The organism is Nocardia halotolerans, assembly GCF_042650145.1.
GTDB classification, from domain to species: Bacteria; Actinomycetota; Actinomycetes; order Mycobacteriales; family Mycobacteriaceae; genus Nocardia; species Nocardia halotolerans.
This window is the reverse complement of record NZ_JBHSDL010000004.1, coordinates 112,824-168,774: the sequence shown is the minus strand read 5'-3', so window position 1 is coordinate 168,774 and position 55,951 is coordinate 112,824. Positions and strand designations below refer to the sequence as shown.

The window sequence follows — 55,951 nt, the reverse complement described above, 5'->3', positions numbered from 1 at the left end:
TCGTCCTGTCCGAGGGCTTGAAATCAAGCCTAGGGCCCACCTCGGCGGATGGGCTCGAGCCGTCACTGAGACGGTCATCACGCTTGATCCCTGAACACTGTTGTGCCGCTGCGTAATCCATCGGACAGGAAGCGTCCGCATTCGGGCAGGCGCCGCCGCGGTCCCTGGAGCGCCGACCTGCCGACGGCCTTGCCACATCGACCGCACGGCGCTAAATTCATCATGTAGTGAATTCAACGCTCGATGAATCGAGGCGACCATGTCGCACGCCACGCCGTCACCGATCGCCGTGCGGGTCCAGGACCTGACCGTCGAACGCGGAAAACGCACTGTGCTGCGCGGGCTCACCCTCGAGATCCCACGCGGCTCGATCACCGGGCTGCTCGGCCCGTCCGGTTGCGGAAAAACCACGCTCCTGCGCAGCATCGTGGGCACGCAGGTGGTGAAGTCGGGCCGGGTGACCGTGCTCGGAGCCGCGGCAGGCAGCTCGGACCTGCGGTGGCGCGTCGGCTATGTCACCCAGTCGCCGAGCATCTACCCCGACATCAGCGTCCGCGACAACGTCGCCTACTACGCCGCGCTCTACGGCCGCGACCGCGCCGATGTCGGCTCCGCGCTCACCGCGGTCGGGTTGGACGATCAGGCCGATCAGCTCGGCGACCGGCTCTCGGGTGGGCAGCAGACCAGGGCATCGCTGGCGTGCGCGCTGGTCGGCAAACCCGAACTGCTCGTGCTCGACGAGCCGACGGTCGGCCTGGATCCGGTCCTGCGCGTCGAATTGTGGCAACGCTTCGGCGAATTGGCCGCGGCGGGCACCACCTTGCTGGTCTCGAGTCACGTGATGGACGAGGCCGAGCACTGTGATCAGCTGCTCCTGATGCGCGACGGCGAACTACTGGCCCAGCTCAGTCCCGACGAGCTGCGCGAACGCACCGACGAACACAACCTCGAGGCCGCCTTCCTGACCTTGATCACGAGGGGAGCCCGCGCATGAGCACTGTGCGCCCGTACCTCGCCACCACCGGCCGGATCCTGCGCCAGCTCCGCAACGACCGGCGCACCGTGGCGATGATCCTGGTGGTGCCCGCCCTGCTGATGACGCTGCTCTACTTCATCTACCAGGACACCCCGAACGCGCCGGGCTCCCCGCTCACGATGTTCGACCGGGTCGGCATCACCATGCTCGGGATCCTGCCGTTCATCGTGATGTTCCTGATCACCGCGATCGCGATGCAACGCGAACGGGCATCGGGAACGCTCGAACGGCTGCTCACCACGCCGTTGCGCAAAATTGATCTGCTCGCCGGGTACGGCAGCGCGTTCTCCCTGGCCGCCGCGGCGCAAGCGGCGCTGGCCTGTGTGGTGGCGTTCTGGCTGCTCGGGCTGACCGCGGCCGGCAGTCCCGGCTGGGTGATGCTGATCGCGATGGTCGACGCGGTGTGCGGAGTCGGGCTGGGTCTGCTGGCCAGCGCGTTCGCGCGCACCGAATTCCAGGCGGTGCAGTTCATTCCGGTAGTCGTGGCACCGCAGATCTTCCTGTGCGGACTGCTCGTTCCCCGCGACCAGCTGCCCGGCTGGCTCGAGGCGATCAGCAACGTACTGCCGTTGAGCTACGCGGTGGACGCGCTACAGCAGGTGTCGATACACGCGGAGCCGACCGGCCTCATGTGGCGCGACATCGCCGTCGTCGTGGGGTTCGCCGTGGTGGCGCTCGGACTCGCCGCGGCCACATTACGTCGCCGCACCCCGTAGCGAACGCACCCGGCGACCACGAGAGGACCACCATGAACGAGGGCGCATCCGGCGCCGGGAGATCCGGGCGCACCGGACGCAGACCCGGCAAAGCCGACACCAAACCGGCGATCCTCGACGCGGCTCGGGCCCGGTTCGCGGCCGGCGGCTTCGACAAGACCTCGATCCGCGCGATCGCGGCCGACGCCGACGTCGATCCGGCGCTGGTACACCACTACTTCGGCACCAAGCAGCAGCTCTTCGCCGCCGTGGTGAACTTCCCGGTCGACCCGGACCCGACGCTGGCAGCCGTCGATGCCGCACCGCTCGACGAATTGGGGCAGACGATCGTGCGCGCGGTCGTCACGGTGTGGGACTCCCCTGCCGGACCCGGCGTCGTCGCGATGGTCCGCAGCATCTTCGCCGGCGGCGATCAGAATCTCGCCCGCTCGTTCTTGCTCCAGGTGGTGCTGGAGCGGGTCCGCGCGCGCATCGCCACAGCCGACGACGACGGCCGGGCCAGAGTTTCGCTGGCCGCGGCGCAGATGATGGGCGTGCTCACCGCCCGGAAGATCATCGCGCTGGAACCGTTGGCCTCGATGCCGATCGACGCCGTGGTAGCCGCGGTGGGTCCGTCGGTCCAGCGCTATCTGACCGGTGACATCGGCGCTCGGTGATTCGGCGCGCCCCGGATCAGGATTCGGCGACGAAGAATTCGTGTTCGGCGTCGCTGACGTCGCGAGCCTCGTCGATCAGCAGCACGGGAATGCCGTTGTCGATCGGGTAGGCGCGGCGCAGGCGCGGGTTGTAGAGCACACTCGCACCGGCTTCGGTCCGCACCAGCTGCAGCGGGCCCTTGTCCTGGGGGCAGGCCAGCAGGCCGAGCAGGGTTGCGTCGATGGTGGATTCGGGCGCCATGTCCCTAACCTACCGCGCCCGGCGGAAGGAGATGTAGCGGTGTCCGAAGAAGCTGAGCACCGCCACCAGACCCATCACGATCACCGAGGCGGGTTCGGCCGGAAAGCCGAGGCCGGTGACCGCGAGTTCCACCAGCACCACATTGAGGATCAGGCCACCGGCGTTCACCCCGCAGAAGGCGAGAAAGTCACGCACCAGGCGGCCGTGCACCCGGAACACCAGTGTCCGGTGCCCGGCGAACGCCACTACCGTGCTGATCGCGTAGGCGGCGGCGACAGCCAGACCGGGCCTGCCGTCTCCCAGGAGTTGCAACCAGAACACCACAAGCACCATGCCGAGCAGGGTGTTGAAACCGCCGACGATCGCGAAGGCCAGCTCCTGTCGTCGCACGATCCGCAGCAGCGGGCCCGGCGTGTCCAGCACGCCGCCGGCCGGCGCCTCCGTGGTCATCGCGCGGCGTCCACGAGCGCGTCCGCATCGGTGATCGACTCCGTCGCCGGAGCGCCCGGCTCCTCGTCGGCGTTGCCGGTATCGGCGTCGGGCTTGCGGCCGCGCACGTACAGCCACTGGAACACCGCGAGGCCGAGCAGTCCGGTCCCGATCGCGACGCCGCCGATCTTCCAGCCCGGCGGACGCCAGGTCAGTTCGAGATCGCCCTGGCTGGTTCCGGCCGGAATGTCGACCGCGACGAAAGTCTTGGCGACCACCTCGAACCCGATGTCGCGGCCGTCGAGCGTCACCCGGTAACCCGGCCAGCCCAGACGGGCGAACACCACGCGCCCGCCGGTCTCGGAGCTCACGGTGACCCGGCTGGTCATGCCGCTTTCCGACACCGAAGCCGCGGTGGCGTCCTGGACCGCCGAGACGCGGCCGTTGCGGGTGGAGACGAGGCCGTCCACGCGTTCGAGCACCGCGATGTAGTTCTCGTGGTCCGGGTATCGGACCCACTTCCAGCCGGCGGGCGCGGGCTGGGCGGCGGCATCGGGATAGAGCGCGCGTTGCAGGACCACGCGGTCGACGTTCATCAGGTCGACGATGGTCTTGCCGGTGGACGGCTCCACCGAGAACGCGCGCCGGTAGGCGTCGGGGCACACGCTGGTGTCCCAGCGCATGCACAGCATCTCGCCGAACCAGTAGTGCCCGTTCGGGGTATACCCGCTGACGTAGGTGCGTTCGATGTCCTTGGCATAGTTGCCGAAGACCAGCGAACCGTAGGCGCCGTCGAGGGTGCGCTCCCCCGGCTGGATCAGGGCCCGGTCACCGAGTTGCAGTGTGGTGCCGGCGAACTCGGGGAACGCCGCCCTTGCCGCGGCGCGGTCGCCGGGCAGGTTCCAGCTCATCGGGGTCGGCTGTGCGCGCTGCACCTGCACGTACGCGATCGGCGACACCGCGATGATCGCCAGTGCGACCGCCGCCGAGATCCCCTTGCGTACCGCCAGCCACACCATCGCGGCGCCGAGCACGGCGAGGGCCGCCGCCGCGACCACATGCGCCACCCAGTGCTGCGGGTCGGCCGAGAACGACCGCACCCACAGCAGCCCGATCAACACCGCCGCGGCGACGCACCGGGCCCGCCACTGCCGGGCGGTCGCGAACCGCCCGAGCAGCACACACACCAGAACCAGCAGTCCCAGCGCGACCATCGGCAACACCCGGGCGGGCCAGCGCAGCGGACCGATCGTGCCGGGACCGGCGGTCCACATCAGCGCGACGATGGTGAACAGCCCGATACCGCTCAATTCGCGCCACGCGGCGCGGGCCCTGCCCCAATCGATGAAGGCCAGCGCCGGAATCAGGAACCAGGCGATATAGACCACCGGCAGCGGCTGCACGTAACCCCACCACGACACGAAGGCCGGCAGCGTCGAGGGCAGGCTCGCGTTCAGCGATTCCGACCACGGCACGGTGAGGAACTGGTCGTTGATGACCTGGGCGGTGCCACGCCAGGTGACCTTCGCCGACAGCATGCTCGGCAGATACGTCGCCGCGCCCGCCAACGCCGCGAGGCCGGCCACCGACAGCAGTCTCAGCGACGGTCGCCAGGTGCGCTGATAGATCAGTTCACCGACCGCGACCGCGACGATCATCAGTCCCGCCTCGACGGCCGGGAACACGTACTGCACCGAAATCGCCAGGTAGAGATACACGAACACCGAGATCGGCCCGCAGTATCCGACCGGCCCGTCCGAGCGCTGCCCGAGCAGGCGATGACCACGCGCGTAACGCACCCCCGACGCCCAGGCGTGCACCAGCCACGCGGTGCCGGTGAACGCGGTCCACCAGCTGGCTTCGTCGAAGAACAGCAGCCACCCGGTGAACGGAATTGACACACCGGCCAGCGCCGCCCACTGCACCCGCGAGCCGTAGACCAGGCAGATCCGGTACACACCGAGACCGAGGATGATCGCGAAGATCAGTTTCACCACGGTCGCGTAGAGCACCAGGTTGTCCACCGACGGCGCGATCAGATCGATCAGCAGCTGTGGCGGATTCAGCAGGCCCGCCTCCTCGATGGCATAGTTGCCCGCCATCCAGTGCTCGGGAACCAGCACGGGGAGTTCACCGTCACGCAGCTGCCTGCCGAGCATCACCCACAGCGGGACGTACTGGGATTCGGTGTCGTCGGTGTAGAAGTGGCGGACGTTCGCCAGCAGCACAGCGCCGTAGCCGACGATCACCCCGAGGGAGGTGAACAAGCCCCACAGATGGACCGAACGCCGGGAAGGAGTTCTACTTTCCGCCACGAGCACCAGACCCTACAGGCACACCCGGGTGACATCACCGTCGCACAGGCCGATCCAACGCCGCCGACGCGCCGCCCTCCGGTGTTAAAGTGCGCACACTGTTGGCTATCCCGTCGCGACACCGAAAGTCGACCATGCCGATTCCTTCCGCACGTTCGTCTCGACCCGGCACCGCGCTACACCCCGACGACCCCGACCGCAACCGATCCCACCCCGTGCATTCGGTGTCGGTCGTCGTTCCGGTGTACCGGGGTGAGGACACGATCGCGGCCCTGGTCACCGAGCTGGACCGGCTCACCGGCCCGAGTACCTCCGCCGGGGGCGCGCGGTTCGCCGTGGCGGAGATCATCCTCGTCCACGACAACGGCCCCGATCGATCCGATGTGGTGCTGCAGGAACTCGAAGGCGCCTACCCGCAGGTGCGCGCGGTGTGGCTGAGCCGCAACTTCGGACAGGACGCAGCAACCATCGCGGGAATGGCGGCCGCGCACGGCGACTGGATCGTCACGATGGACGAAGACGGGCAGCACGATCCCGGCTGCATCGCCGACTTCCTGGACGCGGCGCTGGCCTCGCGCGCCGACCTGGTCTATTCCAAGCCGTCCAACACCCGCCCGCACGGGCTGCTGCGCAATCTCACCTCACGCAGCGCGAAAGTGGTGCTGGCGACGGTGTTCGCCTTTCCCGATTCCACCCGGTTCGAGAGCTTCCGGCTGATCCGCGGCGATATCGGCAGGCGACTGGCCGAGGTGGCGGCCAACGGCGTGTACCTGGATGTGGCACTCACCTGGGTGGTGGGCAATGCCGTGTCGGTGCCGGTGATGTTGCGCGCCGAGGGCCGCGACGAGTCCGGTTACAACTATCGCCGCCTGTTCTCTCTGTTCTGGAAGATGGTGCTGTGCAGCGGGACTCGCGGGCTGCGCCTGGTGAGCATGCTGGGTGTGAGTTTGGCGCTGGCCGGGGTGGCCATGGCCGGGGTGATCGTGGTCCAGGCACTCACACAGGACAATTCCGATCCCGAGGGCTGGGCTTCGATCATCGTGGTGCTGCTGCTGTGCTCGGGAGCCACGCTGTTCTCGCTGGGCCTGATCGCGGAGTATCTCGGTGTGGCCCTGCACATTCTGGTGGGAAAGCCGCTGTATCTGACCGTGCAGTCCCCGACGCCGCGCCCGGACGCGATGCACGCGCCGGTCGTGATCCACCGAGTCGCGGCCACGGTGTCCGCGTCCGCGACGGAAAAGGGCAACCGCGAGTGAGCGATCGCATCATCTTCAGCCGGCCGTTTCGCGCGGCCGCCGAACGCGCCAATCTGCTGGCCGTGCTCGACTCCGATCACAGTCACGGCGACGGCGCGTTCACCAGGGCCGCGACGGCGAAGATCAAGGCGATCACCGGTGCCGATCACGCGCTGCTCACCACGTCCTGCACGCACGCGCTCGAGCTGGGCGCGCTGCTGCTCGAGCTGGGCCCCGACGACGAGGTGATCGTCCCCAGTTTCGCGTTCACCTCGGCGGCCACCGCGATGGCACTGCGCGGTTCCACCTGCGTTTTCGTCGATATCGACGAGTCAAGCGGCAATATCGACCCGGCCGCCGCGGCCGCGGCCGTCACCGACCGCACCAAGGCCATCGTGGTGATGCACTACGGCGGGGTGGCCGCCGACATGGCGACGCTGCTGGACCTGGCCGCCCAGCACGGTCTCGCGATCATCGAGGACAACGCGCACGGCCTCGGCGGTACCTGGCGTGGCAGGCAACTCGGCACCATCGGAACCCTGGGCACGCAGAGTTTCCACGACACCAAGAACGTGCACTGCGGTGAAGGCGGGGCGCTGCTGCTCTCCGACGAGATCCTGATGGGCCGGGCGGAGATCATGCGTGAGAAGGGCACCGACCGGGCTCGTTTCCTGCGCGGCCAGGTCGACAAGTACTCCTGGCAGGACATCGGTTCGAGTTACCTGCCCAGCGAACTCAACGCGGCCGTACTCGACGCGCAGCTCGCCGAGTTCGACACCATCCAGGCCCACCGGCACCGGGTGTGGGACACCTACGCTGCCGCGCTCCCCGACTGGGCCGCCCGCAACCACGTGCGCCCGATGCACGTACCCGCCGACCGCGGCCACACCGCGCACCTGTTCTACCTGCGGATGCCCACCGAGGACAGCCGCGACGGGATCATCGCCCATCTCGCCGAACGTGGGATCGTCGCACCGTTCCACTACATCCCGCTCGACTCCAGTCCCGCCGGCCTCAAATACGGCCGCACGCCGGTGCCGTGCAGGCGCTCGGCGAAATTCTCGGCGACCATCGTGCGGCTGCCGCTGTGGCCGTTGCTCAGTGCGGCACAGGTCGGCCGGGTGATCGATGCGGTCACCGAATATCGGGTGTAGCGACTGGCGCGCGAAGGCCGCCCGGTGTGCGCCGGACGGCCTCGTGAACAGCCGTGTTCAGTTCCCGCCGAACAGTCCTGCCGCCGCCGCGTCGGTGAGCACCACATAGGTGTCGGTGTCGCGGTCGTAGACCCAGGTACTCGGCCCCGCCTTCGGGAAGCCGGCCGCCTGGACGGCCGAGGCCGAGGGCCGGAAGCTCGCACTGCGCGGGATCTCGTCGACGACGTAGACCAGGTCGGGGCGCTGATCGGGGTCCAGAGCGCGCATCGCCTCGGTCAGGTCGCCCGCTTCGATCCGGAACCCCTCGCGCACACTCAGCGCGGCCGCGACGAGCGTGCCCGACGCGGTCGGCAGTCCGAACGCGACCTCGAGGTCCACCGGAGTGATGTCGTTGAGCACGTCTACGATCGGCTGGGTGAACACCGGGCCGCGGGCAGTACGGATCACGGTGTCGCGGCGGTCCATCAGCCAGTAGTCGCCGTCGCTGTCCCGCCGGAACAGGTTCTCCGTCGGCCACCAGGCGTCGCCCGCGCGGAACACTCCACGCAGTCCGCCGTCGGAGATGTCGCCGCCGTCGACGGCCTTGCCCAGCAGCAGGCCGGGTTCGTTGTCAGCGCAGCGCCGGGCGAACCCGTCGTCGCCGACCTGGATCTGTTCGGCGATCGGGTCGTAGGCGACCAGTTCCACGCGCGCGGTGCCCGGCACCGGCCTGCCCTTGGCCCCGATCTTGGCGCCGGTCACATTGGCCAGCACGACGTCACCGTCGATCGAGGCGTAGAACTCGAGCACCCGGGCCGGGGCGAACTGTTCGGTGGTGCGCCGCCACAGACCCGGCGGCATACCGGAACCGATGAACAGCCGGATCGGATGGTTGTGCCCGGCCGGGAACACCTGCGCGTCGAGCAGGTCGCGCAGCATGGTCCAGGTGTAGGTCACGACGGTGACGCCGTAGCGATGGACTTCCTCAGCGAACCGGCCCGGATCCAGATCCCGTGGCCGGGCCAGCGCAATTCGGCTGCCGCCGGCGATCGCACCGCCCAGGCTCACCAGCAGACCCGACGAATGATGCAGTGGCGCAAGGCAGTACACGGTGTCGCGGCGGTCGAGGTCGGCGGCGCTCGCGGTACCGAACGCCGAGAGCGCCCAGCGGTGGTTGGTGATGTACTTGGCTTCGAGGCGATCACCGGAACCCAGCACGAGCACGAACGCGAGTTCACGCGCCAGACCCGGATTGGGGCGATACCAGGCCGGTACCCGCACCGCGCCCGGGTCGACCTGTTCGAGGTCGATCACCCGGTCACCGGTCGGCACCGCGAGCGCACGGCTGTTGCCGCCGCCGAGGACCAGCACCCTGGTGCCCGTCGCGGCCGCGGTGCGCAGGTTCTCCGGATCGGTGATCAGGGTGCCCACGCCGGTGAGTTCGATGGCGCGGTCCAGTTCGGCGCCCGGCGCCAGCAGCACCGCGACGGCACCCAGACGCGAGAGCGCGGCCACCGAGGCCAGCGCGCTCGGACGCGTCTCCATGATGACGCCCACCCGCATGGCGGGCCGGATACCCACCGAGATCAGGCCACGCACCACATTGTCGACGCGCTGCTCGACCGCGGCATTGGTGTGCGCCCGGTCGTCGAACAGCACCAGATCCTTCTGCGGTGCGCGCTTGGCGTGTTCGGTGAGCAGCTTGCCCAGCGAGATACGCGTGTGCGGCTGGATCATCCCGAGCCGGGTCAGGCGCGGCAGCGCGCGCGCGGCCTCGCCCACGATCTCGTAGGAACCGCGAATCGTGTTGCCCGCGATGCCTTCCAGTGCTTTGCCCACGCCGGCACCGGCCTCGGCCAGACCCGCCGCGGTGTGGACCATGCGGGTGGCGGCCGTGCGGGGCGCATTGCCCGCGACGTGTTCACGCATCGGCACGATCTGTTCGGGCAGCGCGGCGTCGCCGTCCATCCAGGAGATCCAGTCGCGCACCATCGGCCAGGTGTGATTGGTGGCCGTGGAACCGGCGACCAACCCGAAATGCCCTGCCACCAAACTGGCTTCGTAGACCTCGGCGTGCGGCGCCGCCCGCACGATGCCGCGCACCGCGGCCGGCTGGCCGATGTCGTCCACCTCGCCGACGAAGGCGAGGATCGGGCACTTGATCTCGGCCAGCGAGACCGGGTGATCACGGATCACGAAGCCGCCGAGCATCATCCGGTTGTGCGCGACGAACTGCTTGAGCAGATCGGCCACCGCCGGACCCGAGTACCCCACCCAGCCATCACTGTTGAGGAAACGGCGCTGACGTTCCTTGGGCAGCAACGCTTCCCGGTCGTGTAGCTGCAGCAGGAAGTCGATCCGCGACTTCGCCGTCTTCACCGGGTCGAGCAACTGGAATCCCAGGCGCACCATCGATTCGGTGATCGGCAGCCGGTGCATCACATGGTCGGCCAGAAAGTCGGCCACCTCGGACACCAGGCCGTAGGGCAGGCCGAACGGCATGCCGGCCACGATGTCGACCGGGCTGCCGAAGGTGACGATGGAGGCCACGCCCTTGCCGTAGCGGTAGGCGGTGCTCTGGTAGGCGAACATGCCGCCCTGCGAATAACCCATCAGGTGCACCTGCGCGCCGGTGGCTTCGCAGACGGTGTCGATGGCGGAGTTCAGCGCGAGGACGTGGTCGGCCAGGTCGCGTTCCCAGCCGCCCTCCTCGGTGGCGGGCGAACCGAAATCGATGACCCAGCAGTCCACCCCGCCCTCGTGCAGGATGCCGACCGCGCCACCGGCAGCGTTCACGTCCCAGATGTCGGCGTTGACCATCAGCGGCGGCACGAGCAACGCCACCGGCCGTCCCGACGACGTGTCGTCGGGGAAGTAGTGCCGCAGCCGGTACATCCGCCGACGCTCCACCACCTCGAAGGGCGAGGACTCCACATCGTGCGCCAGTCCGCCGAAGCGGATCACCTCCAGCCCGTTCTGCGCGGTAGCCAGCAACCGCTGCACCGAACCGACCACACCTTTTGGACTGATATTCACCGTTCCCACCTGAGCCCTGCCTGCTGAAAGTGACGCACCTCACACACCCCAATGTGCTCATATGAGCTAACCACACCGGACCTCCATTATGTGTCGCCTGTGACACGCCGCATGTTCCAGCGATCCGGCTCACAACGCCGGGTTACGCCCGGGTAACGCCGCCATCGTTTCGGTTCCCGATCCGGCACACCGCTAGGGTGTCCGGGTGACCGAACCGCTCACCGACGCATCGACCGACCGTGAAGCCATGACCGTCGAACTGGTCGACGACCACGGCGTGGCGATCGGGGCCTGCTCGGTGGCCGAAGCGCATCGCCCGCCAGGAGTCCTGCACCGCGCCTTCTCCGTCCTGCTGTTCGACCGCCGTGGAGACGTCCTGGTCCAGCAGCGCGCCGCCGTGAAAACCCGCTTCCCGTTGCAGTGGGCCAACACCTGCTGCGGACATCCGACGCCGGGTCAGCCGGTCACCGAGGCCGCCGCGATCCGCCTGCGAGAGGAATTCGGGATGGCGGCCGAGCTGACCGAGGTCGGCGCCTTCCGCTATCGCGCCGGCGACGAGTCGACCGGCCGGGTGGAGCACGAATACGACCATGTACTCATCGGCACGGTCGGCGACGAGACACCTCGGCCCGATCCGGCCGAAGTCGCGCACTGGTCGTGGCTCACACCGGACACTTTGCGCGCCGAGCTGACCGAACATCCCGACAAGTACACGCCCTGGCTGGCGGAAGTCCTGGAAATCGCGGTACGAGCGCAACCACCGCGCCCCTGAACCCTCCCCACTCCTTGCCCGTCCCTCTTTCTCATTCGACGCAGCAACAGGTTTTATGCGCATATCTATATCTGTCCATGTGTACTGGTTCCTTGGCCAACTCACAGCCTCGCCACAGTCGCCGGACAGGACACGCGACGACTCTGGACACTGAAGTGTTCCGCGACGGTGAGTGAGGTAGCGATGGTCGAGGTCGAGATCAACGACGACACGGTGACGGTCCACGTACTCGGTGGGCATCGACTGCTCGCGTTGCGCCAGCAGGTCGTGGTCGACCGGGCCGCCATCACCGAGATCGCCACCGCAGAGGTGGACCTGCGCCCGCCGTGGGTGCGAGCACCCGGCACCTTCATCCCCGGTGTGATCGCCGCCGGCGTCTACCGCGGCAAGGGCCGCAAGGAATTCTGGGACACCACCTTCGGCGGCAGCGCGGTGCGCATCGACCTCGACGGCCCCGATTTCACCCGGCTGGTCGTCGATGTGGACGATCTCGACTCGGTACTGCACGCACTCTCCGGCAACTTCGCCGGAGTCTGATCACACTCTCGTCGGGGCCTGGTGGCCTCGCTCGCAAACACCACCGAATCGACCGAGCGGGCGCGCACGGTGGCATGCTCGGCTGATGGGAGTTTCGACAACGCAGACGGTGGACCGCCGTTTCGTCCGCCTGGTCGCCGTGTTCGACCGTTTGTTCCGTAAGCCTTCCCACGGTGGTGGCGCACTGTGCGTGTACCTGCACGGTGAGCCGGTGGTCGACGTATGGACCGGCTACGCCCGCCCCGGTGTGGCGTGGACCGCGGATTCGGTGGCGTTGGGGTTCTCCACCGGAAAAGGCGTGGCCTCCACAGTGATTCACCAGCTCGCCGATCGGGGCCAGCTCGACTACGACGCACCGGTCGCCGAGTATTGGCCGGAGTTCGCCGCGGCGGGCAAATCCACCATCACCGTGCGCGACGTGCTCACCCACCGCGCCGGCCTGCACCGGCTACGCGGGCTACTTCCGGGCCCGATCGAACGCTTCCTCGACGACGCGGCCGTCACCGCGGCCCTGGCCGCGGCCACGCCGGACCCCCGCCGCCTCGTCACCAGCGGCTATCACGGGATCAGCTACGGTCACCTGGCCGCCGAGATCGTGCACCGGGTCACCGGTCGCGAGTTCGTGGACGTGGTCCGCACCGAGCTCGCCGAACCGCTCGGCGCCGAAGAACTCTGGTTCCGGGTACCGCACGAGCAGCGCCACCGCATCGCGACCACCTTCCCCCGGCTGCGGGCGGCGGGCATGGACTGGGACACCGGTTCGGAGTTGTTGTCGCGCACCCGCTTCTCGGCCGCCGCGGAAACCACCCCGCGCGGATTCGCCGATCTGATCGTCGACGAACGAGTGCACGATTCCGTGATGCCCGGCGTCAACGGCGTGTTCTCGGCCCGCGCCCTGGCCCGCCTGTACGCGGCCCTCGCCGGGGACGGCGAACTCGACGGCACCCGCGTCCTCTCCCCCGGCACCGTCGCCCGCGTCGCCACCCGCCAGGTGTTCACCCCCGACTACGTCCTGGCCTTCCGCATCCCCTGGGCCCTCGGCTACCACGGCGTCCCGATGAAACCGTCCAAAGCCGACCCCATCTCCGCCTTCGGCCATTTCGGCCTCGGCGGCTCCGGCGCCTTCGCCGACCCCGAAACCGGCCTCTCCCTGGCCTTCGTCACCAACCGCCTGGGCGGCAAACTGACGCCCCTCGGCGACGCCCGCCTCACCCGCCTCTCCACCATCGCCCACAACATCGCCAAATCCACCGAGCCTCGATTGGACGCGTGACCACCAGGCTCTGGTGTGAACATCGGCCGAGACGCGAAAACCACCAGAGCCTGATGATCATGCGTCCAGCGTCTGGGCTGGCACGATGTGGCGTATGGCTGCTGTTGGGTGGGGGTTGGTTGAGGGGGCTGGGGAGTTGTTGGGGGGCGTGGTTCGGCGGACGCCGACTGTGGGGTCGCGGGTGTTGTCGGAGCGGGTGGGGGTGCCCGTTTTGCTCAAGTGTGAGAATTTGCAGCGGACGGGGTCGTTCAAGCCTCGGGGGGCCTATAACCGGATTGCGAAATTGTCCGGGGCGGAGCGGGTGCGGGGGGTGGTTGCGGCCAGTGCGGGTAATCATGCGCAAGGGGTGGCTTGGGCGGCGCGGGAGCTGGGGATCGCCTCCACGGTGTTCATGCCGATCGGGGCGTCGTTGCCGAAGCTGGTCGCCACGCGGGCCTACGGTGCGGAGGTGCATCAGGTGGGTGAGTCGATCGATGAATCGCTCGATGCCGCGAAGGAGTTCGCCGAACGCACCGGGGCGACGCTGATCCACCCGTTCGATCATCCCGATATCGTCGCGGGGCAGGCCAGTGTCGCACTGGAGATACTCGAGCAAGTACCCGATGTCGGAACCGTTGTGGTGCCGACCGGTGGCGGTGGACTACTCGCCGGGGTGGCGGTGGCGCTCGATCACCTGGCACCGCACGTCAGGGTGATCGGGGTGCAGGCGGCCGAGGCGGCGGCGTGGCCGGAATCGCTGCGCGCGGGTAGACCGGTGCGGGCGGCGCGGATGTCGACGATGGCCGACGGCATCGCGGTCGGCCTGCCGGGTGAGGTGCCCTTCGGGTACGTCGCGGAACTGGTGTCCCAGATCGTCACGGTCGACGAGGAATCGCTGTCCAAGGCTTTGCTGCTCTTGCTGGAACGCGCCAAACTCGTCGTCGAACCGGCGGGTGCGGCCGGCGTGGCCGGGCTGCTCGGCCCCGAATTGCGCGATCTGGCGGGCCCGGTGGTGGTGATCTTGTCCGGTGGCAACATCGACCCGCTGCTGCTCACCCACGTGATCAACCACGGGCTCAGTGCGGCCGGTCGGTATCTCGCGATGCGAGTGACCATCGCCGACCGGCCAGGGGCGTTGTCGGCGCTGCTCGGCGTGGTCGGACGCGCCGGCGCCAGCGTGGTCGACGTCGTGCACTCGCGGACGGGGACATGGTTGGCGGTGGACGAGGTCGAAGTGTCGCTCACCGTGGAAATGCGTGGCCCGGCGCACCGCGACGACGTCCTGGAGGCGTTGCGCGACGCCGGGTTCCGGGTCCGCGCGGAGTTGTGACCCCGGCGTGGCACGGCCCGACACGGCAGATGTGACTCAGTGTGCCCCACCGAGTTCCAGTGCGAGCACACCGAGGATCACCAGTCCGATACCCCCGACCTGCACGAGCGTGAGCCGTTCACCCAGGAACAACACACCGATCACCGCGATCATCGCCACGCCCACGGCCGACCAGATCCCGTAGGCGGCCCCGATCGCCATCCCCCGCTTCAACACCTGGGACAGGAAGTAGAACGCCGCGCCGTAGCCGAGGACCACCACGATCGACGGGACCAGTTTGGTGAATCCTTCCGACAGCTTCAGCGAAATCGTCGCCGTCACCTCGGTGGCAATGGCCAGCGCCAGAAAGAGCAGGGTCATAGCCGCAGACTAGCGGGCGGCCGTTCCGGCCCCGCCGGGCTGCGAGCCGGATGTAACCGGCAACGAATCACCCACGCGACGCCAGTTCGACGACTCCTGCTGTCAGCGCAGCCAGGCGCGGGCTTCGTCGGCGGTTTCGCGGACCTCGTCGAGTTGTTCGGCGACGCGGACACCGGCGGTGCCGCCGCGGGCGTTGCGGGAGGCGATCGAGCCCGCGACGGTGAGGACTTCGCGCACACCGGCGGTCAGCGACGGGTCGACGGCGGCGAATTCCTCGTCGGTCAGTTCGTCGAGGCCGACACCGCGCGCTTCGGCCGCGCGCACACACCCACCGGCGGCCTCGTGGGCGACGCGGAACGGAACACCTCGGCGCACCATCCATTCCGCGATGTCGGTCGCGAGGGTGAACCCGGCGGGGGCGAGTTCGGCCATCCGGTCGGTGTGGAAGGTGAGGGTGGCGACCAGGCCGGCGATGGCGGGCAGCAGCAGTTCCAGCTGGGCGACCGAATCGAACAGGGGCTCTTTGTCTTCCTGCAGGTCGCGGTTGTAAGCCAGTGGCTGCGCCTTCAGGGTGGCCAGCAGGCCGGTCAGGTTGCCGATCAGGCGGCCGGCCTTGCCGCGGGTGAGCTCGGAGACGTCGGGGTTCTTCTTCTGCGGCATGATCGACGAACCGGTCGACCAGGCATCGGCGAGGGTGACGTACCCGAATTCCGGTGTGCTCCAGAGGATGACCTCCTCGGCCATGCGGCTCAGGTCGACACCGATCATGGCGAGCACGAAGGCGGCCTCGGCGGCGAAGTCACGCGAGGAGGTGGCGTCGATCGAGTTCGCGGCCGAGGCGGTGAAGTCCAGGTCGGTGGCGATCTGTTCGGGGTCCAGGCCCAGCGAGGAACCGGCCAGCGCGCCCGAACCATAGGGGGAGATCGCGGCCCGCTTGTCGAAGTCGCGCAGGCGTTCCAGATCGCGCAGCAGCGGGTGCGCGTGGGCGAGCAGGTGGTGGGCGAGCAGCACCGGCTGCGCGGCCTGCAGGTGGGTTTTGCCCGGCATCACGGCGTCGGGGTGCGCGGCGGCTTGGGCGACGAGCGCGTCGACCACGTCGAGCACTCCGGCGCCGACGCGGCGCACACCGTCGCGCAACCACATCCGGAACAGGGTCGCGACCTGGTCGTTGCGTGAACGGCCGGCCCGCAGCCGGCCACCGAGCTCGGTGCCGACCCGCTCGATCAGGCCACGCTCGAGGGCGCCGTGCACGTCTTCGTCGGAGTCGGCGGGCCCGAAGGCGCCCGAGGCCACATCGGCGGCGAGCGCGTCCAGCCCGGCCAGCATGCCGGTCAGGTTCTCGTCGGAGAGCAGCCCCGCCTTGTGCAGCACCCGCGCATGCGCCTGGGACGCGCGGATGTCGTAGGGAGCCAGCGCCCAGTCGAAGTGGGTCGACTTGCTCAGCGCCGCCATCGCCTCGGCGGGCCCGGACGCGAATCGCCCACCCCAGAGGGCACCGGTGTTCGTGCTGCCGCCGTCGGTCATGGTGTGCTGTCTCCTCGGATCGAAGTGTGGGGTTTGCTCGCTCGGGCCGGTGCGCGGTGCCGGCCGACTGGTGCGACTTCACCGTAACCAGTACCGCCGACGCGGTGAGTGCGCAGGTCGCGGTCCCGACACGCACATCGGCAACCGCCCGAGCCCGACGCGCCCCGCCGATCACCCGCACCGCCGAAACCCCGGCGCCCGAGACCATCAACTACCCGCGGGACACGCCACACCAATCGCCGTGCTCACCGGAACTCGACCGACACCACACCAGCCAGCACATGGACAACCGACCACCGGGCTCTCACGTAAACATCGTCCGAGAGGAGATGACCACCAGAGCCTGGTGATCGGCTGTCCAATTGAGAATCGCTACCTGCGTCGCGTGCTCAGGCGAGTCCTGCGCGAACTCGGGCTGTCCCGCGACCGGCCAGACGTTGCGGGGGGCTAGCTGAGGTCGCGGCGGGCGGCGACCTTCGACGACAGGCCGTGGATCTGCACGAAGCCCTTGGCCAGGGACTGGTCGAAGGTGTCGCCCTCGTCGTAGGTGGCCAGGTTGAAGTCGTAGAGCGACCGCTCGGAGCGACGGCCGTTGACCACCGCGGAGCCGCCGTGCAGCACCATCCGGATGTCGCCGGAGACGTTCTGCTGGGTGTCCTGGACGAACGCGTCGAGGGCGCGCTTGAGCGGGGAGTACCACAGGCCGTCGTAGGCCAGTTCGGCCCACCGCTGCTCGACCTGACGCTTGTAGCGGCCCAGTTCGCGCTCGACGGTGACGTGCTCGAGTGCCTGGTGCGCGGTGATCAGCGCGATGGCGCCCGGTGCTTCGTAGATTTCGCGGCTCTTGATGCCGACCAGGCGGTCTTCGACCATGTCGAGGCGGCCGACGCCCTGGCGGCCCGCGCGGGTGTTCATCTCTTCGATGGCCTGCAGCACGGTGACCGGGCGGCCGTCGATGGCGACCGGCACACCCTTGTCGAAGGTGATGATGACCTCGTCGGGCGCTTCGAAGTTCACCGTCGGGTCGGCGGTGTAGTCGTAGACGTCCTTGGTCGGCGCGTTCCACAGGTCCTCGAGGAACCCGGTCTCGACCGCGCGGCCCCACACGTTCTGGTCGATGGAGAACGGCGACTTCTTGGTGACGTTGATCGGGAGCCTGTTCTCCTCGGCGAAGGCGATGGCCTTCTCGCGAGTCCAGGCGTAGTCGCGGACGGGGGCGATCACCTCGAGGTCGGGGGCGAGCGCGCCGATGCCGACCTCGAAGCGGACCTGGTCGTTGCCCTTGCCGGTGCAGCCGTGCGACACGGTGGTGGCGTTGTGGAACTTGGCGGCCTCGACGAGGTGCTTGACGATCAGCGGGCGGCTGATGGCCGAGACCAGCGGGTACTGGCCCATGTACATGGCGTTGGCCTGGATGGTGGGCAGGCAGTACTCGTCGGCGAACTCGTCGCGCGCGTCGACCACGATGGCCTCCACGGCGCCGCAGTCCAGTGCGCGCTGCCGGATCGCGCCCATGTCCTCGCCGCCCTGGCCCAGATCGATGGCGACGGCCACGACCTCGGAGCCGGTCTCCTTCGCGATCCAGCTGATGGCGACGGAGGTGTCAAGCCCACCGGAGTAGGCGAGTACGACGCGATCGGACATGTCTGTTGTGCTCCTCGACGTGGTTGTGCTGTTTCCTTCGGCTCGCGCCGCTGCTGCAAATGATTATGCATGATGATGCAATCTCATTCATAACCGGGGTACGCGCCGCCGCCGACGATACCGAGCAACTCCTTGGCGACCGGCGGCCGGTGTGAGACGCTGGTCACAATAGCCAACCCAAATGGTCGGGGCCAGGAGTCGATATGCAGCAACTTCGTGATTTCGCGCAGGAGAACTACGACCTGATCGGGACCGTGGTGATCGGCCTCGGGAACCTCGGATTGACGGTCGCCAAGACCGTGATCGAGCTCGGCACACCCATCCTGCAGCAGTTCTTCGCCTGACCCACCTCAGTACAGGGAGCACATCATGATCGACGAGGTCCTGCAGTTCCTGTCCGACCACTACGAATCCGGCGCCCAGATGGGCCTGCAGATCGGCCGCGTGCTGTTCGACCTCGGTTCGCCGCTGGCACTGGCCATCCTGAACTTCCTGGCCTCCTGAGCTGCGCCGACCATCCACACCCCGGTCCGTATGGCACGCTGGGAGAGCACTATTCGCACTCGCCACACGGAGGACGAACAAGATGCTCCACTACATCGCGCAGGAATTCTCCACCCTCGGCAACGGTGTGCTCGACGTCGGCCGCGCCGTGGTCCAACTGATTCAGGACATCATCGACGTCGCCACACCGAACAACCAGGGCGGCGCGGGTGGCGGAGAGTACCCGTTCAATTGAGTGCGTGTCCCCGGCGCGGGCTGTCCGCGAGGCACGGCCCGCGCCGTTACGCTGACCAACCATGACCGACGACGTGCGGATCAGCGCAGGTGCCGCGGTGCTCACGATCGCCCCGGCGGACGGCGGCGCGATCAACGGCCTCACCGTGGACGGCACCGAACTGCTGCGCCAGGATCCCGGAACCGGTTGTTTTGTGATGGCGCCGTGGGCGGGCAGGCTCGGTGACGGCCGGCTCACCGTCGGCGAACACACCTATCAGCTACCGATCAACAACCCCCCGCACAGCATTCACGGCACCGCGCGTGACACAGCCTGGGAGGTCGTGGACAGCACGCCCGACACGGCCACCTTGCGCACCGCGCTGACCGACCCGTGGCCCTTCGCCGGCACCGTCACCCAGACCTTCGCCCTCACCGACACCGGCTTGAACCTGTCGATGCGCATCACCACCGCCGGAGACCCGTTCCCCGCGCAGGGCGGGTGGCATCCGTGGTTCCGGCGTGCGGTCGCACCGGCCACCGGCGCACTGGAACTCGACTTCGACCCGGCCTGGCAGTACGAACGCGGGCCCGACTATCTGCCCACCGGGCGCCACATCCGGCCGACTCCCCCACCCTGGGACGACTGTTTCGCGATGCCCGACGGTGTCCGCGCGCGACTGACCTGGCCGGGCTTCCTGGAGCTCACGATCACCAGCCCGGTCACCGATGTGGTGGTGTGGACGCTGCCCGAGGAGTCGCTGTCGGTGGAGGCGCAGTCGGGTCCGCCCAACGGATTGAACACCGATCCGCGGATGGTCACCCTCGAGTCGCCGCTCGACGTGCAGGTCGACTGGACCTGGCGCAGGTTGTCACCGCGCTGAGAACGCGGCTCAGGCCAGGCCCTCGATCTTCGCGGCCAGCTGGGCGCCGGTGAGCGGCTCGCGGGCGATCACGGCGATGGTGTCGTCCCCGGCGATGGTGCCGACGATGTAGGGCAGCGCGGCCCGATCCAGGGCGCTGGCCAGGAAGTGCGCGGCGCCGGGCGGGGTGCGCAGCACCGCGAGGTTGCCGCTGGCGTCGGTGGACACGAGCAGGTCGCCGAGCAGTTTCGACAGCCGGCCCGTACCGCCGGTGACACCGCGCACCGGACTGCCGTCCTCGGGCACGATGTAGACCCCCGCACCACCGTCGGCGGCGCGCAGCTTCACCGCGCCGAGCTCGTCGAGGTCACGCGAGAGAGTCGCCTGGGTGGTCTCGATGCCCTCGGCGGCGAGCAGCGCCGCGAGTTCGGTCTGGCTGCGCACCGAATGCGCGGACAGCAGTTCGATGATGCGGGACTGGCGCCCGGCGCGGGTGCGGGCGATGGCCGGGGTGCCCTTCTCGGGTGCGCTCATGCCCGCGCCTCGCCGTGGCTCGGCGCCGGCGCGAGTGCACCGGCGGCAACACTGTGGAGCCGCTCGCTCATCGCCTGGTCTCCACGTCGGCCCGGGTTCGCGGTCTCATGCGGCGGCCTTCGCGAGCAGCCACACCAGCAGCGCCTTCTGCGCGTGCAGCCGGTTCTCGGCTTCGTCCCAGACCACGCTCTGGCCGCCGTCGAGCACCTCGTCGGTGATCTCCTCGCCACGATGGGCCGGGAGACAGTGCAGCACAATCGCTTCCGGATCGGCCTTGGCCAGCAGTGCGGCATCGAGCCGGAACGGACGGAACGGTCCGACCCGGTCGAGGCCGTCGTTCTCCTGCCCCATCGAGGTCCAGGTGTCGGTGACCAGCACGTCGGCACCGGTGGCACCGACCACCGGGTCGCCGGTTACCGCGACGGTGGCGCCGGTTTCGGCGGCCCTCTTGGCGGCCGCGTCCATGATCCAGGGCAGCGGCTCGAAACCGGCGGGCGCGGCGACGGTCACGTTCATGCCCGCGGTCACGCCACCGAGCAGCAGCGAGTGCGCCATGTTGTTGGCGCCGTCACCGAAGTAGGTGAGGTTCAGCCCGGCGAGCGAACCCTTGCGTTCGGCGATCGTCTGCAGGTCGGCCAGCACCTGGCAGGGATGGAACTCGTTGGACAGTGCGTTCACCACGGGAACCGTCGCGGTGGCCGACATGTCGTCGAGCCGGTCCTGCTCGAAGGTGCGCCACACGATGGCCTCGACGTAGCGCGAGAGCACGCGGCCGGTGTCGCCGAGGGTTTCCTCGCGACCCAGCTGGGTGTCGCGGCCGTCCACGACCACCGCGTGCCCGCCGAGCTGGGCGATCCCCAGTTCGAACGAGAACCGGGTGCGGGTGGAGTTCTTCTCGAAGATCACCCCGACGCCGCGCGGGCCGTCCAGTGGGCGGTGCGCGAACGGATTCTTCTTCAGATCGGCGGCGATGGCGAGGATTTCGGCCTGTTCGGCCTGGGTCACATCGTCGTCACGCAAGAAATGACGCAGGGTCACTTGGTCGCTCCCTCAGCATCGGCGGCGGCCTTGTCGAGAATCTCGGGCAGGTCGGCGACGAAATTGTCGGCCTGGGTTTCGGTGAGCACCAGGGGCGGTGCCAACCGGATCACGTCGGGCTTGGCGGGGTTGAGCAGATACCCCGCCTCGCGGGCCCGTTCGTCCACGTGGGCGGAGATGTCACTGTTCAGCACGATGCCGATGAGCAGGCCCGCGCCGCGCACACGGGCGATCGCGGGGTGCTCGAGCAGGGCGATGCCATCGCTGAGCTTCTTGCCGATCCGCTCCACGTGCGCGAGCAGGTCTTCGGCGTCGATGGTGCGCAACACGGCCAGCGCCGCCGCGGCACACACGGGATTGCCACCGAAGGTGGTGCCGTGCAGGCCGGGGGTGAGCAGTTCGGCGGCGCGGCCCTGCGCCAGCACGGCACCGATCGGCAGTCCGCCGCCCAGACCCTTGGCCAGGGTGATCGCGTCGGGCACGATACCGGCCGCCTGATGCGCGAAAAACGTGCCGGTGCGCCCGATTCCGGTCTGCACCTCGTCCAGGATCAGCAGTGCCCCGGCGCGGGAAGTGATCTCACGCGCCTTGGCCAGGTAGTCGAACGGCGGGACGACCACTCCGCTCTCGCCCATCATCGGTTCGAGGAACACCGCGGCGGTGTCGGAGTCGACGACGGCTTCCAGCGCGGCGGCGTCACCGTAGGGCACGTGCACGACGCCGGGCGGCATCGGCTCGAACGGAGCCCGCTTGGCCGCCTGGCCGGTGAGGGCGAGCGCGCCCATGGTGCGGCCGTGGAACGCCTCCTCGGCCGCGACGATCTTGCGTCGTCCGGTGAGCCGGGCGATCTTGAACGCGGCCTCGTTGGCCTCGGTGCCGGAGTTGCAGAAGAACGCCTTGCCCTCGCCGTCACCGAAGTGCGCGAGCAGCTTCTCGGCCAGCTCGATCACCGGCTCGCTGGCGTAGAGGTTCGACACGTGGCCGAGGGTGCCCAGCTGCTGGGTGACCGCTTCGAGGATGGCGGGGTGGGCGTGGCCGAGGCTGTTGACCGCGATGCCACCGAGGAAATCGAGGTAGCGCTTGCCGTCGGCGTCGTAGACCACCGCGCCCGCACCGCGCACCAGCGCGACTTTCGGGGTGCCGTAATTGTTCATCATCGCGGCCGACCACCGCTGCTGCAGTTTCGCTACTTCACTCATGATTGCGTTCCGTCCGGCGACCCCGCGGGGGTCACCATGGTTCCGATTCCTTCTCCGGTGAACAACTCCAGTAGTACCGAGTGCGGGACACGCCCGTCGATCACGTGGGCGCTGGGAACACCGCCGAGTACCGCGCGCAGGCAGGCTTCCATCTTCGGCACCATGCCCGCGTCGAGGCGGGGCAGCAACTCGGCCAGCGCGTCGGCGTCGATCTCGCTGGTCAGCGAGGAGCGGTCGGGCCAATCGGTGTAGAGGCCCTCGACATCGGTGAGGACGACGAGTTTCTCCGCGCCGATGCCCTCGGCGAGCGCGGCGGCGGCGGTGTCGGCGTTGATGTTGTGGACCACACCGTCGGCGTCGGGGGCGATGGTGGAAACCACGGGGATGCGGCCCGCGTCGATCAGGTCGAGCACGGCACCAGGGTTCACCTCGGTGACATCACCGACCAGGCCGATGTCGGTGGTCACACCCTCGACCGTGACGGTGCGGCGCGTGGCGGTGAACAGATGCGCGTCCTCACCGGAGATGCCGACAGCGTAGGGACCGTGCGCATTGATCAGCCCGACGAGCTCGCGCCCGACCTGGCCGAACAGCACCATCCGCACCACGTCCATCACCTCGGGGGTGGTGACCCGGAAACCACCGCGGAACTCCCCCGCCAGACCGAGCCGGGTGAGCATGGCGCTGATCTGCGGGCCGCCACCGTGCACCACGACCGGGTGCACGCCGACCGTGCGCAGGAACGCCATGTCGGCGGCGAAGGCGGCCTTGAGCTCGGCGTCGATCATGGCGTTGCCGCCGTACTTCACGACGACGATCTTGTCGCGGAACTTCTGCAGCCACGGCAGCGCGTCGGCCAGTACATGCGCCTTGTCCAAAGCCGAAAGCGTGTGTAGCACACTGCTACTCATGAGCTGTACGCCGAGTTCTCTTCGACGTAGGCGTAGGAGAGGTCGGTGGTGCGCACCATCGCGGTGCCCGCGCCGACGTTGAGTTCGATCAGCACATCGATCTCGGCGCCGGACAGGTCGACCTCGCGGGCACCGGGTGCGCCGACGCTGTCGACGCAGACCGGATTGCCGTTGAACGACACCGCGATACGGTGCGGGTCCAACGTCACCGGAGCGATCCCCACGGCGGCCAGTACTCGGCCCCAGTTCGGGTCGGAGCCGAACAGCGCGGTCTTGACCAGGCTGTCCCGGGCCACGGCGCGGGCGGCGACGAGCGCTTCGTCCTCGGTGGCCGCGCCGGTGACGGTGACCCGCACCCGCTTGGTGACACCCTCGGCGTCGGCCATCAACTGGGCGGCGAGATCGTCGCACACGGTGAACACCGCGGCGTCGAGGTCTTCCTGCGAAGGGGCGACGCCGCTGGCGCCGTTGGCCATGAGCAGCACGGTGTCGTTGGTGGAGCAGGAGCCGTCGACGTCGAGCCGGTCGAAGGTGTATTTCGTGGCCTTGCGCAGCGCCTCGTCGAGCTGCTGCGGGGTGGCCACGGCGTCGGTGGTGAGCACGACGAGCATGGTCGCCAGCGAGGGTGCGAGCATGCCCGCGCCCTTGGCCATGCCGCCGACGTTCCACTTGTCCGCGTGGTGGAAGGCCGATTCCTTGGGCACGGTGTCGGTGGTCATGATGGCGTGGGCGGCGTCGGAACCGCCGGTGAGCCCGCCGCCCATCTCGTGCACGATCTCGGTGACGGCGGGGAGCAGCTTGTCCATCGGCAACCGGTCACCGATCAGGCCGGTGGAGCAGACGGCGATCTCGCCCGCGCCGGTCTCGGTGCCCCAATTGCTCAGTGCCGCGGCGAGTTCCTCGGCGGTCTTGTGCGTGTCCTGGAAGCCGCCGTGCCCGGTGCAGGCGTTCGCGCCACCGGAGTTGAGGATCACCGCGCGCAGATGACCGGTCTTCAGCACCTGCTGCGACCACAACACCGGCGCGGCCTTCACCTGATTACTGGTGAACACACCGGCCGCCGCGTACTCGGGGCCCTCGTTGAGCACCAGCGCGAGGTCGGGTTTGCCGTTGGCCTTGAGGCCGGCCGCGATGCCCGCCGCGCGGAAGCCCAGCGGCGCGGTCACCCCTTGGGTGTGCAGTAGTTTGCCGTGGTCCGGGGTCTGCGGATCAGGGGTCGTCACGGTGCCACTCCTACGGCGGGAAGTCCGGCGGTCTCGTCGAAGCCGACGGCCAGGTTCATCGATTGCACCGCGGCGCCCGCGGTGCCCTTGGTCAGGTTGTCGATCGCGCCGATCACCACGAGCAGACCCGCGTCGACATCGACGGTGACCTGCAGGGTGATGGCGTTGGAGCCCAGCACCGCGCCGGTCTGCGGCAGCACGCCCTCGGGCAGCAGGTGCACGAAAGGCTCGTCGGCGTAAGCCTTCTCGTATACCGCGCGCGCCTGGGCGGCGTCGACCTTCACCGGGGCGGTGCAGGTGGCCAAAATGCCGCGTGGCATCGGCGCGAGCACCGGGGTGAACGAGACCGAGACGTCCACGCCGCCTGCGGCTTTCAGGTTCTGCGCGATCTCGGGAGTGTGCCGGTGGGCACCCGCGACGCTGTAGGCGCGCACGCTGCCCATCACTTCGGCGCCGAGCAGGCTCACGTCGAGTTTGCGGCCCGCGCCCGAAGCGCCGCTCACCGCGACGACATGCACGGCGGGTTCGATGATGCCCGCGGCGATCGCCGGGGCCAGCGCCACGCTCGACACCGTCGGGTAGCAACCGGGTACGGCGATGCGCCGGGCGCCGGTGAGCTGGGCCCGGGCACCGGGCAGTTCGGGCAGGCCGTAGGGCCAGCTGCCCGCGTGCGTGCCGCCGTAGTACTTCTCCCAGGCGGCGGCTTCGGTGAGCCGGAAGTCGGCACCGCAGTCGATGACGACCGTCGACTCGGGCAGCGCCTGCGCGATCGCGCCGGACTGGCCGTGGGGCAGACCGAGGAACACGATGTCGTGCCCGGCCAGGGTGTCGGGGGTGGTCGCCTCGAGGATCCGGCCGGCCAGCGGCAGCAGGTGTGGCTGCAGCTCGCCCAGGGCGGTGCCCGCGTTGGCTCCGGCGGTCAGCGCCCCGATCTCGAGGCGCCCGGCTCGGTATTCGGGGTGTTCGAGCAGCAGTCGCAACACTTCGCCACCGGCGTATCCACTCGCACCGGCAACCGCCACCCGCAACACGGGTCCTCCCGACGAATCAACCATGTGATGATTATGCACGATTGTGCAAGCTCATTCATGCGCGGGTGCGGCGGTGCGGGCACCACGCTGCCCGATCAGCCGTGCGACCAGCGGGAACACCAGTACCGTCGTGGCGCCCGCGGCCACCAGAGTCGAGGCTACCTCCGTGCTCAGCAGACCGGTTTGCGTCGCCACCTGGGCGACGGCGACGATGATCGGCAGGCCGGTCGCGGCGTAGAGGGCCAGTTGCACACGCTCGCGCCCCGATGCCAGATTCTGTCCGTGCGGGAGGAAACGCTCGCTCAGCCACACCGGCAGCCCGCGCGCGAGCGCGATGGTGACCACGAACCACAACCACAGCGCGGGATGACCACTCACCGCCGCCACATCGATGCCCATGCCCGACACCACGAAGAACACCGGGATGAGCAAGCCGTAGCCGATGGCCTCGAGCGAGGCGTCCACGTCGGGGTGTCCCGCCGCGATGAGTCTGCGCAGGATCATGCCCGCGGCGAACGCGCCCAGCACCACATCGAGCTCGAACTCCTCGGCCAGGACCATCAGCACCAGCAACAGCAGCACCACTCCGCGTACCGGCAGTTGCGATGTTCCGCCGCCGAGCCGCGCCAGCGCCGACCCCAGATCCGGCATCCGGTCCAGCATGCGCACCGGGATCAGCCCGACCAGCACCGCCGCCACGAAGAACATCAGCACGATCACCACGGCGGAACCGACATCGCGGCTGGTCAGCAGCACCGACATCGCCACGATCGGCCCCAGTTCACCCACTGCGCCGTGCGTCATCACCGCCCGGCCCAGCGCGGAGTCGACGATCCCGGCCTGCTTGAGGATCGGCAGCAGCGTGCCCAGGGCGGTAGAGGTGAGCGCGATGGCCACCGCGATCCCAGTCGCGGTCGACCGGTTGGTTGCCACCATGACGATCCCGAACGCGAACACCAGACAGACGAGCCAGACCAGCCAGGCCGTGTGCCCCGACCGGCCCCGCAGCAACTGCGGGTCCAACTCGTATCCGGCCAGCAGGAACAGCATGCCCAGCCCCAGCTCGCTGACCAGGTCCACCCCGCCCCCGGGACCCGCCCAGCCGAGCACGTGCGGTCCGAGCACCGCGCCGGCCACCAGCAGGATCACCACATCGGGCAGATATCCGCGCAGCAGCCGCGCCACCACGGGCGCCACCACCGCGATCAACGCGATCCAGAACAGCGACACGATCGGCGAGGGACCGTCCACACCAGCGGAAGCGAGCAGCTCCATGCGGGTCATCGTGGCACAGCGAGGCGCCCGATCCCCGAAACCGCGCGGGGCGATCCCGCATCCCGCCGTCTACACCGGGTTGTCGACAGCGCCGGCGGCCGGCAGCAGATGGGCGAGCAGGAGTTTGATCAGCAGCACCGGCCCGAACCAGAGCAGGAATGCCGGCACCGTGAGCACCGCCGTGGTGATCACGACACCGAAGACGGCCGCGGCGAAAGCGACGGGCGTGCGCAGGTGTGGCGGCGCCGAGGTGACGGCGACCGCCGCCGCGAGCATGATCGTGTAGACTGCGGCGGCCGCCACCCAGCCGAAACCGGGCACCACCAGCGCCAACAGGAAAGGCTGCACGTGGACCGCCACAAAGGCCAGGTGGTGGCGAGTTCCGCGTCCGGGCCGGTGGAACCACCGCTTCGCCGCGGCCGTCGCGTTCACCACCGCGCCACCGAACAGGTCGAAGCCGACGAGGGCGACCACCACGATCACCAGCGCGGACTCGTCCCGGGCGAGCACCCCGGCGGTCGCCGCACCGAGGGCGGCGGACGAATAGCACAGCGCGGCCTCACTTCTCGTCGCGCCCGGCGCGATCAGCCGGTCGGTGAGCGTCATCGCCGGATCCCTTCCACGCACACCTGCACAATCGGTTCGGCCAGGTCGGCGAGCCGAACGGTGTCGTCGGCGAGCCACTGCACCAGACACCCTTCGATGGCGCCCACGATCACCGCGGCGTGCCCCGCACCGATCCCCGGCCGCAGCTCGCCCTCGGCGCCGGCCTCGCGCAGCAGGTCCCCGATCGCCGCGCGGTAGCCCGCGTACACCGCGGCCAGGTCCAGCGGGGTGCGCGCGGACCATACATCGAGCAGCACGCGGGCATGATCGGGGTGTTCGGCCAGCATTGCGACCGTCGCACGAACGAGTTCGGCCAGCCGGTCGAGCGCCGGGCCGCTGCCGGTCACGGCCAGCTGGTCTTGCGCGCGAGCCCGGTAGTCGTCGAACGCGGCGGTCAGCAACTCTTCGCGACTGCGCACCGCCAGATAGACACTCCCTTTCGCCACGCCGGCCTCCGCGGCGACGTCCTCGATCCGCGACGCCGCGTACCCCTTCCGCGCGAACACCCGCACCGCCGCCTCGACGATCTCGGCCCGTCTGCCCACCACATCAACTTTTCTCGGCACCCTCCGATAATGACTGACCAGCCAGTCATAAACAACCCCCGAGCCCCGGGTGCCGAGTCCGACTCAGTGTTTGCGGACCACGGACTCGGGTCGGCCGGGTTTCCAGATGGTGATGTCGAGGTGGTCGTCTTCGACCTCGACGGTGGAGGCGCCGGTGAGGTCGGCGATGTAGAAGTGGTCGAACTTCTCGGATCGAATGTCCAGGCCACTGTCTTGGAAGAGTTTTTCGGCGAAGCGGGCGTGGACCGATTCATCCTTCAGGTCGGTGACGGTACCGAAGAGTTTGGCGTCGCCTTCGGAGACATTGGTGTCGATGGTGGCGGTGTGCAGGCAGAAGCGAGGGTCGCGGGCGAGATCGTCGAACTTCCGGGTGCCGGGCATGCCGGCCAAAACGAGCATGTCCTCGAAGATCATCGGTTCGATCGGGCTGATCCGCGGCGATCCGTCGGCGCGCAGGGTGGCGAGCATGCACAGATTGCCGGTCGCCCGGTGCCTGCGCAGGAACAGGGCGGAGATACTCGGCGCTTGCGCGGTGAACTGGCTCCAAGTGGTCATGAAGTCGACGGTACGACCCAACCTTGACATCTCATGTCAGGTTTCCTGGCTAGTCTCGGAATGTGCGTGCGAGCAGGTTGGTGCAGCTACTGCTCCTGCTGCAGGCGGGCGGCGGGGCCACGGCGAGTGAGCTGGCGCGTGAGCTGGAGGTGTCGGTGCGCACGGTGTACCGGGACGTGGAGGCACTGTCAGCGGCCGGGATCCCGGTGTACTGCGAGCCGGGACGCGGCGGTGGAGTGCGGTTGATCGACGGGTACCGCACCCGGCTCACCGGGCTCACCACCGACGAGGCCGACGCCGTCCTCCTCGCCGGACTACCTGGAGCCGCGGCTGATCTGGGGCTGGGCACCGTACTCGCCACCGCCCAGCTGAAGATGCTCGCCGCCCTGCCACCGGACCTACGCGACCGGGCCACCCGGATCGCCGAACGCGTACACGTCGACATGCCGGGCTGGTTCCACCGCCCCGAGAACACTCCGGCGCTGGCGATGATCGCCGACGCCGTCTGGCACGACCGCCGCCTCACCATCGGCTATCGCCGCGGCGACCGCACGGTCGAGCGAACGCTGGACCCGCTGGGCCTGGTGATGAAGGCAGGCACCTGGTATGTGGTGGCCCGCCTCGGCCCCGATATCCGGTCCTACCGGGCGAGCCGCATCGCTTTCGTCGAATCGACCGGCGAAACTTTCACCCGCCCAGTGGAATTCGATCTCGTCCGGCACTGGCGGGAGGCGGCCGACGAGTTCGCCCGGTCGATGCTGAAGGTCAGGGCGCGCTGCCGGATCGACACCGCGCACACGAACTTGCTGCGTTTGATGAACGATCCCGCCGCAGTGCGCGAAGCACTCGCCTCGATGGGCGAACCGGATGCCCACGGATGGGCCGACATCACGATCCCCTCCGAGTCCTACGAGGTCCTCACCCACGCCCTGCTCCCCCTCGGCGCCCACGTCGAGGTCATCGACCCACCCGAAATGCGTGCCAGGATGACCGCGACGATCGAGTCGATGTTCGCGCGCTACCGCCGGTGACAGGCGCTCGGCACCGACCCCCGCCACTGGTGCATTCCGGGCGCCGCACCCGCGGACTCTCACAGCGATGTTCGGTCACTCCCGACCCGGCTGAGGCCGGCCGGTCACAGCGATACGACGCCACCGCATCTTCGGCGAGGGACCGTCGGGGATGTCCCACAACGGTCGTCGCGACACGCCGACTCGATTCTTCAGCAGGCCCAGTATTCAGCAGGTCCAGTCGAGAACCGGAGCCAGGGAACGGGATTGGGCCGAAGCCGGGGCGAGGCGCAGGGCGGTGTTGCGCAGGGCGATCAGCGGTGGGGCGGCGAATTGGCCGATGCTGCCGATGCGGGCGGAGCGCTTGGCGATCATCTGGGTGCGCGGGCGGCGCCGGCGGTCGTAGGTGGCGAGGCCGTTCGGGTCGGCGGCGAGGCGCGACAGCGTGATCGCGTCTTCGAGGGCTTGGCAACCGCCCTGGCCGAGGTTGGGCGTCATGGCGTGGGCGGCGTCACCGAGCAGGGCGATGCGGCCCGCGGTGAACGCCGGAAGATCCGGAATGTCGTAGATATCGTTGTGCAGCACCGTGTTCCGGTCGGCGGCGGCGAGCAGTTCCGGGATCGGGTGATGCCAGCCGGCGAAGCGCGCGCGGACCTCGTCGAGGGTGCCCGGCGCGTTTTCGGGTGCGTTGTAGACGGCGAAACAGTAGATACGGCCGTCGGCGAGTGGCGCCATACCGAAACGTGCACCGCGGCCCCATGTTTCGCCGAATTCGGTCAACGATTCGGCAGTGTCGACCACCGCACGCCATGCGGTGTAGCCGGCATAGCGTGGTGCCACCTCACCACAGACCGCGCGGCGCACCACGCTGCGGATGCCATCGGCACCGACGATCAGATCGGCCGTCGAGGTCCCTTCGGAGTGGTCCACTGTCCCGTCGATGTGCGCGGCGCGTACCGAGATGCCGGTGCGCACCGTCGCTTCGGGCAACGCCGACCGCAAAATCTCCAGCAGGTCGGCCCGGTGGATCAGCACCGGTGTGCCGAACCGCTCGCGCAGCGTCGCCACATCGGTGCGCGACAACCAGCGCCCGCGCTCGTCCCGAATCCCGGCCGACACATCGGCCAAGGCCTGGGCACGGACCTGCTTGCCGACGCCAAGCGCATCGAGCGCACGTAAGGCGTTGGCCCACAGCGAGATCCCCGAGCCCACCTCGGTCACCTCGGGTGCCCGTTCGAGCACCCGCACCGACCAGCCGCGATCGGTCAGCGCGAGCGCCGCGGCGAGGCCCCCGATTCCGGCACCGACGACGATTGCTGTGCGCATCGCATCTCTCCCTTGTCCGAGAACCGACGATGTCGGCGGATCGTCCCCCGAGTAACTCGGGCTTGCCGCCACCGTACTACTGCTGTAGTGAAAAGCATTGTGAATGTAGTGCCTGTCACTACAGGAGTAGTATCGGGCGGTGGCTACGAAACGTGAACAGGTCCTCGACGCGGCCATCGAGGTACTCGGCACCGGCGGATCACGCGCACTGACCCACCGTGCCGTGGACCGAGCCGCCGACCTGCCGCCCGGTTCGGCGTCGAACTACTACCGCACCCGCGAGGCACTGCTGTGCGGAGTCGCCGAACGTCTCGAGCAACGCGATCACACCGACCTGACGGCGCTGAACCGCCTGTTCGGTCCCGCCACCGTCGAGCACCTCATCGCCGCCCTCACCCTGTTCCTCACCCACGCCACCACCACCGACCGGGTCCGCACCCAGGCCCGCCTGGCGCTGCTGGGCGAATCGCAAGCCGTGCCCGCCCTCCACGAATCCGTCCGGCGCGGCCACCACCGTCTGCGCACCTGGGCGATCGACATGGGAGCCTCGGTCGGCCTCACCGCCACCGCCACCGGCATCCTCGTCGACTACCTCGACGGCGCAGTCATCCACCGGTTGACCGGCGCGGAGGCAGGCAAAGACCCTCGTGCGGCCCTCGAACAGTTGGTCCACGCACTGCTCCCCTGACTGCCGACCAGCGCTGCTTCGGCGCGCCCCGGCCCTAGCGCCGGCCGAAGGAAGCCGCACGCACCCCGGCACACGAAACCGGGCTGCCCCGTGGGGACAGCCCGGCTTCGTCGATGATGCCTCAGACGATGGAGAACAGCAGGGCCGCGACCGCGAAACTCACCACGGACAGGATGGTTTCGAGGACGGTCCAGGTCTGCAGGGTTTGCTTGACGGTCATGTTGAAGTACTTGGCGATGATCCAGAAGCCGCCGTCGTTGACATGGCTCAGGATGATCGAGCCCGCCGCGATCGCCATCGCGATCAGCGCGATCGCCATCTGTGAGTAGTGCTGCTCGGCGACCAGCGGGGCGACGATGCCGCCGGTGGTGACGATGGCGACCGTCGCCGAACCCTGGGCGATCCGTAGTCCGCAGCTGATCAGGTAGGCGAGCACGATCACCGGGAGACCCGCTGCCGACATGGTGTCGGCCAGCGCGGTGCCGATGCCGGTGGCGGAGATGACCTTGCCGAAGAACGCACCGGCGCCGACCACCAGCAGCACCATGCCGACCGGTTTGAGCGATTCGGCGGTGATGATGCTCAGTTCCTGCACGGAGGATCCGCGCCGGATGCCGAGCAGGTAGAACGCGACGAGCACGGTGATGAGCAACGCGACCGCGGGGGTACCGAAGAAGGTGAGTACCTGCAGCAGCGTCGAATCCTGGTCCAGCAGTTGGTAACCGAAGGTGGCCCCCAGGATCAGGACCAGCGGGATGGCGATGATCGCACCGATCAGGCCCACCGACGGCGGTGATTTGGTGACCACGGCGGTGGCGGCGGCGCCACCGCCTTCGTCGCCGGTATCGGGCTCGAGCGGCACGAATTCCTCGGGCACCGACACCTGTACGCGCTTGCCGATGTAGGAGCCCCACACGATGCCCGCCGCGACGAAACCCGGGATGCCGCAGACGAATCCCATCAGGATCAGCCAGCCCAGGCTCACTCCGAGCAGGCCACCCAGGGCGACGGGGCCGGGGTGTGGGGGCAGGAAGGCATGAGTCATCGACAGTCCGGCCAGCATGGGCATCGCGTAGAGCACCAGCGAGCGTCCGCCCCGTTTGGCGGCGACATAGATCAGTGGGGCGAGGACGAAGATGCCGATGTCGAAGAACACCGGGATACCGAAGATCAGCCCGAGCAGGCCCATCGCGATGGGTGCGCCCTTCTCGCCGAACACCCGCAGCAACTTGTCGGTGAGCACGTCGGCGCCACCGGAGCGTTCCAGGATCGCGCCGAGCACGGTACCCAGTCCGATGATGACCGCGATGTGCCCGAGGATGCTGCCGAAGCCGGTTTCGAGCAGGGACTCACCGGCTTTGAGCGGGGTGCCGACGATCTCGGCAACCGGGAGCCCGGCGGCCAGGGCCAACAGCAGACCGGTGAGCAGCAGCGCGACGAACGGCTCCAGTTTGATCTTGATGATGGCGAGCAGTAGAACAGCGATCGCGAGACCGCACAGCACCAGCAACCCAGGGGTCGAGGTGCGCAACCAGTCGACAGTTGCGCCCATGGAAGAACCTCTCAATCAAGCGAATGGACGAAGCGTGCGGCCCGGGAGCCGATATGGGACCACCGCGAACTCGCGACGTCCAATGGGGCGACCACCTCGGTGCCCGCGGTCACCGCGATCGCTCCCGCTTCCAGGAACTCGCGCGCATTGTGGGCGTTGACACCGCCGGAGGGGATGAGGAACACGTGCGGGAAGGGGCCGAGCAGATCCTTCAGATACGCCGGCCCCAGTGCGCGGGCGGGAAAGATCTTCACCGCTGCCGCGCCCATCTCGACCGCCGCCAGCACCTCCGAGGGCGTGAACGCGCCCATGATCACCGGAATCTGGTGCGCCACGGCCACTTCGGCCACCTCGGGGCGCAGCGCCGGGGTGACCAGGAACTGCGCACCCGCCTCGATCGCCGCCTCGGCCTGCGCACGGGTGGTCACGGTGCCGACCCCGACCACGGCATCGGCGACCGCGGTGGCCTTGCTGATCGCGTCGAGCACCCCGAGGGTGGTGAAGGTGAGCTCGACGGCGCGCAGCCCCGCGCCGGCGAGCGCCTCGGCGAGCGCGACGGGATCGGGGATGGCGGGCGCGCGGACCACGGTGAGGGCCCGGTCGGCGCGGATCACCTCCATCGCCCGCGATGACGAGCTGAGCAGCGGATTCATCGGGTCTCCTCTCGCGCGGCGTGCAGGCGCAGAGCCCGACCGGCGCGCGCCCCGGTCGGGGTGCCGTTCTCCAGCGCGAATTCGCCGTTGACCAGCACGTGCTGGACACCACGCGCCGGCTGTCGCGGGTCGGCGAAGGTGGCCGTGTCGTGGATTGTCGCCGGGTCGAACACCACCAGGTCGGCGGCGTAGCCGGGGCGCACCAGTCCGCGGTCGGCGAGCCGCAGCCGGGCAGCCGGCCTGCCGGTGAGGTGGTGCACGCACTCTTCGAGTCCCAGGACGCCGAGTTCACGCACGTAGCGCGACAGATAACGCGGGAAGGTGCCCCAGGCGCGCGGGTGCGGACGGGCGCCGACGAGCAGACCGTCGCTGCCGCCCATGTGTCCGGCGTCGACCATGATCGCGCGCACGTTCTCCTCGTGGCCGACGTGCTGCAGGATCGTGGTGGCCAGTTGGTCGCGGCGCAGCAGTTCGAAGAACACCTCGACCGGCGCGCAGGCCCGGCCGGCGGCGATCTCGGCGACGGTGCGCCCGACGTGTTCGGACAGTTCGTCGTCGCCGACACCGCTGATCTGGATGGTTTCCCATTCGACCGTGACACCGTGGCAGCCGTCGGAGCCGTTGACATCGACATCGGCGGCGATCCGGGCGCGTTGGGCCGGGTCGTCGAGCCGGGCGAGGGCGGCATCGGGCCCACCCGACATCGCCCAGCTGGGCAGCAACGCCGACAGCGTGGTCGAACCGGGCAGGTAGGGGTAGGTGTCGAGGGTGATGTCGCAGCCGTCGGCGCGGGCCTGGGCGAGCATGGCCAGCAATTCCGGTGCGCGGCCACGGTTCACGCCGAAGTTCATGGTGGCGTGGGTCAGGTGCAGGGCGCAGCCGGTGGCTTTCGCCAGGCCGATCATCTCCGCGTACGCCTCGAGCGCGCCCGCGCCATAGGAGCGGGTGTGCGGTGCGTAGAAGCCGCCGTAGGCGGCCACGACCGCGCACAGGGCGGCGAGTTCGCCGGCGTCGGCATACATTCCGGGCGTGTAGGTGAGTCCGCTCGACATCCCGACCGCGCCCTCGTCGAGCCCCTCGGCCAGCAGCGCGCACATCCGGTCGATCTCGGCGGTGGTGGCCGGGCGCTGGTCGGCGCCGACGACGAGCAGCCGCAGTGTCCCCTGCGGGACGAGGTAGGCGGCATTGGTGGTGATGCCCTGGTCGAGCCGGTCCAGATATTGACCTACGGTGCGCCACGAGAAGTCGAAGCCGGCGGGGTTGCCGTTCCAGCCCGCGATCTGTTTGCGCAGCACCGCGAGTGCGGCGTCATCGATGGGGGCGTAGGACAGGCCGTCCTGGCCGAGCACCTCCGTGGTCACCCCCTGCGTGATCTTCGGCGTGTGCTCGGGATGGGTGAGCAGGTAGAGGTCCGAATGCGCGTGCATGTCGATGAAGCCGGGCGCGAGGACCGAGCCGGGTGGCACGGCGACAGTTCTCGCCTCGGTGTCGATGGCGTTCGCGATCTCGGCGATGCGCCCCTCGCGCACGAGTACGTCGCCTCGGGTGCGCGGGCCGCCGGTGCCGTCGACGATGTCGACATCACGAAAAACGAAGGAGGTCATGGTCATCCGTCAGAAGTAGGTGCTGATCAGGTCGACCACCCGCGGGCGCGGCGCCGCGGCGTCGTCGATCACCGGGATGAGCCGCCACTTGTCGAAGGCGGTGCAGGGGTGCGACAGGCCGAGGCGCACGACGCTGCCCACCGGCAGCTCGGTGGCGCCGGCGCCGGGCAACCGCAGGAAGGTGTGCTGATCGTTGAGCGCGGTCACCACCGCGCCCGATGGCAGCGGCGCCCCACCGACGACGAGTTGGGGCACCGGCAGACCTTCGTCGAACGGGAAGTCGCGTTTGCCGCCGTCGAGCAGGGCCAGTTCCGGTTCGGGACGCGACACCACCCGCGCCCACCCGTGCATGCCCGCCCGGAGGCCGGGATCGGCCGCCGGGGCGGCCAGTGGCGAGATGCTTGCGTAGAAGCCGTCGTCGTGGATCAGGTAGGCGCCGCTGCGCAACACGACTGTGGTCGAACCGCCGGGGACGGCCAGACCGGCCAGTTCGTCGACGACGAGTTCGGGATAGGCGCTGCCACCGGCGGTGACGATCGCGGTGCCCGGGTAGATCGCGGCGAGTTCGGTGTGCAGGGCGGCGAGTTCACCGAGGTAGCCACGAACCGCGGCGACGCCCGCCGGGCTGCGATCGTGGGCCAGTGCGCCCTCGTACCCGGCCACTCCGGCCAGTTCGACGCGTTCGCCCGCGCGCAGCGCCTCGGCTACGGCGCGGGCTTCGGTGCGGGTTCGGGCCCCGGTGCGGCCGTGCGGGCCACCGAGTTCGACCAGTACCCGGATCGGCGGGCCGGGCGGGGCGTCGCGCAGGATCTCGTCCATGAGTTCGACGGTGGCGACACTGTCGGCCCAGCAGTAGATCTCGAAGGTGTCGTCGCGGGCCGATTCGGCGACGGCCCAGGCCAGGCCCACCGGGTCGACCAGCGTGTTGGCGAGCATGATCCGGCCGACGCCGAAGGAGCGGGCCAATTGAGCCTGCCAGGCGGTGGCGAGGGTGATCGCCCAAGCGCCTGCGGCCAACTGGTCACGCCACAGCTGCGGGGCCATTGTCGTCTTGCCGTGTGGGGCGAGCGCGACACCGGCGGCGGCGGTCCAGTCCGCCATCAGGGCACGGTTGGCGGCGAGCGCGGCGCGGTCGAGGGTGAGCAGCGGGGTCTGCCATCGGGCGAGTTCCGGTGTGGCCGCCAGATATTCGCGCACGGTGGCCCCCCAGGCGGCGGGCGGCACGCTCTTGTCGTGCGGTCCGAGCACCGTGTCGGCGAGTGCGTCGACGACGTCGTTGTCGATGATCACAGCGTCCTTCCGGGGACCGATTCGGCCCGATCAGTCATATCAACTAGGCATTGCATAATGCGCAATGTGAGTTGCAGTGAATGCTTTCGCTCGTTATTGTGCATCTCAGCAACTGTGACCGCAAGCACGAAAGGAAAAAACGGTGACCCAGGCAACATCGGTACCGCCCCGTGCGGTCACCGTCGGCGAGGGCCTGGCGGTGCTCATCGCCCGGCCCGGCCCGCTCGAGCAGTCCGCGCGGTTCGAGCGGGCCGCGGGCGGCGCGGAGGCCAATGTGGCCATGGTGCTGGCCCAGCTGGGCGTATCGGCGGCGTGGCTGTCGCGAGTGGGCGACGACGGCTTCGGGCGCTACCTGGTGAACGAGCTGGCCGCGGCCGGAGTGGATACCGATGCGGTCGCCGTCGACCCGGCCCGGCCCACCGGGCTCTACGTCAAAGAGCGCGGCAGTGGTTCGGGCACGGCCAACGACCTGGGCACCGGGGACAGCCGCATGCACTACTACCGGGCGGGTTCGGCGGCCAGCGCCCTGTCCCCCGCCGACCTGACCACCACCGCGGCCGCGACCCTGCTCGAACGCACCGACCTGGTGCATTTCACCGGCATCACCCCGGCGCTGTCGGCATCGGCGAGCGCACTCACGCGAACGCTACTGACCCGGCCCCGGGGCGACACCCTGATCAGCTTCGACCTGAACTACCGCCCGGCCGTGTGGGGACCGCGCCTCGACGCCGCCGCCGACGAACTCGCCGCGCACATACGCGGCGCCGATGTGGTACTGCTGGGCGCCGACGAGGCCGAGGAGATCTTCGGCACCGGCGACCCGGTCGCCCTGCGCGCCCTGTTTCCGGAACCGGCGCAGCTGATCGTGAAGAACGACAAGCACACCGTGACCGGATTCGACGCGGACACCGCACTCGAGGTGCCCGCGCTCACCCTGGAGATCACCGAACGCATCGGCGCCGGCGACGCTTTCGCCGGCGGCTACCTGGCCGCCCTGTTGCACGGCGCCGACCTGCGCACCCGCCTGTGCTACGGGCACCTGTGCGCGGCCGCCACCCTCACCGCGTCCGGTGATTCGACGAAACTTCCACCGGTACAGGAGCTTCGGCGGCTGGCGGCGTTGTCGTCGGCGGCCTGGACCGGGTTGCGGTATCCGGCAGCGCTGGATGGGACGATCGGGCCATGAGTCAAAGTGTGTCGCGGGCGCTGTCCATTCTCATTGCGCTGGGCGAGGATTCACGGTCGCTCGACGAGCTGGCCGTTCGCCTCGGTGTGCACAAGTCGACCGTGTTGCGCCTGCTCCAGACCATGCAGGCCGAGCGGTTCGTCGTGCACGACAGCGCGCACCGGTATTCCCTCGGCACCCGCATGTTCGAATTGGCCAGCCGCGCACTGGAGAACCGCGACGTGCGCACCGTCGCCCGCCCCTACCTGAGCGCGCTCGGTGCCGCCACCGGCCAGACCGTGCACCTGGCCGCCTACGAATCCGGCGACGCCGTCTACATCGACAAGGTCGATGCCGAGCAATCCGTGCGGATGTACTCGCGCATCGGCAAGCCCGCACCGCTGCACTGCACCGCGGTGGGCAAGGTACTCGTCTCGGCGTTGCCGCGCGCCGAATGGCCCGCGGTCGCCGCCCGACTGGACTACCACCCGTTCACCGCGCGGACCCTGCGCACCCCGGAGCAGTACCTGGCCGAGCTGGCACGAGTGGCGGCACAGGGCTTCGCCGAAGACCACGAGGAACACGAGAGTTTCGTCAACTGCGTCGGGGTGCCCGTGCGCGACGGCATCGGCGCCGTGGTGGCCGCCGTGTCGATCTCGGTGCCCGATGTACTCCTCGATCACGACCAGGTGCTCGCACTGCTCCCCCAGGTGCGCGCGTGCGCCGATGCCATCTCCACCGAACTCGGCTGGGATCCCCGTCGAGCCGTCACCGCGAGGAAAGGCTGAATCACATGTCCGACAAGATCGCCGTGCGTACTTCCGAGGCGCCAGCGCCCGCCCACACCTTCTCGCAGGGTGTGCGCAAGGGCCCGTTCGTCCAGGTCTCCGGGCAGGGCCCGGTCGACCCGGAGACCAACGAATACCTGCACCAGGGCGACGTCGCCGCGCAGACCACCCGCACCCTGATGAACGTCCGGGCGATCATCGACGCCGCCGGCGCCACTTTCGACGATGTGGTGATGCTGCGGGTGTACCTGACCGAACGCGAGCACTTCGCGACCATGAACGAGGCCTACGGCGAGTTCGTCACCGAGCACACCACCGACGGTGTGCTGCCCGCCCGCACCACCGTGTTCACCGGCCTGCCGCGCGCGGAGATGCTGGTGGAGATCGATGCGATCGCGGTGGTCAGCGACTGAACCCGCCCGATTCACGGGACAGCGGCAGCCGGGCCGTGTTGAGATGAGGCGATCCCTGTTCAGGGGGTCGCTTCACCCGTTCTACCCGAGGATCAGCCTATGTTCGCCAAGACCGCCCGCCCGCTCGCCGTTGTCGCGGCCGCCCTGTTCGTCACCGCACTCGGCGCGGGCACCGCCTCGGCGGCCACCGACTCAGCGGCCACCGCGCAGCCGATCGTGGGTTCGGTGGCCATCTGCGCCGGCATCCCGGTCGGCCCGATCACCATCAGCGTCTGCCTCTAGTCCGGGGGCGAGTCGCCTAGCCCGAGTTGCGCAGCGCGGTGGCGAGGCCGTTCATGGTGAGCAGGATGCCGCGTTTCACCAGTTCGGAATCGTCACCGCCACGCAACCGGCGCAACAGGTCCACTTGGAGCTGGTTCAGTGGCTCCAGGTAGGGGAACCGGTTGTGGATCGACTCCGCCAGTGACGGGTTGTCGCTGAGCAGTTCGGCGTGCCCGGTGACCGCCTTGTACATCCGGACCGTGCGGGCGTGCTCTTCGCCGATCATGCCGAAGATCTCCGCGCGCAGCTTCTCGTCGGTGACGAGATCGGCGTAGCGGGCGGCGATGTCGAGATCGCTCTTGGCCATCACCTGCGCCAGGTTCGACAGGACCGTGTTGAAGAAGGGCCAGCGCTGGTAGAGGTCGGTGAGCCGCGCCAGGCGGGCCGGGTCGTCCCCGACCCATTGTTCGAGGGCGGTGCCGGTGCCGTACCAGCCGGGCAGCATGACCCTGGCCTGGCTCCACGCCATCACCCACGGGATCGCCCGCAGGTCCGATACCGAATTGGTCGGTTTGCGTGAGGCGGGGCGGCTGCCGATATTGAGGTCGCCGACCTCGGCGACCGGGGTGGACTCGCGGAAGTACTCGACGAAGCCGGGGGTGTCGTGCACCAGATCGGCGTAGGCGGCGCGGGCGCGGGCCGCGAGGTCGTCGAGGACCGCGTACGCCGTTTCGGCATCCTCGCCCAGGCCCTCCACGTCCAGCAGGGTCGATTCGAGAGTTCCGGCGATCAGTGATTCCAGATTGCGGTGGGCCGCCCCGAATTCGGAGTACTTGGCGGCGATCACCTCGCCCTGTTCGGTGAGGCGCAGCGAGCCCTGCACCGCACCCGCGGGCTGGGCAAGGATGGCGTCGTAGCTGCGGCCACCACCGCGACCGACGGTGCCGCCGCGACCGTGGAACAGCCGCAACCGGATGCCCGAGTCGCGCGCCACCTCCACCAGATCCAGTTCCGCCCGGTACAGCGCCCAGTTCGCGGCCAGATATCCGCCGTCCTTGTTCGAATCGGAGTACCCGAGCATCACCTCCTGCCGCATGCCCGCCGCCGCGACCAGCTCGCGATACACCGGTACCGCCAGCGCGGCGGCCAGGGTCGCGGCACCCGCGCTCAGGTCCTCGATGGTCTCGAACAGCGGGACGATGCCGACAGAGCTGGCCGGCGCCCCCTCGGCGGTGCCCGGGTCGAGGATGCCGGCTTCCTTCAGCAGCAGGGCCGCCTCGAGCATGTCGCTCACCGAGGTACACATGCTGATGATGTAGTTCGGGATCGCCGCGGCGCCGAAGGTGTCGATCACCTCCTTGGCCGCGCGCAGCACGCCCAGCTCCTTGGTCGCGAGCTCACTCAGCTGCGCGTGCGGGCCCAGCAGTGGCCTGCGGGTGCGCAGTTCACCGGCCAGCAGGTCCACCCGTTCGGCTTCGGTGAGGCTCGGGTAGTCGGGGTGCACGCCCGACCAGGCCAGCAGTTCGGTGACGACCTGTTCGTGCACCTCGGAGTTCTGGCGCATGTCCAGGCCCTGCAGGTGGAAGCCGAAGGTCTCCACGGCGTGACGCAGGGCGGCGAGGCGGTCGTCGGCCAGCAGGGCGTCACCACTGGCGCGCAGTGACGCGTCGACGGCATCGAGGTCGTCGAGAACTTCCCGCGCGGTCGCGTACGGGACGGCCGTGGTGTCGATGCCGTGCTCGGGCAGCTCGCCGAGCGCACGGTGGGCGGTGGCGCTGAGGCGGGCCCGGATCGCATGCAGCGCGCGACGGTACGGTTCGTCGGCGAAGACCTCGGGGTCGGCGTAGCCGGCTTCGGCCAGCGCGGCGACGTCCGCGCTCACCCGCACCAGCCGCCCGGACTGCGACAGTGACTTCTCCAGTTCCACCAGCTCGTCCAGGTACCGGCCGAAGGCGAAGGCGGCGGCCTGCTCGGCCGCGGTGTGCACGACTTCGGCGGTGACGTAGGGGTTTCCGTCGCGGTCGCCACCGATCCAGGAGCCGGGGCGCAGGATCGGGCGGCGCAGCAGCTCTGCCTCGGGCCAGCGGGCGCGCAGGGCGGTGCGCACCTGCGCGTTGATCGCCGGAATCACGTCGTAGAGGGTCAGGTCGTAATAGCGCAGGCCCACCGCGATCTCGTCCTGAATGCGCAACCGTGCCAACCGGATCAGCGCGGTGCGCCACAGGGTGAGCACGGCGCGCCGGATCCGCAGTTCGGTGTCGTCGAAGCCGGGTTCGCCGGGGTCGAGCCGGCGCCGCAACCGCATCAGCTCGGTGATCTCGGCCTGCACGTCGAAAACCGTGCGCCTGCGGGTCTCGGTGGGGTGCGCGGTGATCACCGGCGAGACCAGGGCGTCGGTGAGCAGGTCGGCCACCGTAGCGTCGTCGAGTGCGGCGGCGTCGAGTTTGGCGTAGGTCGCGGCCAGCGACGAATCCTGCGGCGGCTCGCCCGCCGCCACGTGCGCGGCGCGACGACGATCGCGCTGGAGGTCCTCGGCGAGATTGGCCAGCAGCACGAAATAGCTGAACGCCCGGATCAGCGGGATCGCCACCTCGGTGGGTGTGCCGTCGAGCATGTCGGCGACCGCGCTGCGTTCCACCTCCTCGCGGCGCACCCGGAACGCCTCGATGCGCACCCGCTCGATCAGGTCGAAAACCTCGGGGCCCTCGTGATCATGGATGGTGTCGCCCAGGATGCCGCCGAGGAAACGGATGTCCTCGCGCAGCGGTCTGGTCGCTTCCTGCTCCTGCACGGTTCGCGATTCGCCCATGGTCAGACAGTATTGCCGCCGCGCCCACGATGCGACCCGGCGACGCGCCCCGCGAGCGGACGGCCACTGTCAGCCCTGCTGCAGGGACGTTGAAAACACAGGTGGTCGCCCCAGCGCACCTACAGCCGGCGCAGCACCCGCGCCGGATTGCCCGCGGCGAAAACCCGGTCCGGCAGGTCCCGGGTGACCACACTTCCCGCACCCACCACCACGTCGTCACCGATGGTCACCCCGGGACACACGATCACGCCGCCGCCGAACCACGCGTTGCCGCCGATCCGGATCGGCGCCGCCGATTCCCAACGCTGCCTGCGCTTGTCGTGATCCTCCATCGGGTGCAGCGCGGTGAGCAGCTGAGCGCGCGGGCCGATCGAACAGTCGTCGCCGATGACGATGGGCGCGCAGTCGAGCAGGATCGCGTCGTAGTTGAGGAAGCTGTTCGCGCCGATCTCGATCAGCGAACCGTAGTCGCATTGGAAACGCGGCATGATCCACGAGCCTTCCCCCAGCTTCCCCAGCAGCGCACCGAGCACCTCGGTCCGGCGCCCGGTCTCCTCGGGCCCGGTCCGGTTGAACTCGTCGCACAACCGCTGCGCCCGCAACCGCTCCGCCACCAACTCCGGGTCACTGTCCCGGTACAACTCCCCCGCCAGCATTCGCCGCTTCTGTTCACCCATGCGGTCAGGGTAGGCGGGGTGACGGGCACGCGGCCCCGCCGCCGTGGTGGTCAGTAGGCTCGGGGAAGTGAAATCGGCGCGGACTCGACACAACTACAGCGGTACCTCGGTCGCCGAACGGCGGGTCGAGCGGCGGGCGCTGTTCATCGAGGCCGGGTTGACGGTGTTCGCGGAGAAGTCCTATGCGAACAGTTCGCTGACCGATGTGTGCGCGGCGGCGGGGTTGTCGCGGCGCCAGTTCTACGAGCAGTTCGCCGGACGCGAGGAACTGCTGGTCGCGGTGTACGACACGGTGCAGGGCAAGGCCAGAGCGGCCGTGGTGGCCGCGCTGGGGGCGGCGGAAACCACGGAGGTCAGTGCGCTCATCGACGCGGCGGTGCGGGCGTACACGACCGCGATCACCGACGACATCCGGGCCGCCAAGGTCGCTTTCGTGGAGATCGTCGGAGTGAGTCCGGCGGTCGAGGAGCACCGGGGGCGGGTCAGGGACGAGTGGGGCGAGGTCGTGGCGGGGATCGCCGACGGCCGCGCGGACACGCGGACACCACCCGGCGGCTGGCGCGTCGCGATGGCGGCGTTCATCGGCGCTGTGAACGGTGCGGTGCACCAGTGGAGCCTCGACCGTCCGCGCCCACCCGTCGACGAGTTGGTCGATGTCTTCACCACGCTGCTCACCGCGTTGACATCGGTTCAGACCCCCCAGCGCTGATTGCGATCCACGACACATCCGTGCCATAGTAGCCGCCATTGAGACGAAGGCGTCTCAATAGATTGAGGACTGTGGACGATGAGATCTCCCTTGATTCCGCGCTGGTTCGCCCTGTTCACCACCGTGCTCGCGGCGGCCACGGTCGTGGTGGCGGCCGGTCCGGTCGCGGCCGAGCCCGCGGCGCTCCCGCCGGCGCCGGTGATTCCGCTGCCACCCGAGCTCGATCCCGGCTTCTACCTCCCACCCACCGAGGTCGTGGCGGCAACCGAACCCGGCGCGATCATCGCGGCCAGGCAGGTGCGGATCGCCGACTTCGGTGTGCTTCCGGTCGATGTGGACGCCTGGCAGGTGTCCTACCGCTCCAACAACAGCCGCGATGAGGCGATCCCCGCCGTCGCCACGCTGATCAAACCACGCGGACAGGCGATCTCACCGCGCAAGCTGCTCTCAGTGCAGTTGGCCGAGGACTCGACCGCGGGCTACTGTGCGCCGTCCTATGCGCTGCAACATCTTTCGGTCGCCCCGGTGGCGGGCCAGATCGTCGTGCCCGCCGAATTCCTGTTCGCACAGGCGGCGTTGGCGCAGGGCTGGGCCGTCGTCGTGCCCGACCATCAGGGCCCGAACTCGGCCTACGCGGCCGGACCCCTGGCGGGGCGGATCACCCTCGATGGGATTCGCGCCGCGACCGGATTCGCGCCACTCGAGGTGGGCCGAGGTGGGCCGGTCGGCCTCTACGGATACTCCGGCGGGTCGATCGCCACCGGACACGCCGCCGAGCTGTACGAGAGCTACGCGCCCGAACTGAACATCGTGGGCGCGGCCGAGGGCGGTGTCGGCGCGGATCTGGGCGCCGCCCTGACCATGGCGAACAATCAGCTCACTTCCGGCCTCGTCTTCGCCGCCGTCATCGGACTCACCCGCGAGTATCCCGATTTCGCCGCCTACCTCGACCAGCGACTCGACTCGCTGGGCAAGGGGCTGGCCGCCGTCAAGTCACCGCTGTGCGTGCAGTACCAGTCCGCGCTGCTGCCGTTCGTCAACCTCACCGGCATGATCGGTTCCGATGGCAATCCGCTCGACGATCCGCCGGTCGCGGCGATGCTCGACGACACCCGCATGGGTAAGTCCGTCCCCGACATGCCGCTGTTCCTCTGGCATTCGGCGTGGGACGAGATCCTCCCGCTGGCCGCCACCGACACCCTCGTCGACACCTACTGCCGCGACCCGGACACCTCCCTCACCTACACCCGCGACCACGCCAGTGAGCACATCGTCGCCGAGGTCGTCGGCGGCCCCGCGGCCCTGCTGTGGCTGCGCGACCGTCTCGACGGCATCCCCGCTCCACAAGGCTGCACCATCTCCGACGCGGGCACCATGGCCGCGACCCCGGGCGCCATGGACTTCCTCGGCGACACCCTAGCCGCCAAGTTCGCCACCTTCTTCGGAACCCCCCTGGGCAGCCGCTGAGATCACAGCGCCGACGCGAATTCCCCGTCGCGCCCCGGTGATCGACCCCGCCGGTACTTCACCGTGGCCGCGCGGCGGGGATCGCAGCGAGTGGGCCGCCCCCGGTGGGGGTGCATCCGAAAGCTCACCGCGGTGGCGGGTCATTCCTCGCCGAGAATGCCCAGCACCTGCTCGGAGTAGAAGAAGGGTTCGAGGCGTTCGCGGATCAGCGCGGCAAGCACGCCGTTGCGCTTGGCCGACTCGATGACGGCGGGACCGTAGCGCAGGATCTCGGTGCTGATGTCCTCGGCGCCGAGCCCGAGCTCGGGCAGCATCGATGACAGCGTGTGGTCGCTGTAGCGGGTGTAGAAGACCTCGACACACTCACGCACCAGGAGACCGAAATACTCCTTCTCCCTGGTCGTCACGGCGATCTCGTAGCAGATCTGAACCAGTTCGTTGAGATCCTTCTGGGTCAGGTACTCCCGCAGGCCGGCGACGGGTTCGTCGGCGTGCAGGTCCCAGAACTCCATGGCCGCCGAGTGCACGGGGGCATCGCGCAGCATGTCGCGGATGGCGTTGTTGGTGCGCTTGAGCGCGAACAACGCGCCCTTACCGGCGAGATCGCCGACGAAGGTGCTGTCGGCGGCGGCCTTCTTGGCGCGACTGGCCGCGGACTGACCCAGCGACATCAGCGAGGACACACCCGGGATCTTCTCGGCGCGCTCCCGATTGGCCTGCATGAAGTCGCCGATCAGCTTGTCCACGAAACGGGAGGCGACGGTGGCGACGAGCGGACTCTCGGTGAGCCGGTCCAGGATGCGTTCCTGAGCCTGGTGCATGCCGAAGATCTTCTCCAGCAACGCCTCCACCGGTTCCCGGTCGACGACATCGCCGAGGGTGTATTCGGTGTTGGCGGCGATGTGATCGTAGATGGCGTCGGAGAACATCCCGACGGTGTCGGCGAGGACGGGACTGCCACCGATGCGATCGATCACCCGGTCGACGGTCTCCTCGCCGTCGGCCAGCGACACGACATCGCCGAAACGAATGGTGTCGCCCACCGCGAGCACCGCGGCCACATCGCGGGCGATCACCTCGGCGAACCGGTCGCCGGTCACCTCGGCGAGCAGGAAATCCACCTGCGCGTCGAGCAGTCGTTCGGCGATCTGGCGCGCCTGCGTCATCTGTCCACCCATCACGGTCGTTGCGTCGGCCGGGAGACCTCGCGACTAGGTGTCGGAATCGTTGCCGTGCATCGATTTCCGAATCCGGTCCAGACGCTCGCGCGCGGCATGTTCGCGCGCCTCCCACTGTTCGTCGGCGCTGCGACCCGCGCGGGTCTGCCGGTCGAGCTCACCGGTGCCCTGCGCGGTGCCGAAACGCTGCTCGACCTTATCGCGAACCGAGTCGAATGTCGGCACTCCAGAAGTGGAATAGCCGCCGGTAACAGTGGGTGCGTCCGCCCCTGACACATCATGCGGTACCGGCGGTACCGGCAATGTGTCCCCGACCTGCTCGGATGCGCCGGGCTCGGCCACCACGACCTCGGAGTCGGTGTCGAGTCTCACAGGGCCACCGGTCTCGGCATGAACGAGTTCGGCCTGGGCCAGCGCCGCCGCGACCGCCCCGAGCCCGGGCCGCCCGGCCACCGCGGCGCGCAGCACCGAAACCAGCTCGGTGTCCGGCAGGGCCGCCAGGCGGCCCAGGATCTCGCTCGTTTCGCTCATACCGCCAGGCTACGCAGCCGTGCTCAGCTGTCGAGGAACGCGCTCCAGTCGCTGATCAGCCGCGGCCAGCGCGGCCCGAGCGCGTCGATGACATCGTTGTGGCCCGCGCCCGGCACCACGACCAGCTCTTTGGGCTCGTTCGCCGCGGCATAGAGCCGCTCCGCGTGCCGCAACGGCAGCAGTTCGTCGCGTGCGCCGTGCATCATCAGCACCGGAACCCGCAACCGCCCGATGCGGCGCAGGTTCGGGTAGGCGTCGGGGACCAAGGCTGCGGGCAGGAACGGATACACCGAGCGGGCCGCGTCGCGCATGCCGCTGAAGGTCGACATCAAGATCATGCCCGCGGGCGGATACTGCCCCGCCAGCTCCAGCAGCACCCCGCCGCCGAGCGATTTACCCAGGTACAGCACGCGCGCCGGGTCGACCTCCGGTTGGTCCAGCAGCGCCGCGCGGGCGGCCCTGGCATCGAGGTAGGTGCCCTGCTCCCCCGGTGCGCCGGTGCTGTGGCCGAACCCGCGGTAGTCGAAGGCCAGCACATCGAACCCGGCCCCGACCAGCAGCGCGATGATCGCCACGCGGTCGCCGATGGTGCCCGCGTTGCCGTGCGCGTAGAGGATGTGCCCGCGCGGGCGGTCGGCGCGCACGAACCAGCCGTGCAGGTCGATGCCGTCGGCGGTGCGCATCGTCAGCTCGCGGTGGTCGAGCCCGAGCGCCTCCGGTGTCTGCGCGAGGTGGCGCTCGGGGTGGTAGACGAGCGCATTGAGCACCCGGGTCGCGGGGTGGCGCATCACTTGCCGCGCCCGGCCTGGAAGCCGAAGTCCCAGTGGTACAGGCGGGCGATCTCGATGATGCCGCCGGCGGGCTGCCCCGCGGGCGGGCGGACGAAGGCGCCCTCGCGGCGCACGACGAGTTCGCCGTCGACGTTGTCGAGCACGGCGAGCACGGCATCGCGGGAATTGTCGGTGCAGCCGTCGAGGGTCATCTCGATCGGCGCCGAATTCACCGGGTACAGGGTGACGGTGGCGTGCACATTGCGGAAATCGCTCGCACCGTCATAGATCGAGGCGAACACCAGGATGCGGCGGAAGGACTGCGCGTAGTCGAGGTTGATCGACAGGTTCTCGCCGGTACTGCTGGCGCCGGTGCGGTCGTCCTGGTCGAGATGGATGAACGGGGGTTCGTGGAGCGCGCCGAAGCGGCGGTCCAAGGCGCGCACCGAGCCGATCGCGCCGTTGGACAATTCGAAGAAGCAGCACAGGTCGAGATCGATGTTCTTGCCGCGGAGTTTGCCGAAGATGCGGCCGGTGGAGGCCATGGTGGTCCAGTTCAGGTTCACCCGCATGATCCCGCCGGTGGCACCGTGTTTGGTGAGCGAGACCGACGGCGACTGCTTGGTGAGGGAGAGCTTGGCCAGATTCACCGGTGGTGTGCCCGGCTGCGCAGGTGAGGGCGCCGGGGGCGAGGCGAACGACGGTGTGGGCGCCTGGGCCGACGGAGGGTGCGGCGCGCCTACCGGCGGCGGGGCCGGCGCAGGTGTGTGCGGCTGGGCCGGCGCAGGCCTGTGTGGCTGGGCTGGGGCAGGTGTGTGCGGCGGTGCCGCGGCGGTCGGCCGGGCCGGCGGCTGCGGCGTGGACGGCGCGGCCGGGGCATCGTCGACGGAGATGCCGAAATCTGTTGCGAGACCAGCCAACCCGGTGTCGTACCCCTGGCCGACGGCCCGGAACTTCCACCCGCCCTGGCGGCGATACAGCTCACCGAGCACGAACGCCGTCTCGGTGGTCGCACCGGTGCTGTCGAAGCGGGCGACCTCGGTGCCCTCGGCCGCGTCGAGCACCCGAATGTAGAGCCCGCTGAACTGACCGAAGGTGCCACCGTCGGCGGAGGCGGCGAGCACGATCTTCTCGATCTGCGGCTCGACCTGCGCGAGGTGCACCGACAAGACGTCGACGACGGTGGGGCCCTGCTGTTTTCCCTCGTAACGAACAGCACCGGAGGGGTGGGTGGCCTGGTTGTAGAACACGAAGTCGTCGTCGGAACGCACCTTCGTTCCGGCGAGCAACAGCGCGGAGGCGTCCGCATCGGGCACCCCCGCCCCCGCCTGCCAACCCAACTCGACCCGGACAGCGGCAGCAGGCACCGCGACATTGGCGCCTTTCATCATCGACACAGGTGCCAACTTATCCCGCCACGCCGTCGCAGCCCAATACTCGCCCGCCGGTGACGACGAAGGCCGCCCGGTGCCCGCCGGACGGCCTTCGAGCACTCGACGCGGTTCAGCCGCGCAGTTCCGCGCCCACCGCGGTGCCCGCCGAGGCGACCGCGGCGTCGCGGGCCGCACTGGCCTCGTCCTCGGTGAGGGTGCGATCCGGCGCACGGAAGCGCAGCGCGTAGGTGAGGGACTTGCGGCCCGCACCCGCCTGGGCGCCTTCGTAGACGTCGAACAGGGCGATGTCCTCGAGCAGCTCGCCGCCACCGGCGCGCAACGCGGTCGCCACCCGGTCGGCGGGGACGGACTTCTCGACGCTGATCGACACGTCCTGCAGCACGGCCGGGAACACCGAAACCACCGGCGCCGGCCGCGACTCGCGCAAAGGCAGGGCGTCGAGGTCGAGCTCCAGAGCGCAGGTGCGCGGCGGCAGACCGGCACGCTCGAGCACCGCCGGATGCAGTTCACCGGCGTGACCGACGACCACACCGTCGACGAGCAGCTCCGCACAGCGACCCGGATGCCACGGCAGATGCGCGGCGGCCCGGCGTTCGATGACCACACCCGCAGCGTCGGCGATGTCGTCGACGAGGGCGAAGGTGTCGGCCGCCTCGGCCTGACGGCCGGGCCCCCACGGCCCGCGCGGCTCACGTCTGCCGCTGAGCACCGCCGCCACGTGCAGCGGCTGAGCGGGCAGCGACGCGTTCAGTTCGGCGATCTGCTCGTCGGTGGGGCGACGATCCACCGGCAGCGCCGCCACCGCGTGCGTGTCCGCACCGGGCTGCACCACCTGCGCGATGCCGTAGATGGTGAGGTCGCGCGCACCGCGAGAGATGTTGCGCGCGGCCACTTCCAGCAGGCCGGGCAGCAACGTGGTCGCCAGTTCGGGGCGTTCGGCGTCGAGCGGGTTCAGCACGCGCGTGGTGTTGCGGCGCGGGTCGTCGGCGTCGAGGCCCCACACCTCGAACACGCCGCCGGGCAGGAACGGCGGCGCGGGCACCTCGACGGCGCCGGCGAAGGCCAGTGCCCGGCTCACCGCGCGCTGCCGCCGCTGCCGCGCGGTCAGGCCGCGACCGGCGGGTGCGCTCGGCAGGACCGACGGGATCTGCTCGAGCCCTTCCAGGCGCAGCACCTCTTCGACCAGGTCGGCGGGCTGGGTCAGGTCGGGGCGCCAGCTCGGCGGGCTCACCAGCAGCTGGGTCTTGCCCGCGTCGTTGACCTCGATGTCGACGCCGGCGCCGATCTGGGCCAGCCTGCGCACGGCGGTGCCCGCCGGGTAGGTGACGCCGGCCACGCGGTCGGGCAGGTCGATGTCCATCGCGATGGGTGCCGCCGGATCCAGCGGCACCCGGATGTCGGTGAGCGCGGATTCGATGGTGCCACCGGTGATCTCGGCGAGCAAGGTGGCCGCGCGGTCGAGCGCGGCGACATTGATCTCGGGGTCCACCACGCGCTCGTAGCGCTTGGCCGCCTCGGAGGACAGCTTGTGCCTGCGCGCGGTCCGGTAGATCCGCAGCGGGTTCCAGGTGGCGGCCTCGAGCACCACCTCGGTGGTCTCGGCGCCGACCTCGGTGCTCGCGCCGCCCATCACACCGGCCAGCGAGATCACGCCGGAATCGTCGGCGATCACCACGTCCTCGGCGTCGAGGGTGCGTTCGGTGTCGTCGAGGGTGCGCAGCGTCTCGCCCTTGTGTGCCGAGCGGACCACCAAGCCGCCGTGGAGTTTCGCGGCGTCGAAGGCGTGCAGGGGCTGGCCGAGCTCGAGCATCACGTAGTTGGTGACGTCGACGGCCGGGGAGATCGGGCGCATCCCCGACAGCATCAGCCTGCGCTGCAACCACAGCGGGCTCACCGCGTCGGGGTTCATCCCGGTGATCCGGCGTACGCCGAAACGGGTGCACTCCGAATCCGCTTCCAGACGCACCGGCCAGGCCTGCGAGTCGGCCTCGGGCAGCGTGCGCACCGCCGGGTCGGCGTACTCGAGGTCGAATCCGCACGCCAGTTCGCGGGCCAGACCGCGCACCGAGAAGCAGTAGCCACGGTCGGGGGTGATGTTGAGTTCGATGATCGTGTCATCGGTGCCCAGCAGCACGTTGGCGTCGTCACCGGGCTCCGCGGAACCGGGTTCGAGCACCAGGATGCCGTCGTGATCCTTGCCGATGCCCAGTTCGGCGACCGAGCAGATCATGCCGTTGGAGGTGTGCCCGTAGGTCTTGCGGGAGGAGATCTTGAAACCGCCGGGCAGTTCCCCACCGGGCAGGACGACCACCACGAGGTCACCGACCGCGAAATTGCGGGCGCCACAGACGATTTCCTGCAGTTCGGGGTTGCCGACGTCGACCTTGCAGAACCGGATCGGCTTCTTGAACTCGGTGAGTTCGGTGATCTCGGCGACCCGGCCGACCACGAGCGGCTTGTCGATGTCACCGCCGATCGGCGACAGCTCGTCGACCTCTTCGACCTCGAGGCCGACCCGGACGAAGCCCGCGTCGAGCTCTTCGGCCGACACCGACCACTCGGGGGTGGTGCGCTGCAGGATCTCGGTCAGCCAGGACTGTGCTACTCGCACGTTTTCGCTCTCTCTCTACGACCGGATACCGAAGGGCAGGGTGAACCGCACGTCACCCTCGACGATGTCGCGCATGTCGGGAATCCCGTTGCGGAACTGCAGGGTGCGCTCCATGCCCATGCCGAACGCGAACCCGGAGTACACCTCGGGATCGATACCGCTGGCGATGAGGACCTTCGGGTTGACCATGCCGCAGCCGCCCCACTCGACCCAGCCCGCGCCGCCCTTCTTGTCCGGGAACCACACGTCGACCTCGGCCGAGGGTTCGGTGAAGGGGAAGTAGTTCGGGCGCATGCGGGTGCGGGTGTCGGGGCCGAACAGTGCGCGCGCGAACGCGTCGAGGGTGCCGCGCAGGTGCGCCATGGTCAGCCCTTTGTCGATGGCCAGGCCCTCCACCTGGGAGAACACCGGGGTGTGGGTGGCGTCGAGTTCGTCGGTGCGGAAGGTGCGGCCGGGGCAGACCACATAGATGGGCAGTTCGCGTTCCAGCATCGAACGCACCTGTACCGGGGAGGTGTGCGTGCGCAGCACCTGGCGCGAACCCTCCGGGGCGATGTGGAAGGTGTCCTGCATGGTGCGCGCCGGGTGATCGGGGAGGAAGTTCAGCGCGTCGAAGTTGAAGTGCTCGGTCTCGACCTCGGGCCCCTCGGCGACCTCCCAGCCCATCCCGACGAACACGTCGGCGATCTGCTCGGAGATGACGGTGATGGGGTGGCGGGCGCCGACCGGCTGACGGCGGGCGGGCAGGGTGACGTCGATCTTCTCGGCCACCAGCACCGCCTGGTCGCGCTCGGCCAGCAGCGCGGCACGACGCGCCTCGAACGCGTCCGAGACCCGCTTGCGGGCCACGTTCACCCGTTTGCCGGCTTCGGCTTTGTCCTGCTTGGGCAGTTTGCCCAGCCCACGCTGGGCCAGCGCGATCGGCGACTTGCCGCCGATGAAGTCGGTCTTGGCGACCGCCAGCGCATCCAGGTCGGCCGCGGCCGCGAACGCCTTCTCGGCTTCGGCCGCCGCTGCCGCGAGAGCTTCCTCGCTCAGCGAGCCGTTCTTCTCGACTTCGCCGGCGCCCTGCTGGACTCCACTGTTGTCGTCGGCCACGATTGTTCGACACTCCCCTGGGGATCGGTTCACGGGCGCGTCATTGCCTACCCGTATCGGTGCTGCACAAATCCTATGGGATCGGGTTCGCGCGATTCATCCGGATTACCGGCGACACGGCGTGGGCCTCGATCGCCGGGGGTACGAGGTCGTCTACCGGACTGACAAGTCCTGGTCAGGCCAGGTTTCGCGCATTTTCGGCACCCCCGAGCATTCGAGGGAACCGAATGCGACCCGGTCCCGTCCAACCGATCAAACCCACCAGCGTGTTCGACTCGGGAACAGGACCCCTCGATGACTGAACCGATCTACGACCCCACCCCGCCCCAGGGCCGCCCCACCCGGCGTACCGCCCCCGGTAGTGGCCTCGCGCTCTGTGGTTTCGGCATCCGCTCCACCGGCCGCCCCCGCCCCTACCCTGCCGCGAGAGGTCGCTGCCCGGTCGAGTCGGCGCCGCCCCGCCCCGAGGACGACGCCTGACCCGTGCCGAGAGGCGCACGGTCCGGGCGCGAACCGACGGCAGGATTTGCCGAGGACGCCGCGCACCGGTGCGGAGTCAGGGGGTGCGGTGAGTGTGCCGGGGCAGGAAGAAGGCGATGACGGCGGCCGCGGCGACCAGGGCGGCGCCCACCCAGACCGCGGGGACGAGACCGTCGACGTAGGACTGGGGGTCGGTGTAGGCGCCACGGGTGGCGAAGACCGAGGCGAGCACGGCGACGCCCATGGCCACTCCCACTTCACGGACGGTGCTGTTGATACCCGAGGCCATGCCCTGGTCGGCAGTGGACGCACTGGCCATGACGATGGTGGCGGACGGGGCGAAGGTGAGGCCCATGCCGATACCACCGAGCACGAACGGCGCGACGTAGTGCCCGTAGGCGACGTCGGTGGTGGTGATCATCGCCATCCAGGCCAGCGATATCGCGAGCATGACCTGACCGGATGCGATGAGGACACGGGGACCGACCCGGTCGACGACCAGCCCGGCCAACGGGGCGACGACCATCGGAACCAGCGTCCACGGCAGGGTGCGGATGCCCGATTCCAGCGGCGTGTAGCCCTGCACCACCTGGAAGAACTGCGCCAGCAGGAAGATCGCGCCGAAGACGCCGGCCGAGAAGGCGAACGACACCAGGTAGCTCAGGCTCAGGCCGCGGTTGGCGAACATGCGCAGCGGCAGCATCGGATCGGTGGTGCGATCCTCCCAGACGACGAACGCGACCAGCAGCGCCGCACCACCGATCAGGGCGGTGAGCACCTGCGGGGCGGTCCAGCCGTCCTCGGCGCCGTGGATGACACCCCACACCAGCGCCAGCACACCACCGGCCGACAACGCGACGCCCAGCAGATCGAGTTTCTTCGCCACCCCGCGTGATTCGCTGAGCATGCGGGCCGCGAACGGCATGGCCAGCAGGCCGATCGGGACGTTGAGCCAGAAGATCCACTGCCAGTTCAGTCCGTCGACGACCGCGCCGCCGACCACCGGACCGACCGCGATACCCAATCCGGCGATGCCACCCCAGATGCCGATCGCGGCGCTGCGCATCCGGTCGGGCACCGCGGCCGTGAGCAAGGTGAGCGACAACGGCATGACGGCCGCGCCACCCAGGCCCTGCACCGCCCGCGCCGCGATCAGCATCCACGGTTCGGTGGCCAGCGCGCAGGCCGCCGAGGCGACCACGAAGACGGCGATGCCGGCGAGGAAGACGCGGCGGCGGCCGAGCCGGTCACCCAGTGCGGAGGCGGTGAGCAGCAGCGCGGCGAAGGACAGGGTGTAGGCGTTGATGAACCACTGCAGGTCCGAAAGTGACGCACCCAGTGCGGTTTTGATCACCGGTAGCGCGTTGGTGATCACCAGGTTGTCGAGGGTGACCATGAACATCGGGATGCCGACGGCGGCGATCACCGCGCCGAGCGGCTTCGTTTTCTGACCGGGCGGCGGTGCGGCCGCGCTGGTGCCGGAATCGAGAGTCTGCGTCATCGTCCACCCTTGTTGTTATTCACTGATAACTTGTCAGCTCATGGTTATGCATCGGCTGATAACATGTCAAGAGGAAATCGGACTTTCAGGAGGCACACCGAGGCATGGCCGACACCCCGAGAACCAGGATGACCGCCGCCGAACGCAGCACGCAGGTGCTCACGGCCGCGGTGCAAGCGTTCGCCGAATCCGGTTACGCCGCAACGAAAACCGATGAGATCGCGCGCCTGGCCGGGGTATCGCAGCCATATGTGATCCGACTGTTCGGCACCAAGCAGCAACTGTTCATCGCCGTCCTGCACGAGGTGTGCGGCCGGATCGAGGAGGTGTTCCGCAGCGCCGAGATCGCACCGGATGCCGACACTGCCCAGGCCCTGTGCGCGCTGGGCCGCAGTTTCGATGTATTCCTGCAGCAGCGCGAACTGCCCCTGATCCTGTTGCACGGCGCCGCCGCCAGCGCCGACCCCGCCGTCGGCGAGCACATGCGAGAACGATACGGACGCATCTACCGGCTGATCGGTGAACTCACCGGCGCCGACACCACCCAGGCGCGGCAATTCGCCGGCACCGGCATGCTGCTCACGATCATGACCGCCATGCAGGTCGCGGGCGCCGACGCGATCACGCTGCCCTGGGCCACCGAAATCCTGACCGACCTGCACGACGGCGACGCCGACTGCTGATCACCGCCCCACCCCGGCGGAACGGGGCAGCACCGCCCCGGCGCGCTCAGGAATCGGTGCTCCGGCCACGGTCGAGCTCCCGGATCCGCTTGTCCGCCTGAGCGAGTCGCTTCTTGCGCGCCTCGACCTCGGACTTCTTCAGATCCTCGTAGACCTTCTCGTCGGAATCGGTGAACCGCAGGATCATGCGCGGGACGCTCAGCGTGATGATCAGCGAGGGCCACACGATCCAGGCATAGTCCCACCCGATGATCACCTGCAGCACGAGGAAGGTGATCAGGGTGGTGCCGACGATGATCCAGTCGAACGATTCGATCGTCTCGCCCCGGGAGCGGAGGGCGGCGAGTTCGGCGGCCGCGGTACCGGTGGGAGCGTCGCCGCCGCTCTGCGCCGCGGCTTCGTCGGCGAAGGGCACTCTCGACAGCTGCCCGCCGGCTTCGATGAGCGGCACCCCACCGGGCAGTCCGCGGAACGGTTCGGCCAGGGCCGCGAAGGTGCGGGCGGTGGCCACGGCACCGGACCGATCGTAGAACTCGGCGCTGTCGAGCCGCCCGTCGGC

General features: G+C 69.1%; 55 protein-coding genes (1 of these 55 running past the window's edge). 23 read left to right on the top strand and 32 right to left on the bottom strand.

Going from position 1 to position 55,951, the window contains the following annotated elements; genetic code table 11:
* The first annotated feature begins 259 nt into the window (after nt 1–259).
* From ACFO5K_RS03780 to ACFO5K_RS03770, 3 genes are read left to right on the top strand one after another with little or no spacing between them, the layout of a single operon-like run.
* Nucleotides 260–994, top strand: a complete 735-nt coding sequence (locus tag ACFO5K_RS03780; protein WP_378555747.1) for an ABC transporter ATP-binding protein — start codon at nt 260–262, stop codon at nt 992–994.
* Nucleotides 991–1,752: an ABC transporter permease gene (locus ACFO5K_RS03775; RefSeq protein WP_378555745.1), complete on the top strand. Its 762-nt coding sequence runs from the start codon at nt 991–993 to the stop codon at nt 1,750–1,752. Before ACFO5K_RS03780 ends, ACFO5K_RS03775 begins: the two co-directional genes overlap by 4 nt.
* 32 nt (nt 1,753–1,784) lie before the next feature.
* A complete protein-coding gene (locus ACFO5K_RS03770; RefSeq protein ID WP_378555743.1) occupies nt 1,785–2,408 on the top strand; it encodes a TetR/AcrR family transcriptional regulator in 624 nt (207 codons plus the stop codon).
* 16 nt (nt 2,409–2,424) lie between these two features.
* Here ACFO5K_RS03770 and ACFO5K_RS03765 read toward each other — a convergent pair whose 3' ends face one another.
* Genes ACFO5K_RS03765 through ACFO5K_RS03755 form a run of 3 tightly spaced genes read right to left on the bottom strand, consistent with a single transcriptional unit; the run spans nt 2,425 to nt 5,393 of the window.
* Nucleotides 2,425–2,649 (bottom strand): Trm112 family protein, encoded by a 225-nt coding sequence (locus ACFO5K_RS03765; RefSeq protein ID WP_378555741.1) that lies wholly within the window; start codon nt 2,647–2,649, stop codon nt 2,425–2,427.
* 9 nt (nt 2,650–2,658) lie between these two features.
* The gene (locus ACFO5K_RS03760; protein ID WP_378555739.1) at nt 2,659–3,099 is read right to left on the bottom strand and encodes a GtrA family protein; all 441 of its coding nucleotides are present in this window, start codon (nt 3,097–3,099) and stop codon (nt 2,659–2,661) included.
* Nucleotides 3,096–5,393: a hypothetical protein gene (locus tag ACFO5K_RS03755; protein ID WP_378555737.1), complete on the bottom strand. Its 2,298-nt coding sequence runs from the start codon at nt 5,391–5,393 to the stop codon at nt 3,096–3,098. The genes ACFO5K_RS03760 and ACFO5K_RS03755 overlap by 4 nt, the downstream gene beginning before the upstream one ends.
* Before the next feature lie 215 nt (nt 5,394–5,608).
* Between ACFO5K_RS03755 and ACFO5K_RS03750 the strand changes: the two genes are divergently transcribed.
* Together ACFO5K_RS03750 and rffA are read left to right on the top strand one after the other, a co-directional pair.
* On the top strand, nt 5,609–6,649 hold the full coding sequence (locus tag ACFO5K_RS03750; RefSeq protein ID WP_378555773.1) for a glycosyltransferase: 1,041 nt from the start codon (nt 5,609–5,611) through the stop codon (nt 6,647–6,649).
* Entirely contained in the window at nt 6,646–7,782 is a 1,137-nt protein-coding gene (gene rffA, locus ACFO5K_RS03745; RefSeq protein ID WP_378555735.1) for a dTDP-4-amino-4,6-dideoxygalactose transaminase, read from the top strand. The genes ACFO5K_RS03750 and rffA overlap by 4 nt, the downstream gene beginning before the upstream one ends.
* A gap of 57 nt (nt 7,783–7,839) precedes the next feature.
* Here the strand turns inward: rffA and ACFO5K_RS03740 are convergent, their stop codons facing one another.
* A complete protein-coding gene (locus ACFO5K_RS03740; RefSeq protein ID WP_378555733.1) occupies nt 7,840–10,797 on the bottom strand; it encodes an AMP-binding protein in 2,958 nt (985 codons plus the stop codon).
* 205 nt (nt 10,798–11,002) lie between these two features.
* On the opposite strand from ACFO5K_RS03740, the gene idi reads away from it, so the two are divergent.
* The 4 genes from idi (at nt 11,003) to ilvA (ending at nt 14,688) form a co-directional block, all read left to right on the top strand.
* Nucleotides 11,003–11,569 carry an isopentenyl-diphosphate Delta-isomerase gene (gene idi / locus ACFO5K_RS03735; RefSeq protein ID WP_378555732.1) on the top strand — a complete coding sequence of 189 codons (567 nt, stop codon included), beginning with the start codon at nt 11,003–11,005 and terminating at the stop codon, nt 11,567–11,569.
* Nucleotides 11,570–11,737: 168 nt separating this feature from the next.
* Nucleotides 11,738–12,106 carry a hypothetical protein gene (locus ACFO5K_RS03730; protein ID WP_378555730.1) on the top strand — a complete coding sequence of 123 codons (369 nt, stop codon included), beginning with the start codon at nt 11,738–11,740 and terminating at the stop codon, nt 12,104–12,106.
* Between the two features lie 85 nt (nt 12,107–12,191).
* The gene (locus ACFO5K_RS03725) at nt 12,192–13,379 is read left to right on the top strand and encodes a serine hydrolase domain-containing protein (RefSeq protein ID WP_378555728.1); all 1,188 of its coding nucleotides are present in this window, start codon (nt 12,192–12,194) and stop codon (nt 13,377–13,379) included.
* Nucleotides 13,380–13,464: 85 nt separating this feature from the next.
* Complete coding sequence (gene ilvA, locus ACFO5K_RS03720; protein WP_378555726.1) at nt 13,465–14,688, top strand: threonine ammonia-lyase; 1,224 nt, start codon at nt 13,465–13,467, stop codon at nt 14,686–14,688.
* Between the two features lie 36 nt (nt 14,689–14,724).
* Here the strand turns inward: ilvA and ACFO5K_RS03715 are convergent, their stop codons facing one another.
* The 3 genes from ACFO5K_RS03715 to ACFO5K_RS03705 form a co-directional block, all read right to left on the bottom strand.
* Nucleotides 14,725–15,048: a DMT family transporter gene (locus tag ACFO5K_RS03715; RefSeq protein ID WP_378555724.1), complete on the bottom strand. Its 324-nt coding sequence runs from the start codon at nt 15,046–15,048 to the stop codon at nt 14,725–14,727.
* Between the two features lie 102 nt (nt 15,049–15,150).
* Nucleotides 15,151–16,572 (bottom strand): argininosuccinate lyase, encoded by a 1,422-nt coding sequence (gene argH / locus ACFO5K_RS03710; protein WP_378555722.1) that lies wholly within the window; start codon nt 16,570–16,572, stop codon nt 15,151–15,153.
* 447 nt (nt 16,573–17,019) lie between these two features.
* Nucleotides 17,020–18,216: an argininosuccinate synthase gene (locus ACFO5K_RS03705; RefSeq protein ID WP_378555720.1), complete on the bottom strand. Its 1,197-nt coding sequence runs from the start codon at nt 18,214–18,216 to the stop codon at nt 17,020–17,022.
* A 203-nt stretch (nt 18,217–18,419) separates the two neighbouring features.
* Here ACFO5K_RS03705 and ACFO5K_RS03700 point away from each other — a divergent pair, with 203 nt between their 5' ends.
* The 4 genes from ACFO5K_RS03700 (at nt 18,420) to ACFO5K_RS03685 (ending at nt 19,817) form a co-directional block, all read left to right on the top strand.
* Complete coding sequence (locus ACFO5K_RS03700; protein ID WP_378555718.1) at nt 18,420–18,560, top strand: hypothetical protein; 141 nt, start codon at nt 18,420–18,422, stop codon at nt 18,558–18,560.
* Nucleotides 18,561–18,585: 25 nt separating this feature from the next.
* Entirely contained in the window at nt 18,586–18,720 is a 135-nt protein-coding gene (locus ACFO5K_RS03695; RefSeq protein WP_378555716.1) for a hypothetical protein, read from the top strand.
* 82 nt (nt 18,721–18,802) lie between these two features.
* Entirely contained in the window at nt 18,803–18,955 is a 153-nt protein-coding gene (locus tag ACFO5K_RS03690) for a hypothetical protein (RefSeq protein ID WP_378555714.1), read from the top strand.
* 61 nt (nt 18,956–19,016) lie between these two features.
* Nucleotides 19,017–19,817: an aldose epimerase family protein gene (locus ACFO5K_RS03685; protein ID WP_378555712.1), complete on the top strand. Its 801-nt coding sequence runs from the start codon at nt 19,017–19,019 to the stop codon at nt 19,815–19,817.
* Nucleotides 19,818–19,826: 9 nt separating this feature from the next.
* Here the strand turns inward: ACFO5K_RS03685 and ACFO5K_RS03680 are convergent, their stop codons facing one another.
* The 10 genes from ACFO5K_RS03680 to ACFO5K_RS03635 form a co-directional block, all read right to left on the bottom strand.
* Complete coding sequence (locus ACFO5K_RS03680; protein ID WP_378555710.1) at nt 19,827–20,330, bottom strand: arginine repressor; 504 nt, start codon at nt 20,328–20,330, stop codon at nt 19,827–19,829.
* A 105-nt stretch (nt 20,331–20,435) separates the two neighbouring features.
* Nucleotides 20,436–21,368, bottom strand: coding sequence for an ornithine carbamoyltransferase (gene argF, locus ACFO5K_RS03675; RefSeq protein ID WP_378555708.1), 933 nt, complete (start codon nt 21,366–21,368; stop codon nt 20,436–20,438).
* Nucleotides 21,365–22,567, bottom strand: a complete 1,203-nt coding sequence (locus ACFO5K_RS03670; RefSeq protein WP_378555707.1) for an acetylornithine transaminase — start codon at nt 22,565–22,567, stop codon at nt 21,365–21,367. The genes argF and ACFO5K_RS03670 overlap by 4 nt, the downstream gene beginning before the upstream one ends.
* Nucleotides 22,564–23,478: an acetylglutamate kinase gene (gene argB / locus ACFO5K_RS03665; RefSeq protein WP_378555706.1), complete on the bottom strand. Its 915-nt coding sequence runs from the start codon at nt 23,476–23,478 to the stop codon at nt 22,564–22,566. Before argB ends, ACFO5K_RS03670 begins: the two co-directional genes overlap by 4 nt.
* Nucleotides 23,475–24,701 carry a bifunctional glutamate N-acetyltransferase/amino-acid acetyltransferase ArgJ gene (gene argJ, locus ACFO5K_RS03660; RefSeq protein WP_378555705.1) on the bottom strand — a complete coding sequence of 409 codons (1,227 nt, stop codon included), beginning with the start codon at nt 24,699–24,701 and terminating at the stop codon, nt 23,475–23,477. The genes argB and argJ overlap by 4 nt, the downstream gene beginning before the upstream one ends.
* A complete protein-coding gene (gene argC, locus ACFO5K_RS03655) occupies nt 24,698–25,756 on the bottom strand; it encodes an N-acetyl-gamma-glutamyl-phosphate reductase (RefSeq protein ID WP_378555704.1) in 1,059 nt (352 codons plus the stop codon). Before argC ends, argJ begins: the two co-directional genes overlap by 4 nt.
* 27 nt (nt 25,757–25,783) lie before the next feature.
* Entirely contained in the window at nt 25,784–27,007 is a 1,224-nt protein-coding gene (locus ACFO5K_RS03650) for a cation:proton antiporter (RefSeq protein WP_378555703.1), read from the bottom strand.
* 69 nt (nt 27,008–27,076) lie between these two features.
* Complete coding sequence (locus tag ACFO5K_RS03645) at nt 27,077–27,613, bottom strand: hypothetical protein (protein WP_378555702.1); 537 nt, start codon at nt 27,611–27,613, stop codon at nt 27,077–27,079.
* Complete coding sequence (locus ACFO5K_RS03640; protein ID WP_378555701.1) at nt 27,610–28,179, bottom strand: TetR/AcrR family transcriptional regulator; 570 nt, start codon at nt 28,177–28,179, stop codon at nt 27,610–27,612. Before ACFO5K_RS03640 ends, ACFO5K_RS03645 begins: the two co-directional genes overlap by 4 nt.
* A gap of 63 nt (nt 28,180–28,242) precedes the next feature.
* Nucleotides 28,243–28,734, bottom strand: a complete 492-nt coding sequence (locus ACFO5K_RS03635; RefSeq protein ID WP_378555700.1) for a pyridoxamine 5'-phosphate oxidase family protein — start codon at nt 28,732–28,734, stop codon at nt 28,243–28,245.
* 62 nt (nt 28,735–28,796) lie between these two features.
* Between ACFO5K_RS03635 and ACFO5K_RS03630 the strand changes: the two genes are divergently transcribed.
* Nucleotides 28,797–29,765: a helix-turn-helix transcriptional regulator gene (locus ACFO5K_RS03630; RefSeq protein ID WP_378555699.1), complete on the top strand. Its 969-nt coding sequence runs from the start codon at nt 28,797–28,799 to the stop codon at nt 29,763–29,765.
* Nucleotides 29,766–29,972: 207 nt separating this feature from the next.
* On the opposite strand, the gene ACFO5K_RS03625 is transcribed toward ACFO5K_RS03630, so the two are convergent.
* Complete coding sequence (locus ACFO5K_RS03625) at nt 29,973–31,070, bottom strand: FAD-dependent monooxygenase (RefSeq protein ID WP_378555698.1); 1,098 nt, start codon at nt 31,068–31,070, stop codon at nt 29,973–29,975.
* A 139-nt stretch (nt 31,071–31,209) separates the two neighbouring features.
* Between ACFO5K_RS03625 and ACFO5K_RS03620 the strand changes: the two genes are divergently transcribed.
* Nucleotides 31,210–31,758 (top strand): TetR/AcrR family transcriptional regulator, encoded by a 549-nt coding sequence (locus ACFO5K_RS03620; RefSeq protein WP_378555697.1) that lies wholly within the window; start codon nt 31,210–31,212, stop codon nt 31,756–31,758.
* A gap of 121 nt (nt 31,759–31,879) precedes the next feature.
* Here ACFO5K_RS03620 and ACFO5K_RS03615 read toward each other — a convergent pair whose 3' ends face one another.
* Genes ACFO5K_RS03615 through ACFO5K_RS03600 form a run of 4 tightly spaced genes read right to left on the bottom strand, consistent with a single transcriptional unit; the run spans nt 31,880 to nt 36,854 of the window.
* Nucleotides 31,880–33,310 carry a GntP family permease gene (locus ACFO5K_RS03615; RefSeq protein WP_378555696.1) on the bottom strand — a complete coding sequence of 477 codons (1,431 nt, stop codon included), beginning with the start codon at nt 33,308–33,310 and terminating at the stop codon, nt 31,880–31,882.
* A gap of 11 nt (nt 33,311–33,321) precedes the next feature.
* Nucleotides 33,322–33,963, bottom strand: a complete 642-nt coding sequence (locus tag ACFO5K_RS03610; RefSeq protein ID WP_378555695.1) for a bifunctional 4-hydroxy-2-oxoglutarate aldolase/2-dehydro-3-deoxy-phosphogluconate aldolase — start codon at nt 33,961–33,963, stop codon at nt 33,322–33,324.
* Nucleotides 33,960–35,567, bottom strand: a complete 1,608-nt coding sequence (locus ACFO5K_RS03605; protein ID WP_378555694.1) for an N-acyl-D-amino-acid deacylase family protein — start codon at nt 35,565–35,567, stop codon at nt 33,960–33,962. The genes ACFO5K_RS03610 and ACFO5K_RS03605 overlap by 4 nt, the downstream gene beginning before the upstream one ends.
* A 9-nt stretch (nt 35,568–35,576) precedes the next feature.
* Nucleotides 35,577–36,854 (bottom strand): amino acid deaminase, encoded by a 1,278-nt coding sequence (locus ACFO5K_RS03600; protein ID WP_449289677.1) that lies wholly within the window; start codon nt 36,852–36,854, stop codon nt 35,577–35,579.
* A 145-nt stretch (nt 36,855–36,999) separates the two neighbouring features.
* Here ACFO5K_RS03600 and ACFO5K_RS03595 point away from each other — a divergent pair, with 145 nt between their 5' ends.
* From ACFO5K_RS03595 to ACFO5K_RS03580, 4 genes are all read left to right on the top strand, one after another.
* Entirely contained in the window at nt 37,000–38,043 is a 1,044-nt protein-coding gene (locus ACFO5K_RS03595) for a sugar kinase (protein ID WP_378555692.1), read from the top strand.
* Complete coding sequence (locus tag ACFO5K_RS03590) at nt 38,040–38,810, top strand: IclR family transcriptional regulator (RefSeq protein WP_378555691.1); 771 nt, start codon at nt 38,040–38,042, stop codon at nt 38,808–38,810. The genes ACFO5K_RS03595 and ACFO5K_RS03590 overlap by 4 nt, the downstream gene beginning before the upstream one ends.
* Before the next feature lie 5 nt (nt 38,811–38,815).
* On the top strand, nt 38,816–39,223 hold the full coding sequence (locus ACFO5K_RS03585; RefSeq protein ID WP_378555690.1) for a RidA family protein: 408 nt from the start codon (nt 38,816–38,818) through the stop codon (nt 39,221–39,223).
* A gap of 99 nt (nt 39,224–39,322) precedes the next feature.
* A complete protein-coding gene (locus tag ACFO5K_RS03580; RefSeq protein ID WP_378555689.1) occupies nt 39,323–39,505 on the top strand; it encodes a hypothetical protein in 183 nt (60 codons plus the stop codon).
* A 16-nt stretch (nt 39,506–39,521) separates the two neighbouring features.
* Here ACFO5K_RS03580 and ppc read toward each other — a convergent pair whose 3' ends face one another.
* Nucleotides 39,522–42,293, bottom strand: a complete 2,772-nt coding sequence (gene ppc / locus ACFO5K_RS03575; protein WP_378555688.1) for a phosphoenolpyruvate carboxylase — start codon at nt 42,291–42,293, stop codon at nt 39,522–39,524.
* A 119-nt stretch (nt 42,294–42,412) separates the two neighbouring features.
* A complete protein-coding gene (locus tag ACFO5K_RS03570) occupies nt 42,413–42,970 on the bottom strand; it encodes a sugar O-acetyltransferase (RefSeq protein ID WP_378555687.1) in 558 nt (185 codons plus the stop codon).
* 67 nt (nt 42,971–43,037) lie between these two features.
* Here ACFO5K_RS03570 and ACFO5K_RS03565 point away from each other — a divergent pair, with 67 nt between their 5' ends.
* On the top strand, nt 43,038–43,679 hold the full coding sequence (locus tag ACFO5K_RS03565; protein ID WP_378555686.1) for a TetR/AcrR family transcriptional regulator: 642 nt from the start codon (nt 43,038–43,040) through the stop codon (nt 43,677–43,679).
* A gap of 78 nt (nt 43,680–43,757) precedes the next feature.
* A complete protein-coding gene (locus ACFO5K_RS03560) occupies nt 43,758–45,146 on the top strand; it encodes a lipase family protein (RefSeq protein ID WP_378555685.1) in 1,389 nt (462 codons plus the stop codon).
* A gap of 140 nt (nt 45,147–45,286) precedes the next feature.
* On the opposite strand, the gene ACFO5K_RS03555 is transcribed toward ACFO5K_RS03560, so the two are convergent.
* The 6 genes from ACFO5K_RS03555 to pheS form a co-directional block, all read right to left on the bottom strand.
* Nucleotides 45,287–46,312 (bottom strand): hypothetical protein, encoded by a 1,026-nt coding sequence (locus ACFO5K_RS03555; RefSeq protein WP_378555684.1) that lies wholly within the window; start codon nt 46,310–46,312, stop codon nt 45,287–45,289.
* A gap of 45 nt (nt 46,313–46,357) precedes the next feature.
* Nucleotides 46,358–46,855, bottom strand: coding sequence for a PspA/IM30 family protein (locus ACFO5K_RS03550; protein ID WP_378555683.1), 498 nt, complete (start codon nt 46,853–46,855; stop codon nt 46,358–46,360).
* Nucleotides 46,856–46,878: 23 nt separating this feature from the next.
* On the bottom strand, nt 46,879–47,643 hold the full coding sequence (locus ACFO5K_RS03545) for an alpha/beta hydrolase (protein ID WP_378555682.1): 765 nt from the start codon (nt 47,641–47,643) through the stop codon (nt 46,879–46,881).
* Nucleotides 47,643–49,016, bottom strand: coding sequence for a TerD family protein (locus ACFO5K_RS03540; RefSeq protein WP_378555771.1), 1,374 nt, complete (start codon nt 49,014–49,016; stop codon nt 47,643–47,645). The genes ACFO5K_RS03545 and ACFO5K_RS03540 overlap by 1 nt, the downstream gene beginning before the upstream one ends.
* Nucleotides 49,017–49,128: 112 nt before the next feature.
* Nucleotides 49,129–51,630 carry a phenylalanine--tRNA ligase subunit beta gene (gene pheT / locus ACFO5K_RS03535; protein ID WP_378555681.1) on the bottom strand — a complete coding sequence of 834 codons (2,502 nt, stop codon included), beginning with the start codon at nt 51,628–51,630 and terminating at the stop codon, nt 49,129–49,131.
* Between the two features lie 15 nt (nt 51,631–51,645).
* Nucleotides 51,646–52,728 (bottom strand): phenylalanine--tRNA ligase subunit alpha, encoded by a 1,083-nt coding sequence (gene pheS / locus ACFO5K_RS03530; protein WP_378555680.1) that lies wholly within the window; start codon nt 52,726–52,728, stop codon nt 51,646–51,648.
* 294 nt (nt 52,729–53,022) lie between these two features.
* Here pheS and ACFO5K_RS03525 point away from each other — a divergent pair, with 294 nt between their 5' ends.
* Nucleotides 53,023–53,208, top strand: coding sequence for a hypothetical protein (locus tag ACFO5K_RS03525; RefSeq protein ID WP_378555679.1), 186 nt, complete (start codon nt 53,023–53,025; stop codon nt 53,206–53,208).
* Between the two features lie 76 nt (nt 53,209–53,284).
* Here the strand turns inward: ACFO5K_RS03525 and ACFO5K_RS03520 are convergent, their stop codons facing one another.
* Nucleotides 53,285–54,709 carry an MFS transporter gene (locus ACFO5K_RS03520; protein WP_378555678.1) on the bottom strand — a complete coding sequence of 475 codons (1,425 nt, stop codon included), beginning with the start codon at nt 54,707–54,709 and terminating at the stop codon, nt 53,285–53,287.
* 104 nt (nt 54,710–54,813) lie between these two features.
* Between ACFO5K_RS03520 and ACFO5K_RS03515 the strand changes: the two genes are divergently transcribed.
* The gene (locus ACFO5K_RS03515) at nt 54,814–55,392 is read left to right on the top strand and encodes a TetR/AcrR family transcriptional regulator (RefSeq protein WP_378555677.1); all 579 of its coding nucleotides are present in this window, start codon (nt 54,814–54,816) and stop codon (nt 55,390–55,392) included.
* A gap of 46 nt (nt 55,393–55,438) precedes the next feature.
* Here the strand turns inward: ACFO5K_RS03515 and ACFO5K_RS03510 are convergent, their stop codons facing one another.
* Nucleotides 55,439–55,951, bottom strand: the 3' portion of a protein-coding gene (locus ACFO5K_RS03510) for a DUF1707 SHOCT-like domain-containing protein (protein ID WP_378555676.1). Its footprint extends 84 nt past the window's final position; only the last 513 of its 597 coding nucleotides appear in the window; its start codon lies beyond the right edge, outside the window — the gene reads right to left on this strand; the stop codon is at nt 55,439–55,441.

Bases quoted from the DNA above. Each gene is read 5' to 3' on its own strand.
- ACFO5K_RS03780 (WP_378555747.1), top strand. From the start codon at position 260: ATGTCGCACGCCACGCCGTCACCGATCGCCGTGCGGGTCCAGGACCTG.
- ACFO5K_RS03775 (WP_378555745.1), top strand. From the start codon at position 991: ATGAGCACTGTGCGCCCGTACCTCGCCACCACCGGCCGGATCCTGCGC.
- ACFO5K_RS03770 (WP_378555743.1), top strand. From the start codon at position 1,785: ATGAACGAGGGCGCATCCGGCGCCGGGAGATCCGGGCGCACCGGACGC.
- ACFO5K_RS03765 (WP_378555741.1), bottom strand. From the start codon at position 2,649: ATGGCGCCCGAATCCACCATCGACGCAACCCTGCTCGGCCTGCTGGCC.
- ACFO5K_RS03760 (WP_378555739.1), bottom strand. From the start codon at position 3,099: ATGACCACGGAGGCGCCGGCCGGCGGCGTGCTGGACACGCCGGGCCCG.
- ACFO5K_RS03725 (WP_378555728.1), top strand. From the start codon at position 12,192: ATGGGAGTTTCGACAACGCAGACGGTGGACCGCCGTTTCGTCCGCCTG.
- ilvA (WP_378555726.1), top strand. From the start codon at position 13,465: ATGTGGCGTATGGCTGCTGTTGGGTGGGGGTTGGTTGAGGGGGCTGGG.
- ACFO5K_RS03715 (WP_378555724.1), bottom strand. From the start codon at position 15,048: ATGACCCTGCTCTTTCTGGCGCTGGCCATTGCCACCGAGGTGACGGCG.
- argH (WP_378555722.1), bottom strand. From the start codon at position 16,572: ATGACCGACGGCGGCAGCACGAACACCGGTGCCCTCTGGGGTGGGCGA.
- ACFO5K_RS03705 (WP_378555720.1), bottom strand. From the start codon at position 18,216: ATGTCCGATCGCGTCGTACTCGCCTACTCCGGTGGGCTTGACACCTCC.
- ACFO5K_RS03700 (WP_378555718.1), top strand. From the start codon at position 18,420: ATGCAGCAACTTCGTGATTTCGCGCAGGAGAACTACGACCTGATCGGG.
- ACFO5K_RS03695 (WP_378555716.1), top strand. From the start codon at position 18,586: ATGATCGACGAGGTCCTGCAGTTCCTGTCCGACCACTACGAATCCGGC.
- ACFO5K_RS03690 (WP_378555714.1), top strand. From the start codon at position 18,803: ATGCTCCACTACATCGCGCAGGAATTCTCCACCCTCGGCAACGGTGTG.
- ACFO5K_RS03685 (WP_378555712.1), top strand. From the start codon at position 19,017: ATGACCGACGACGTGCGGATCAGCGCAGGTGCCGCGGTGCTCACGATC.
- ACFO5K_RS03680 (WP_378555710.1), bottom strand. From the start codon at position 20,330: ATGAGCGCACCCGAGAAGGGCACCCCGGCCATCGCCCGCACCCGCGCC.
- ACFO5K_RS03670 (WP_378555707.1), bottom strand. From the start codon at position 22,567: ATGAGTGAAGTAGCGAAACTGCAGCAGCGGTGGTCGGCCGCGATGATG.
- argB (WP_378555706.1), bottom strand. From the start codon at position 23,478: ATGAGTAGCAGTGTGCTACACACGCTTTCGGCTTTGGACAAGGCGCAT.
- argC (WP_378555704.1), bottom strand. From the start codon at position 25,756: ATGGTTGATTCGTCGGGAGGACCCGTGTTGCGGGTGGCGGTTGCCGGT.
- ACFO5K_RS03650 (WP_378555703.1), bottom strand. From the start codon at position 27,007: ATGGAGCTGCTCGCTTCCGCTGGTGTGGACGGTCCCTCGCCGATCGTG.
- ACFO5K_RS03645 (WP_378555702.1), bottom strand. From the start codon at position 27,613: ATGACGCTCACCGACCGGCTGATCGCGCCGGGCGCGACGAGAAGTGAG.
- ACFO5K_RS03635 (WP_378555700.1), bottom strand. From the start codon at position 28,734: ATGACCACTTGGAGCCAGTTCACCGCGCAAGCGCCGAGTATCTCCGCC.
- ACFO5K_RS03625 (WP_378555698.1), bottom strand. From the start codon at position 31,070: ATGCGCACAGCAATCGTCGTCGGTGCCGGAATCGGGGGCCTCGCCGCG.
- ACFO5K_RS03615 (WP_378555696.1), bottom strand. From the start codon at position 33,310: ATGGGCGCAACTGTCGACTGGTTGCGCACCTCGACCCCTGGGTTGCTG.
- ACFO5K_RS03610 (WP_378555695.1), bottom strand. From the start codon at position 33,963: ATGAATCCGCTGCTCAGCTCGTCATCGCGGGCGATGGAGGTGATCCGC.
- ACFO5K_RS03605 (WP_378555694.1), bottom strand. From the start codon at position 35,567: ATGACCTCCTTCGTTTTTCGTGATGTCGACATCGTCGACGGCACCGGC.
- ACFO5K_RS03590 (WP_378555691.1), top strand. From the start codon at position 38,040: ATGAGTCAAAGTGTGTCGCGGGCGCTGTCCATTCTCATTGCGCTGGGC.
- ACFO5K_RS03585 (WP_378555690.1), top strand. From the start codon at position 38,816: ATGTCCGACAAGATCGCCGTGCGTACTTCCGAGGCGCCAGCGCCCGCC.
- ACFO5K_RS03580 (WP_378555689.1), top strand. From the start codon at position 39,323: ATGTTCGCCAAGACCGCCCGCCCGCTCGCCGTTGTCGCGGCCGCCCTG.
- ppc (WP_378555688.1), bottom strand. From the start codon at position 42,293: ATGGGCGAATCGCGAACCGTGCAGGAGCAGGAAGCGACCAGACCGCTG.
- ACFO5K_RS03570 (WP_378555687.1), bottom strand. From the start codon at position 42,970: ATGGGTGAACAGAAGCGGCGAATGCTGGCGGGGGAGTTGTACCGGGAC.
- ACFO5K_RS03560 (WP_378555685.1), top strand. From the start codon at position 43,758: ATGAGATCTCCCTTGATTCCGCGCTGGTTCGCCCTGTTCACCACCGTG.
- ACFO5K_RS03555 (WP_378555684.1), bottom strand. From the start codon at position 46,312: ATGACGCAGGCGCGCCAGATCGCCGAACGACTGCTCGACGCGCAGGTG.
- ACFO5K_RS03550 (WP_378555683.1), bottom strand. From the start codon at position 46,855: ATGAGCGAAACGAGCGAGATCCTGGGCCGCCTGGCGGCCCTGCCGGAC.
- ACFO5K_RS03545 (WP_378555682.1), bottom strand. From the start codon at position 47,643: ATGCGCCACCCCGCGACCCGGGTGCTCAATGCGCTCGTCTACCACCCC.
- ACFO5K_RS03540 (WP_378555771.1), bottom strand. From the start codon at position 49,016: ATGATGAAAGGCGCCAATGTCGCGGTGCCTGCTGCCGCTGTCCGGGTC.
- ACFO5K_RS03525 (WP_378555679.1), top strand. From the start codon at position 53,023: ATGACTGAACCGATCTACGACCCCACCCCGCCCCAGGGCCGCCCCACC.
- ACFO5K_RS03520 (WP_378555678.1), bottom strand. From the start codon at position 54,709: ATGACGCAGACTCTCGATTCCGGCACCAGCGCGGCCGCACCGCCGCCC.
- ACFO5K_RS03515 (WP_378555677.1), top strand. From the start codon at position 54,814: ATGGCCGACACCCCGAGAACCAGGATGACCGCCGCCGAACGCAGCACG.